General features: G+C 64.3%; 43 protein-coding genes. 20 read left to right on the top strand and 23 right to left on the bottom strand.

Annotated elements, in window-relative coordinates:
- Nucleotides 1–683 precede the first annotated feature (683 nt).
- The 3 genes from VPH47_RS04480 to VPH47_RS04470 form a co-directional block, all read right to left on the bottom strand.
- Nucleotides 684–2,402: a thiamine pyrophosphate-dependent enzyme gene (locus VPH47_RS04480; RefSeq protein ID WP_164162043.1), complete on the bottom strand. Its 1,719-nt coding sequence runs from the start codon at nucleotides 2,400–2,402 to the stop codon at nucleotides 684–686.
- A 132-nt stretch (nucleotides 2,403–2,534) separates the two neighbouring features.
- Entirely contained in the window at nucleotides 2,535–3,392 is an 858-nt protein-coding gene (locus VPH47_RS04475) for an SH3 domain-containing protein (protein ID WP_368850216.1), read from the bottom strand.
- 35 nt (nucleotides 3,393–3,427) lie between these two features.
- On the bottom strand, nucleotides 3,428–3,910 hold the full coding sequence (locus VPH47_RS04470; RefSeq protein ID WP_075676432.1) for a DUF3574 domain-containing protein: 483 nt from the start codon (nucleotides 3,908–3,910) through the stop codon (nucleotides 3,428–3,430).
- Between the two features lie 214 nt (nucleotides 3,911–4,124).
- On the opposite strand from VPH47_RS04470, the gene VPH47_RS04465 reads away from it, so the two are divergent.
- The 4 genes from VPH47_RS04465 (at nucleotide 4,125) to otsA (ending at nucleotide 10,646) form a co-directional block, all read left to right on the top strand.
- Nucleotides 4,125–6,560 carry a TonB-dependent receptor plug domain-containing protein gene (locus VPH47_RS04465; protein ID WP_368850215.1) on the top strand — a complete coding sequence of 812 codons (2,436 nt, stop codon included), beginning with the start codon at nucleotides 4,125–4,127 and terminating at the stop codon, nucleotides 6,558–6,560.
- A 147-nt stretch (nucleotides 6,561–6,707) separates the two neighbouring features.
- Nucleotides 6,708–7,466 carry a trehalose-phosphatase gene (otsB, locus tag VPH47_RS04460; RefSeq protein ID WP_368850214.1) on the top strand — a complete coding sequence of 253 codons (759 nt, stop codon included), beginning with the start codon at nucleotides 6,708–6,710 and terminating at the stop codon, nucleotides 7,464–7,466.
- Between the two features lie 37 nt (nucleotides 7,467–7,503).
- Nucleotides 7,504–9,285, top strand: coding sequence for a glycoside hydrolase family 15 protein (locus tag VPH47_RS04455; RefSeq protein WP_368850213.1), 1,782 nt, complete (start codon nucleotides 7,504–7,506; stop codon nucleotides 9,283–9,285).
- On the top strand, nucleotides 9,282–10,646 hold the full coding sequence (otsA, locus tag VPH47_RS04450) for an alpha,alpha-trehalose-phosphate synthase (UDP-forming) (RefSeq protein ID WP_324187307.1): 1,365 nt from the start codon (nucleotides 9,282–9,284) through the stop codon (nucleotides 10,644–10,646). The genes VPH47_RS04455 and otsA overlap by 4 nt, the downstream gene beginning before the upstream one ends.
- Before the next feature lie 125 nt (nucleotides 10,647–10,771).
- On the opposite strand, the gene VPH47_RS04445 is transcribed toward otsA, so the two are convergent.
- From VPH47_RS04445 to rluD, 4 genes are read right to left on the bottom strand one after another with little or no spacing between them, the layout of a single operon-like run.
- Nucleotides 10,772–11,209, bottom strand: coding sequence for a thiol-disulfide oxidoreductase DCC family protein (locus tag VPH47_RS04445; RefSeq protein ID WP_368850212.1), 438 nt, complete (start codon nucleotides 11,207–11,209; stop codon nucleotides 10,772–10,774).
- Nucleotides 11,184–11,690, bottom strand: a complete 507-nt coding sequence (locus VPH47_RS04440) for a DUF4166 domain-containing protein (protein WP_368850211.1) — start codon at nucleotides 11,688–11,690, stop codon at nucleotides 11,184–11,186. Before VPH47_RS04440 ends, VPH47_RS04445 begins: the two co-directional genes overlap by 26 nt.
- A gap of 20 nt (nucleotides 11,691–11,710) precedes the next feature.
- Entirely contained in the window at nucleotides 11,711–12,481 is a 771-nt protein-coding gene (gene pgeF, locus VPH47_RS04435) for a peptidoglycan editing factor PgeF (protein WP_368850210.1), read from the bottom strand.
- On the bottom strand, nucleotides 12,481–13,470 hold the full coding sequence (rluD, locus tag VPH47_RS04430; protein WP_110713339.1) for a 23S rRNA pseudouridine(1911/1915/1917) synthase RluD: 990 nt from the start codon (nucleotides 13,468–13,470) through the stop codon (nucleotides 12,481–12,483). Before rluD ends, pgeF begins: the two co-directional genes overlap by 1 nt.
- A gap of 113 nt (nucleotides 13,471–13,583) precedes the next feature.
- Between rluD and VPH47_RS04425 the strand changes: the two genes are divergently transcribed.
- Together VPH47_RS04425 and VPH47_RS04420 are read left to right on the top strand one after the other, a co-directional pair.
- Nucleotides 13,584–14,471: an outer membrane protein assembly factor BamD gene (locus VPH47_RS04425; RefSeq protein WP_110713341.1), complete on the top strand. Its 888-nt coding sequence runs from the start codon at nucleotides 13,584–13,586 to the stop codon at nucleotides 14,469–14,471.
- Nucleotides 14,472–14,680: 209 nt separating this feature from the next.
- Nucleotides 14,681–15,883, top strand: coding sequence for a lipase family protein (locus VPH47_RS04420; protein WP_368850209.1), 1,203 nt, complete (start codon nucleotides 14,681–14,683; stop codon nucleotides 15,881–15,883).
- A gap of 114 nt (nucleotides 15,884–15,997) precedes the next feature.
- Here the strand turns inward: VPH47_RS04420 and VPH47_RS04415 are convergent, their stop codons facing one another.
- Nucleotides 15,998–17,632 (bottom strand): NAD+ synthase, encoded by a 1,635-nt coding sequence (locus tag VPH47_RS04415; RefSeq protein ID WP_110713344.1) that lies wholly within the window; start codon nucleotides 17,630–17,632, stop codon nucleotides 15,998–16,000.
- 345 nt (nucleotides 17,633–17,977) lie between these two features.
- Between VPH47_RS04415 and VPH47_RS04410 the strand changes: the two genes are divergently transcribed.
- The 6 genes from VPH47_RS04410 (at nucleotide 17,978) to VPH47_RS04385 (ending at nucleotide 23,310) form a co-directional block, all read left to right on the top strand.
- Nucleotides 17,978–18,163, top strand: a complete 186-nt coding sequence (locus tag VPH47_RS04410; protein ID WP_141097650.1) for a hypothetical protein — start codon at nucleotides 17,978–17,980, stop codon at nucleotides 18,161–18,163.
- A gap of 58 nt (nucleotides 18,164–18,221) precedes the next feature.
- On the top strand, nucleotides 18,222–18,896 hold the full coding sequence (locus VPH47_RS04405; RefSeq protein WP_368850208.1) for a hypothetical protein: 675 nt from the start codon (nucleotides 18,222–18,224) through the stop codon (nucleotides 18,894–18,896).
- Nucleotides 18,890–19,903: a hypothetical protein gene (locus VPH47_RS04400; RefSeq protein WP_368850207.1), complete on the top strand. Its 1,014-nt coding sequence runs from the start codon at nucleotides 18,890–18,892 to the stop codon at nucleotides 19,901–19,903. The genes VPH47_RS04405 and VPH47_RS04400 overlap by 7 nt, the downstream gene beginning before the upstream one ends.
- On the top strand, nucleotides 19,897–20,913 hold the full coding sequence (locus tag VPH47_RS04395; RefSeq protein ID WP_368850206.1) for a TraB/GumN family protein: 1,017 nt from the start codon (nucleotides 19,897–19,899) through the stop codon (nucleotides 20,911–20,913). Before VPH47_RS04400 ends, VPH47_RS04395 begins: the two co-directional genes overlap by 7 nt.
- 318 nt (nucleotides 20,914–21,231) lie before the next feature.
- Nucleotides 21,232–21,501 (top strand): hypothetical protein, encoded by a 270-nt coding sequence (locus VPH47_RS04390; RefSeq protein ID WP_049447475.1) that lies wholly within the window; start codon nucleotides 21,232–21,234, stop codon nucleotides 21,499–21,501.
- Nucleotides 21,502–21,552: 51 nt separating this feature from the next.
- Complete coding sequence (locus tag VPH47_RS04385) at nucleotides 21,553–23,310, top strand: ABC transporter transmembrane domain-containing protein (RefSeq protein ID WP_180846435.1); 1,758 nt, start codon at nucleotides 21,553–21,555, stop codon at nucleotides 23,308–23,310.
- Nucleotides 23,311–23,427: 117 nt separating this feature from the next.
- Here the strand turns inward: VPH47_RS04385 and sucD are convergent, their stop codons facing one another.
- Together sucD and sucC are read right to left on the bottom strand one after the other, a co-directional pair.
- Nucleotides 23,428–24,303 carry a succinate--CoA ligase subunit alpha gene (gene sucD, locus VPH47_RS04380; protein WP_005410793.1) on the bottom strand — a complete coding sequence of 292 codons (876 nt, stop codon included), beginning with the start codon at nucleotides 24,301–24,303 and terminating at the stop codon, nucleotides 23,428–23,430.
- 20 nt (nucleotides 24,304–24,323) lie between these two features.
- Nucleotides 24,324–25,493, bottom strand: coding sequence for an ADP-forming succinate--CoA ligase subunit beta (gene sucC / locus VPH47_RS04375; RefSeq protein ID WP_004154430.1), 1,170 nt, complete (start codon nucleotides 25,491–25,493; stop codon nucleotides 24,324–24,326).
- Between the two features lie 405 nt (nucleotides 25,494–25,898).
- On the opposite strand from sucC, the gene VPH47_RS04370 reads away from it, so the two are divergent.
- The 5 genes from VPH47_RS04370 to VPH47_RS04350 all read left to right on the top strand — a co-directional run bounded on the left by VPH47_RS04370 (nucleotide 25,899) and on the right by VPH47_RS04350 (nucleotide 31,552).
- Complete coding sequence (locus tag VPH47_RS04370; RefSeq protein WP_164162034.1) at nucleotides 25,899–27,512, top strand: PAS domain-containing sensor histidine kinase; 1,614 nt, start codon at nucleotides 25,899–25,901, stop codon at nucleotides 27,510–27,512.
- A 60-nt stretch (nucleotides 27,513–27,572) separates the two neighbouring features.
- Nucleotides 27,573–28,946 (top strand): sigma-54 dependent transcriptional regulator, encoded by a 1,374-nt coding sequence (locus VPH47_RS04365; protein ID WP_110713353.1) that lies wholly within the window; start codon nucleotides 27,573–27,575, stop codon nucleotides 28,944–28,946.
- 224 nt (nucleotides 28,947–29,170) lie between these two features.
- Complete coding sequence (locus tag VPH47_RS04360) at nucleotides 29,171–29,680, top strand: hypothetical protein (protein ID WP_368850205.1); 510 nt, start codon at nucleotides 29,171–29,173, stop codon at nucleotides 29,678–29,680.
- Between the two features lie 292 nt (nucleotides 29,681–29,972).
- The gene (locus VPH47_RS04355) at nucleotides 29,973–31,097 is read left to right on the top strand and encodes a hypothetical protein (protein WP_368850204.1); all 1,125 of its coding nucleotides are present in this window, start codon (nucleotides 29,973–29,975) and stop codon (nucleotides 31,095–31,097) included.
- 20 nt (nucleotides 31,098–31,117) lie between these two features.
- Nucleotides 31,118–31,552 (top strand): hypothetical protein, encoded by a 435-nt coding sequence (locus VPH47_RS04350; RefSeq protein WP_368850203.1) that lies wholly within the window; start codon nucleotides 31,118–31,120, stop codon nucleotides 31,550–31,552.
- Nucleotides 31,553–31,703: 151 nt separating this feature from the next.
- On the opposite strand, the gene pilB is transcribed toward VPH47_RS04350, so the two are convergent.
- From pilB to VPH47_RS04320, 6 genes are all read right to left on the bottom strand, one after another.
- Entirely contained in the window at nucleotides 31,704–33,434 is a 1,731-nt protein-coding gene (pilB, locus tag VPH47_RS04345; RefSeq protein ID WP_153855680.1) for a type IV-A pilus assembly ATPase PilB, read from the bottom strand.
- A 118-nt stretch (nucleotides 33,435–33,552) separates the two neighbouring features.
- Complete coding sequence (galE, locus tag VPH47_RS04340) at nucleotides 33,553–34,530, bottom strand: UDP-glucose 4-epimerase GalE (RefSeq protein ID WP_368851567.1); 978 nt, start codon at nucleotides 34,528–34,530, stop codon at nucleotides 33,553–33,555.
- A gap of 96 nt (nucleotides 34,531–34,626) precedes the next feature.
- Nucleotides 34,627–36,171, bottom strand: coding sequence for an NAD(P)/FAD-dependent oxidoreductase (locus VPH47_RS04335; protein ID WP_368850202.1), 1,545 nt, complete (start codon nucleotides 36,169–36,171; stop codon nucleotides 34,627–34,629).
- The gene (locus VPH47_RS04330; protein ID WP_368850201.1) at nucleotides 36,168–36,614 is read right to left on the bottom strand and encodes a GtrA family protein; all 447 of its coding nucleotides are present in this window, start codon (nucleotides 36,612–36,614) and stop codon (nucleotides 36,168–36,170) included. Before VPH47_RS04330 ends, VPH47_RS04335 begins: the two co-directional genes overlap by 4 nt.
- Entirely contained in the window at nucleotides 36,607–38,532 is a 1,926-nt protein-coding gene (locus VPH47_RS04325; protein ID WP_368850200.1) for a hypothetical protein, read from the bottom strand. The genes VPH47_RS04330 and VPH47_RS04325 overlap by 8 nt, the downstream gene beginning before the upstream one ends.
- A 124-nt stretch (nucleotides 38,533–38,656) precedes the next feature.
- Nucleotides 38,657–39,067 carry a pilin gene (locus VPH47_RS04320; RefSeq protein WP_241882000.1) on the bottom strand — a complete coding sequence of 137 codons (411 nt, stop codon included), beginning with the start codon at nucleotides 39,065–39,067 and terminating at the stop codon, nucleotides 38,657–38,659.
- 337 nt (nucleotides 39,068–39,404) lie between these two features.
- On the opposite strand from VPH47_RS04320, the gene VPH47_RS04315 reads away from it, so the two are divergent.
- From VPH47_RS04315 to coaE, 3 genes are read left to right on the top strand one after another with little or no spacing between them, the layout of a single operon-like run.
- Nucleotides 39,405–40,664 carry a type II secretion system F family protein gene (locus VPH47_RS04315; RefSeq protein ID WP_180846441.1) on the top strand — a complete coding sequence of 420 codons (1,260 nt, stop codon included), beginning with the start codon at nucleotides 39,405–39,407 and terminating at the stop codon, nucleotides 40,662–40,664.
- A gap of 8 nt (nucleotides 40,665–40,672) precedes the next feature.
- The gene (locus tag VPH47_RS04310; protein WP_010481503.1) at nucleotides 40,673–41,536 is read left to right on the top strand and encodes an A24 family peptidase; all 864 of its coding nucleotides are present in this window, start codon (nucleotides 40,673–40,675) and stop codon (nucleotides 41,534–41,536) included.
- Between the two features lie 11 nt (nucleotides 41,537–41,547).
- The gene (gene coaE / locus VPH47_RS04305; protein ID WP_368850199.1) at nucleotides 41,548–42,159 is read left to right on the top strand and encodes a dephospho-CoA kinase; all 612 of its coding nucleotides are present in this window, start codon (nucleotides 41,548–41,550) and stop codon (nucleotides 42,157–42,159) included.
- Nucleotides 42,160–42,288: 129 nt separating this feature from the next.
- Here the strand turns inward: coaE and VPH47_RS04300 are convergent, their stop codons facing one another.
- The 7 genes from VPH47_RS04300 to VPH47_RS04270 form a co-directional block, all read right to left on the bottom strand.
- Nucleotides 42,289–42,675, bottom strand: coding sequence for a hypothetical protein (locus VPH47_RS04300; RefSeq protein ID WP_368850198.1), 387 nt, complete (start codon nucleotides 42,673–42,675; stop codon nucleotides 42,289–42,291).
- Between the two features lie 424 nt (nucleotides 42,676–43,099).
- Nucleotides 43,100–45,085, bottom strand: coding sequence for a DUF2235 domain-containing protein (locus VPH47_RS04295; RefSeq protein WP_368850197.1), 1,986 nt, complete (start codon nucleotides 45,083–45,085; stop codon nucleotides 43,100–43,102).
- Between the two features lie 179 nt (nucleotides 45,086–45,264).
- Nucleotides 45,265–45,861 (bottom strand): DUF3304 domain-containing protein, encoded by a 597-nt coding sequence (locus VPH47_RS04290; RefSeq protein ID WP_368850196.1) that lies wholly within the window; start codon nucleotides 45,859–45,861, stop codon nucleotides 45,265–45,267.
- 27 nt (nucleotides 45,862–45,888) lie between these two features.
- A complete protein-coding gene (locus tag VPH47_RS04285; protein WP_368850195.1) occupies nucleotides 45,889–46,854 on the bottom strand; it encodes a DUF2235 domain-containing protein in 966 nt (321 codons plus the stop codon).
- Nucleotides 46,855–47,033: 179 nt separating this feature from the next.
- Nucleotides 47,034–47,630 carry a DUF3304 domain-containing protein gene (locus tag VPH47_RS04280; RefSeq protein WP_368850194.1) on the bottom strand — a complete coding sequence of 199 codons (597 nt, stop codon included), beginning with the start codon at nucleotides 47,628–47,630 and terminating at the stop codon, nucleotides 47,034–47,036.
- Nucleotides 47,631–47,829: 199 nt separating this feature from the next.
- Nucleotides 47,830–48,645: a DUF4123 domain-containing protein gene (locus tag VPH47_RS04275; RefSeq protein ID WP_368850193.1), complete on the bottom strand. Its 816-nt coding sequence runs from the start codon at nucleotides 48,643–48,645 to the stop codon at nucleotides 47,830–47,832.
- On the bottom strand, nucleotides 48,638–51,247 hold the full coding sequence (locus VPH47_RS04270; protein WP_368850192.1) for a type VI secretion system Vgr family protein: 2,610 nt from the start codon (nucleotides 51,245–51,247) through the stop codon (nucleotides 48,638–48,640). Before VPH47_RS04270 ends, VPH47_RS04275 begins: the two co-directional genes overlap by 8 nt.
- Nucleotides 51,248–51,300 lie beyond the last annotated feature (53 nt).

Raw genomic sequence — 51,300 nt, 5'->3', positions numbered from 1 at the left:
CCCTCTACAACGACAAGGCGAACCGCCTCATCCCTCATGCCCTGAGTGATCTGTTTTGCCATGGGTCTACCTCGATGCTTGAGATTGATCCTATCGAGTGTCCAAGTTGATTAGACCACCGCAACCCATCCCTGGGGGCTCGATGGCGCCATCCATGGCGCCAACGGTCCTGCGCAGCCCATCCCGACCGGCCCCTGACAGTTTCCTGCGCGTGCCAGCCACGGAAGAGAATCAAAAAATCGAAAGATCAAAAGCAAAAGCGGGTCGCTTCGCGCTGAGCCGAGCATGGCTCGGCCCTACAGAAGATCATTTCGATCGTTCTTCCGTTATCCACATATGGCGTGGATCCACCGTGTCGACCAAGGTCGACACCCACCAGTGCAATATGCCGTTCCGACAGATCGCAGGAAACTGTCGAAGGCGGGGTGGGTCCGGTTGCGGGGGTGTCCGCGGCATGGATGCCGCGGCCAAGCCCCCAGGGGTGAGGGCGCTTTGCTTGCGAAGCACTGCTTCGCAAGCGCCCGAACGCACAGCCGCCAGCGGCTGGGCCGGTCTGGGGGTTTACGGCGTCCCCCGCAACCGGATCCACCTCGCCTACCCACGCCAAACCTGCTTTTGACCTTGCTTCGGCGGTTGCCGTGGTTTCGGCGGGTGCAGGGCGCAGCCCTGCATCGACCAACCCCCTACTTCTTCAGGAAGTTGTCCACCAGCAGATGCTTCACATCATCGAAGCGGCCGTTCAACACCGCCTTGGCCGCATACAGCGCGGTACCAGCCACCTGCTTGGCCTCGATCTGCGGCGGCATCACCAGTTCAGCGCGGCTGGTATGCACATCCAGCAGCGCCGGGCCGCGCTGCGCCAGGAAGTCCTGCACCGCCTCCTCCAGGTCCTCGCTGCGGGTGACCGTGCGGCCATGGAAGCCGATCACCTCGGCCAGGCGGCCGAAGTCCGGGTTCTTCAGGTCGGTGTAGTTGTCCAGCAGGCCTTCCACCTTCTGCTCCAGCTCGACGAAGTTCAGCGAGCCGTTGTTGAACACCACCACCTTGATCGGCAGGTTTTCCTGCACTGCGGTCAGCAGGTCGCCCAGCAGCATCGCCAGGCCGCCATCGCCGGACAGCGAGATCACCTGCCGGCCCGGGAACGCCTTCTGCAGGCCCAGTGCCTGTGGCATCGCATTGGCCATCGTGCCGTGCAGCAGGCTGGTCAGCGTGCGGCGGCGTCCGTTGACGCGGATGTGGCGCAACACCCACACCATCGGCGAGCCACCGTCGGCAGTGAACAGCGCATCATCGGTGGCATGTTTCGACAGCAGCGCGGTCAGGTGCTGCGGGTGGATCAACTCACCTTCGCCCGGCTGTTCTTCCTGCTCGCGCTTCTTCAGCGCCTTGTCACGGCGCTCGACGCATTCGTCCAGGAAGCTGCTGTCCTCGCGCGGCGGCAACATCGGCAGCAAGGCGTCCAGCGTCGGTGCGATATCGCCGACCACGCCGAGGCTCACCGGATGGCGGCGGCCGAGATGACTGCCATCGCGGTCGACCTGGATGATAGTCGCCTTGTCGGGGTAGAACTGGCCCCAGGCGAAGTCGGCGCCGAGCAGCAGCAGCGTGTCGCATTCCATCAGCGTGTGGAAGCCGGATTCGATGCCGAAGATGCCGGTCATGCCCATGTTGTACGGGTTGTCCGGCTCGACGAAGTCCTTGGCACGCGAGGTGTGCGCGATCGGGGCCTGCAGGCGCCGGGCCAGTTCCAGCAGCTGCGTGTGTGCGCCCTGGCAACCAGCACCAGCGTAGACACCAATGCGCTTGCCCTGCCCCAACAGTTCAGCGATGCGCTGCAGCTCGGCCTCCGACGGGCGCAGCACCGGTTGGGTGTAATGCACGGAGAACGGCACATCGTGCTTCACCTCGGCCTGGCTGATATCGGCGGGCAGGATCACCACCGCCACGCCACGGCGGCTGATCGCCGCCTGGCAGGCCAGCGTGACCACACGTCGCGCCTGTTCGGCACTGTGCACCTGCTCGCAGAACACCGAACAACTGGCGTACACCGCCTTGAAGTCCACTTCCTGCGGGAATTCCATGCCCAGCTCACTGGTCACCACCTGGCTGGCGATCAGCACCATCGGCGCGCGGTTGCGGTTGCTCTCGAACACGCCATTGATGAAATGCAGGCTGCCTGGCCCGCACGAACCGGCACAGGCGGTCAGCTCGCCACTTACCAGCGAATCGGCACCGGCGGCGAATGCGGCCACTTCCTCATGCCGTACGTGCACCCAGGCGATGTCACTGCCATGCATCGCATCGGTCACATGGTTGAGCGTATCGCCCACGATGCCGTAGCAACGGCGGACACCGGCCTGCTGTAGGGCGTCCACCACGATTTCGGCCACGCGCTTGCTCATCGGATACATCCTCGAACGGGGGAACATCCGAGGCTAGACCTGATGAAGTGATGCTTCCGCAAAAAAAGGGGACGGAGGGAATTAAGTCGTATGTGCCGCAAACGACTTAATTCCCTCCGTCCCCTTTTTTCTTCAATCGCTGACGTTGATCCAGCCCACCACCGCGCCGCTTTTTGGATTGAGAAACCGCAGCTTCACCCAGCCGTCCTGTTCATCCAGCATCTCCACGTGGTCGCCCTGCACCAGGTAGCGTTTGGTGCTGGATGCGCCGGGCCGATCGAACAGGAACAACCGCGCTGGCACCACGGTGGCCTGCTGGCCACGTAGCGGCCCGTCGGGCGGTGCGCCCAGGCCATCGGCGATGGCGGTCTCCAGCACGCGACCGGTGGGATCATTGGTGCGCCAGACCGCCAGCGGACCCTGCTCGTCGGTCTGTTCCCATTGCAACGCGGCGTTCACCGTGTCGCCCAGCATCAGCACACTCTCGCTGCGGTAGAGGTAGAGCGTCGCGCCCGAGAACCGGTACTGGTCGGCGTACCACATCGGGCCACTGCGGCAGCTGCTGGTCAGGGTTCGAGTGGCAGCATCCACGCTCAACCCCATCAGGTCACCGCAGCTGTCCTTGCCATGGGTGTCCGCCTGCAGCGCGCGGAACCCGGCACTGGCGGGATCGAAGCGGTACACCGCCACCGCTTCGTTGACCATGCCCACCGAGGCACGCGCAACCAGTTCCGGGTAGCCATCGAAATCGACGTCTTCCAGCGACCAGCGCGAATTGCCATCGGCGTCCGCCGCACCCGCCAGCGTCTGGCGCTTGCCCGACGGTGACAGCTGCACCGCGATGCTGCCGTCCTGCTGCGGATCGGCATGCGCCTGCACATGCGCGGCCACTTGGAACCGCAGCGTTTCGCTGTCGTCCTCACGTGCCTGCGCCGACGGTGCCAGCACACCTGCCAATACCAGGCCCAGCAGGCATTCCCTGTAGTTCATCATCGCTCCTGCGGCACCGCGGTGGCACCTTCAGCTCAGAACGATACCTCGACCGGCTGCCGCGACCACAGCACCGATTGATGCTTGGTCTGCTGCTTCCACGCCAGGCGGATCGCTTCGATATCAGCACGGCGCTGCGGGGTGTCCTCGTGCAGCACCACCAGCACCTTGGTGCGCAGGCGGTTGGGCGAGGCATCACCGCGGAACAGCCACTGGCCGTAGGCATCGAATACGGTCAGGCCATCCGGGAAGCGCGGGGTCACTTCCTTGTCCAGGAAGGTGCGCCACTGCGTCTCGCTGATGGTGTCGGCCTGCGGGCGGTTGCCGGCCCCCTGCTCTTCGCCCACGCCGAAGTACAGCTCGCTGCGCACCCAGCCGTGGCCGGCGGACGGGCGTGCGGCATCACCCTTCAGTTCGGCGGTGGTGGCCGTGGCATAGGCGCTGGGCGCCTGCGAGGACAGGCTGGCGCAGCCACTGGTGGCCAGCAGCACGGCGAAGACGAGGCCAAGGTGTTTCATCGGTACAGCTCCGGGGAAGGGGGACAAGGCGAGCCGGCAGCGTACAGCGCCACTGGCCCGGCGTGCTGATGCCAACAGGGCATCAGCTCATGCCGGACCGGCAGGGGCTTGCATCGGCACCGGTCATCACGCGAAGATAATATATCGCTTCATCCGGATGGATGTAAGTGAAACCATCTCCCCCTTCCCCGTCGTCGTAGTTGCTGGAGCCCCCATGTCCGTCCGCCTGCCCGCGTCGCCGCTCGGCCTCGCCATCGCCCTCGCGCTTTCCTCCGCCGCCGTCCCGGCCCTGGCCCAGGACGCCACCAACCTCGACACCGTGATCGTCACCGGCACCCGTGCGGCTGACCGCACGGTGCTCGAATCCACCTCGCCAGTGGATGTGCTGACCGCCGAGGACATCCGCAAGGCCGGCGTGGTCAACGGGGAACTGGGCAGCGCGCTGCAGGCGCTGCTGCCATCGTTCAATTTCCCGCGCCAGTCCAACTCCGGCGGCGCCGACCACGTGCGCGCCGCTCAGCTGCGTGGCCTGTCGCCGGACCAGGTGCTGGTACTGGTCAATGGCAAGCGTCGCCACCACACCGCGCTGGTCAACACCGACAGCAAGATCGGCAAGGGCACCACGCCGGTCGACTTCAATTCGATCCCGGTCAGCGCGATCAAGCGCATCGAAGTGCTGCGTGATGGCGCCGGCGCGCTGTATGGCTCGGATGCGGTGGCCGGCGTGATCAACGTGATCCTCGACAACGGCGGCGACGGCGGTGAGATCGAGGCCAGCTACGGTGCCAACCACACCGACCTCAAGCCGATCGGCCGCACCCTCACCGACGGCCAGACCGGCAACATCAGCGCCAAGGTCGGCACCTCGCTGGGCGAGGACGGCGGCTTCCTGCGCGTCGGCCTGGAATACAAGCACCGCAACGGCACCAACCGCGCCGGCTTCGACCAGATTCCGCCGTGGGACCAGACCCCGGGCAACCTGGCGCTGCAGGGCAAGCGCAACTACGTGCTGGGCGATGGCAAGAGCAAGGACATCAACCTGTGGCTGAATACCGAGATTCCGGTGGGCCAGACGTCGACGTTCTACGCGTTCGGCACCTTCAACCAGCGTGATACCGAAGGCGCGAACTACTTCCGCTATCCCGATGGCGATGCCAACTGGAAGCAGGTGTATCCGAACGGTTACCGGCCGATCTCCGAAGGCGAGAACCGCGACGTGCAGGCGGTGGCCGGCGTGCGCGGCCAGTGGGGCGAGTGGAGCTACGACGGCAGCCTGGATTACGGCCAGAACGACTTCACCTACCGCCTGCGTGATTCGCTCAACGCGTCGCTGGGCCCGACCAGCCCGACCCGCTTCAAGACCGCCGACTACGAATACGCACAGACCGTGGGCAACCTCGACCTGAGTCGTGTGTTCACCCAGAGCGACAGCATCAGCCACACCCTGGGCCTGGGCGTGGAAGCACGCCACGAGCGCTACCAGACCCGTCCCGGCGACCCGGCCAGTTACGCCGCCGGCCCCTACACCGATCGCCCGACCGGCTCGCAGGCCGGTGGCGGCCTGACCCCGCAGGATGCGGCGCGCCTGTCGCGCGATGTGGCCAGCGCCTACGCCAGCCTGTCCAGCCAGTTCGGCGAGAAGTTCTCCACCGATCTGGCCGCGCGCTACGAGCACAACGACGACTTCGGCGGTGAACTGACCGGCAAACTCGGCCTGCGCTATGAGTTCACCCCGGCGTTCGCGTTGCGCGGCGCCATCTCCAACAACTTCCGTGCGCCGTCGCTGGCACAGATCGGCTACGAATCCACTTCAACCGGCTACAACGCTGGCGGCCAGCTGGTGCAGGGCCGCCTGTTGTCGGTCAACAATCCGATCTCACGTGGCCTGGGTGCGCAGAACCTGAAGCCGGAAAAGTCGATCAATACCTCGCTGGGCTTCACCAGCCGCATTGGCGAGCACTTCGACCTGTCGCTGGACTTCTTCCAGATCGACATCGATGACCGCATCGCGCTGTCGGAGAGCATCACTGGCGATGCACTGACCGACTACGTGGCCGCCAACTACGGCGTCAGCGGCCTGCAGAGCGCCAGCTTCTTCGTCAATGCCGCCGATACCCGCACCCGCGGCGCCGAGCTGGTCAGCAACTGGCGCCAGTCGCTGGGCGATGGCCAGCTGCTGCTGACCGGCACCTATGCCTACACCAAGACCACGCTGAAGAACGTGCTGGCCACGCCGGCACAGCTGCGTGCGCTGAACCCGGACTACGTACTGTTCGGTATCGAAGAAACCAACACCCTTACCGATGCCACGCCGCGCACGCGCGGCAGCTTCTCGGCCGCATGGAGCAACGACCACTGGTCGCTGAGCACCCGCGTGAACCGCTATGGCAGCGCCACACGCGTGTTCAACTTTGGTGATGGCTACATCCCGCGCCAGACCTACCAGGCCGAGTGGCAGCTGGATGCGGAAGTCGAGTACCGCATCACGCCGCAGTGGAGCGTGGCCATCGGCGGGCAGAACCTGACCGACAACTATCCGGATCGATCCAACAGCGATATCCACTACTTCGGCAATCTGCCGTACGACGTACTGTCGCCGATCGGCAGCAACGGCGCGTATTACTACGGCCGTGTCCGCTACACGTTCTGATTCACCCGTACGGTAGTGCCGGCCGCTGGCCGGCAACGTCACGGTCCATGGATGCACCCTGAGGTTGCCGGCCAGCGGCCGGCACTACCCTGATTCGTAGCCTGCCCTCGACCCCACGTACACGCCCACGCTGGCAAGCTGGGCGTCATGGCTGAACCGCTCCCCCTGCGTCCGCCACCGCCATTGCTGGATGACGCCTGTGCGTTATTCCTCGATGTCGACGGCACTCTGATCGAATTCGCTGCACGCCCGGATGCCGTGCAGCTGCTGCCGGATGTGCGTGAAGCCATCGGCCGCATCAGCGACCGCCTGGAAGGTGCCGTGGCACTGGTCAGTGGTCGCCCGCTTGAACAGCTGGATCAACTGTTCGCTCCCCTGCAATTGCCTGCCGCCGGCCTGCACGGCCATGAACTGCGTGGCCAGGATGGTTGTGTACTGCGCGACGAACACGACGACGACACCGCCGAGTGGCTGCACGCGCTGCACCAGCAGGCGATGCGCTTCGCCCACGGCCATCCCGGCGTGCTGGTGGAAGACAAGGGCGTCGGCCTGGCCCTGCATTGGCGAGGCGCGCCGCACGCGGCGAGTGATGTCCGCGCCTTCGCCGACCGCCATGTGCGCGGCCGTGCCAGCTACCGCCTGCAGCCCGGCGACCATGTGGTCGAATTCGTGCCGGTTGGCACCGACAAGGGCCGCGCCGTGCGGCGGATGATGCAGTACCTGCCGTTCCGCGGCCGCCTGCCGGTGTTCCTCGGCGACGACCTCACCGATGAGTTCGGCTTCGACGCCGCCAACAGCCAGCATGGCTGGAGCGTGCTGGTGGGCGAACGGGAACCCAGCAAAGCGGTATTCGCGCTGCCCGACATACGCAGCGTGCACGCCTGGCTGCGTGAGAATGCCTATTGACCCGGCCCCCACGGCCGCAACCGAGATGTACCGCGTGATGACCCAACCCGATCTTGATCTGGGCGTGGTCGGCAACGGCAGCTTCGGCGCCCTGGTCGACAAACGTGCCCGCGTTGTCTGGAGCTGCCTGCCCACCTTCGACGGCGACCCCACCTTCTGTGCCCTGCTCGGCCCCAACCAGCAGACCGGTGGCGACTTCGCCATCGAGCTGGAGGACTTCGCGAGCAGCGAGCAGGAATACCTGACCAACACCGCGATCCTGCGCACCGTGCTGCGCGACGCGCACGGTGGTGAACTGGAAATCCTCGATTTCGCGCCGCGCTGGCGCCAGAACGACCGTTTCTACCGCCCGGTCAGCCTGATCCGCCAGGTACGACCCCTGGCCGGCAGCCCACGCATCACCGTGCACGCACGGCCGCTGGCAGACTGGGGCGCGCGCGTGCCCGAGTCCACCTGGGGCAGCAACCATGTGCGCTGGATCCTGCCCGAACACGTGCTGCGGCTGACCACCGACGTGCCGGTGCGCTTCATCCGCGATGGCCTGCCGTTCGTGCTCAACCATCCCATCCACCTGATCCTGGGCGTGGATGAATCGCTCAACCGCTCGATCAGTGGCTACGTGCAGGAAGCCTTCCAGCGCACCCGCGACTACTGGCGCGAATGGGTGCGTTACCTGTCCATTCCGCTGGAATGGCAGGACGCGGTGATCCGCAGTGCGATCACGTTGAAACTGTGCCAGTACGAGGACAGCGGCGCGATCATCGCGGCGATGACCACCTCCATACCGGAAGCCCCCGGCAGCGTGCGCAACTGGGACTACCGCTATTGCTGGCTGCGCGATGCGGCGTTCGTGGTGCGTGCGCTGAACCGCCTCGGCGCAACGCGCACGATGGAACAGTTCCTCGGCTACATCTTCAACCTGGCCACCACCGACGGCACGCTGCAGCCGTTGTACGGCATCGGCTTCGAGGCCAAGCTGGACGAAGACGAAGTACCGAGCCTGTCCGGCTACCGCGGCATGGGCCCGGTGCGGCGCGGCAACCTGGCCTGGGTGCAGCGCCAGCACGATGTCTACGGCAGCGTGGTGCTGGCGTCCACGCAGTTGTTCTTCGACCGCCGCCTGCAGGACCCGGGCGATGCGCACACCTTCGCCCGCCTGGAACCCTTGGGTGAACAGGCGTTCGCCCTGCACGACGTGCCTGATGCCGGCCTGTGGGAGTTCCGCGGCCGCACCGAAGTGCACACCTACACCAGCGCGATGTGCTGGGCCGCCTGCGACCGCCTGTGCAAGATCGCCGTACGCCTGAAGCGCGATGATCGTGCCCACTACTGGCGCGAGCGTGCCGACACCATCCATGCGCGCATCATGGCCGAGTCCTGGAGCGAGGCGCTGGGCCACTTCACCGACACCTTCGGTGGTCATCGGCTGGACGCCTCGTTGCTGCTGCTGGCAGACATCGGCTTCATCGATGCGCTGGATGCCCGCTTCGTGGCCACCGTCGACGCCATCGGCCGCGACCTCAAGCATGGCAATTCGCTGTACCGCTATGTCGCACCGGATGACTTCGGTGAGCCGGAAACCAGCTTCACCATCTGCACCTTCTGGTACATCGATGCGCTGGCAGCGATCGGGCGCATGGACGAAGCGCGCGGGATGTTTGAGCTGCTGCTGAAACAGCGCAACCACCTGGGCCTGCTGTCGGAGGATCTGGCCTTCGACAGCGGCGAGGCCTGGGGCAATTTCCCGCAGACCTATTCGCATGTCGGCCTGATCACCGCCGCGATGCGCCTGTCGCGGTCCTGGCAGGAGGCATCGTGAGTCGTCTGGTGGTGGTTTCAAACCGTGTGGCCGTACCGGGCGAGAACCGTGCAGGCGGCCTGGCGGTGGGCCTGCTGGCCGCGTTGAAGGAACGCGGCGGCATGTGGTTCGGCTGGAGCGGCAAGAGCGTGCGCGAGGGTAGCGGCACGCTGCACACGCAGAAGGATGGCGATATCGAATTCGTCACCCTGGACCTGAGCAAGCGCGAGGTCGATGGCTACTACAACGGTTTCGCCAACCGCACGCTCTGGCCGTTGCTGCACTTCCGCCTGGACCTGGTCGATTACGATCGCGGCACCCGCGAGACCTATCACAAGGTCAATGCGCTGTTCGCCGACAAGCTCGCGCCACTGCTGCGCGAGGACGACATCGTCTGGATCCACGACTACCACCTGATCCCGCTCGGTGCGCTGCTGCGCGAGCGTGGCATCGGCTGCCGGATCGGCTTCTTCCTGCATATCCCGATGCCCTCGGCCGACCTGCTGCAGGCGATGCCGGACCATCTGCGGTTGTTCTCCGCGCTGTATGCCTACGATCTGGTCGGCTTCCAGACCCAGCGCGACGCCGATCGCTTCCAGACCTACCTGCGCCTGTTCGGCGGCGGCCGCGTACTCGACAACGGCGAGCTGGAAGCACCCGGCGGGCGCCGCTTCCGTGCGGCGGCGTTCCCGATCGGCATCGACACCGAGCTGATCGCACGCCAGGCCGGCACCGCTGCCACCAAGGCCGCCGTAAAGAATCTGCGCGCCAGCCTGCGCGACCGCCAGCTGGCCATCGGCGTCGACCGCCTGGATTATTCCAAGGGCCTGCCCGAGCGCTTCCTCGGCTTCGAGCGCTACCTGGAGCGGCATCCGGACCAGCACGGCTCGTTGACCTACCTGCAGATCGCCCCGGTCTCGCGCGGCGATGTCACCGAGTACCGGCAGCTGCGCAGCCAGCTGGAACAGATCGCCGGGCACATCAATGGCGGCCACGCCGCTCCCGACTGGACACCGCTGCGCTACGTCAACCAGAACTTCACCCATGCCACGCTGACCGGCTTCTACCGTGCGGCGGCAGTGGGCCTGGTCACGCCGCTGCGCGATGGCATGAACCTGGTGGCCAAGGAGTACGTGGCCTCGCAGGACCCGGAAGACCCCGGCGTGCTCGTGCTGTCGCTGCTGGCCGGCGCCGCCGACGAGCTGAAGCAGGCGCTGCTGGTGAACCCGCATGATCTGGACGGCGTGGCCGACGCCATCGCCACCGCGGCAACGATGTCACTGCGCAGGCGCAAGGAACGCTGGCACGCGATGATGGAGCACCTGCGCACCTACGACATCAACCACTGGCGACGCAGCTACCTGGACGCGCTGGAGGGCTGACGAGGCCGCGCCTGTAGCGTCGAGCCTGCTCGACTGGCTCTTGTAGAGTCGAGCCATGCTCGACTGCTATCGGCAGGGAAAAAAAACCCAGTCGAGCATGGCTCGACTCTACAGAAGGCCGGCGGTCAATCCAGGAACCGCGCGGCCTGCTCCGGTGCGGGCAGGTAACAGGCGTCATGCCGCCCGAACCAGCGGTAGCGGTTGCGGGCCAGCGCACGGTACGCGGCATCACGCCAGCTGCGCGGCAGCACGCGCAATGCACCACTCAGACGCCAGGCGCCGCCCAGCCCCGCCAGCACCCGCAGGATCGCATCGGTATCGGTCCAGGCACCCTGCTCGTCCAGCAACAGGAACGACATTGGGTCCTGCGGGTCCAGCCCGTGCGCGCGCAACATCGCGCTGCCCTGCGCGCCCTGCATCGCCGCAAAGCGGTAGCGCCCCTTGCGGTCGAAACGCAGCAGGAAGCGCACCCAGCGGTTGCACAGCGCGCACACGCCATCAAACACGATCACCGCGCTGCCGGCCTCGGCGGCGGAATCACTGCGGTTCGAGCCAGCCTTCATAGCGGATCAGGGCTCCGGCCCAGGGCAAGGTCACATCGACCAGGAAAGTGTAGCGCTGGCCGTGCCACGCTTCGCGACATCGCACGCCGCCGAACCAGCGCTTGGGCAGCGGCAGCAGCCCGAACGCCCAGACCCGCCGCACCGACCAGTCGATGCCACCGTCGCGGGCCTGCAGGTCGAACTCGAAGCGCACCGCCCCCAGCTGCTCGCGCAGGTATCCCTCGTGTACCCACAGCCGCGACACCATCGGCCAGCGACCGAATCGTCGCGCCCAGCGTTCGCCCTGCCCGTGCGCGCTGAACACCACTTCGGTGGGCAGCGCGTCACCGTCCTTCGGCAACCGCGCCAACGCGGCCAGCAGCGGCACCAGCCAGTGCCGCCCTCTCACGATGCGCGCCTGCCCCACGTAGCGGCAAGGCAACGGCGCGGCATGCAGCACCTGCACCGGCGCGGCCAGGGTGGCGAAGGCCGGCCCCAGCACGCGCGCGAACAGCGGCGGGGTCAGGGCGCGATCCAGGCCAGGGTCGCCATGCGCCCGGTGCGACGGTCGCGCCGGTGCGAATACAGGTCCGGATCGGCCATGGTCGACACCGTGCCGCCATACACCTGCGCCGGGTCCATGCCCGCCGCCTGCAGGCGCTGGCGTGCCAGGACGAACAGGTCCACCTTCCAGTGCCCCGGGCGCGTCGCCGCGAACGCCACCTCGGCCGCCGGATCATGGCCGACGAAAGCGTGGAAGACCTCCTCGCCGATCTCGTAGTCGGTCGGCCCGGCCGCCGGGCCCAGCCACGCGCGCAGCTGCGCGGGCGGGGTCTGCATGGCGGCCACCGTGGCCTCCAGCATGCCGTCGGCCAGCCCACGCCAACCGGCATGGGCCGCGCCCACTTCACTGCCATCGGCCGCGGCAAACACCACGGGCAGGCAGTCGGCGGTCAGGATCGCCAGCACCACGCCCGGCACCGAGGTCACCGCAGCGTCAGCCACCGGTTCGCTGGCGCCTGCCACCGGCGGCGCGGTGAAGCGCAGCACGGTGCTGCTGTGCACCTGGCGCAGCCAGTGCGGTGCCGAGGGCAGTGCCAGCCCCTGCTGCAGCAGCTGGCGGTTGTGCTCCACGTTGGCCGGGGTATCACCATCGGCCGCGTGCCGGTTGCCCAGGTTGAACTGCGCGAACGGCGCCGGCGAGATGCCCGCACCGTGCCGACGCGTGGTCAGCGCATGGACGCCCGGAGGCGCCGGCCAGTCCGCCTGCAGCACTGGCAGCGCGGCGGCCATCACCAGCGGTCCCGCTCGCGCGCGGCGAAGGCTTCGCTGTCCTCACGCAGCACCTTCATCAGGTGCAGCATGTCGTCCGGCACCGGCGCGGTGTTGCGCACCGGCTCACCGGTGATCGGATGCGTGAACTCCAGGGTCTCGGCGTGCAGGGCCTGGCGCTTGAAGCCGCGCAGCGCGGCCACCAGCTCGTCGCTGGCGCCCTTGGGCAGCTTCAGCGCACCGCCGTACAGCGGGTCACCGATGATCGGATGGCGAACGTGCGCCATGTGCACGCGGATCTGGTGGGTACGGCCGGTTTCCAGGCGGCACTCCAGCGCGGTGTGCGCACGGAAGCGCTCGCGCAGGCGGTAATGGGTGATCGCTTCCTTGCCGTCCTCGCGCACGGCCATCTTCAGGCGGTCGCGCGGGTGGCGGTCGATCGGGGCATCGGCGGTACCGCCGGCCACCAGCGCACCCATCACGATGGCCAGGTACTGGCGGTGCACGTCGCGCGCGGCCAGCTGCTCGACCAGCGCGGTCTGCGCTTCCAGGGTCTTGGCCACCACCATCACGCCGCTGGTGTCCTTGTCCAGGCGGTGCACGATGCCGGCGCGCGGCAGCACCGCCACCGAGGGGTCGCGGAACAGCAGGGCATTCACCAGGGTGCCGCTGTGGTTGCCCGCGCCCGGGTGCACCACCAGGCCCACCGGCTTGTTGATCACCAGCAGGTGCTCGTCCTCGAACAGCACGTCCAGCGGGATGTCCTCCGGCTGGGCGTCGGTCTGGGTCTCGAGCACCACATTGAGGGTCACGAGCTCGCCGCCGCGCAGCGGATCGCGCGGGCGCGCCTGGGCGCCGTCCAGCAGCACCTCACCGGCCTTGATCCACTCGGTCAGGCGCGAACGCGAGTATTCGGGGAACAATTCGGCCACCACGGCGTCGAAACGACGGCCGGCAGCGGTGTCGGGGACGATGGCCTGGCGGGCCGATTCAGAGGGTTGTTCAGACATGGCAGGGGGCATTCTTTGAAATTTTGGGGTCCCGGCGGCCGGTTTCAGTCGCTGGACAGGACACTAGGCTATCATCGACCCTTCGTATTCCAGCCGCGTCCCGCCTCGACCTCATGATCCGACGCTCCGCCATGCTCTCCGCGCCCGTCCGCCTCACCGCCCTGCTGCTGGTGCTGGTCATCGCCGCCACCGGCTGCCACCGTGGTGCCAAGAAGGGGGATCGCCCCGATGAAGGGACGCCGGTCGAACAGTTGTACGAGAAGAGCCACAAGCTGATGCAGGGTGGCAACTGGAGCGGCGCTGAAACCAGCTTCCGCCGCCTGGTGGCCCAGTATCCGTACGGTCCGTACACCGAACAGGCGATGATCGAAACCGCCTACGCGCAGTACAAGGCCGGCAAGCACGATGACGCGGTGTCCAGCATCGACCGCTTCATCCGTACCTACCCGACCCATCGCAACATCGCGTACCTGTACTACCTGCGCGGCCTGGCCAACTCCAACCGCAGTACGGTTTTCCTGCGCCGCGTATGGTCACTGGATGCCAGCCGCCGCGACCTGTCCACGCCGCACCAGGCGTATTCGGACTTCAACATCGTGGTCGACCGCTACCCGAACAGCCGCTACGCCGCCGATGCGCGCCAGCGCATGCTGGAGCTGCGTGACGTGTTCGCCCAGCACGAGCTGGACAACGCCCTGTACTACATGCGCCGCGGCGCCTGGGTCTCGGCTGCCGGCCGCGCCAACTACCTGCTGGAAACCTACCCGCAGAGCGCATTCCAGTACGACGCCGTAGCTGTGCTGGCTGATTCCTACACCCACCTGGGCAACAAGACCCTGGCCGACGACGCCCGCCGCGTCCTGCAGCTGAACCAGCCGGACCACCCGTGGCTGGAAGGCAAGTGGCCGAAGTACCCGTGGATGATCCGCAAGCTGAACCCGTTCGCCGGCGAGAAGTCCGCCAGCACCGGCCAGCGCAACGCGCGACTGGAAAAGAAATAAGAAAAAGGCCCCGCAAGGGGCCTTTCTTCTTTCTGCAGAGTCGAGCCATGCTCGACTGCTTCCTGCAGGACGCTCAGCGCGCGGCGGCGTCCCGGAGCCCACCTAGGAATCCTACGAATCCCCAAGGGTTGCGACGCTGGTCCCAATCGGCGCGGACGAGCCCCTCCACACTGCGGCGCAACGGCCATCCCGGCCGTCAAGGAGCGCCCATGTCCCCACTGCCCCGTCGTTTCCGGCCCCTCTCGAGCGTCATCGCCACGGCCCTGCTGGTCCTGTCGTCCAGTCCCCTGAGCGCCGCGCCGGCCGCGCCGGGTGATCTGCTGTCCGCCGCGCCCTATCGCGCGTCATGGGTGCCCTCCAAGGCCACGCAAGCGTACAAGCTGCACTACCGCACCCCCGACCACCGCGGCCAGCTGGCCGAAGGCACCGGCCTGCTGTATCTCCCCGCGGGCGCGGCGCCCATCGGGGGCTGGCCGGTGGTGTCGTGGGCACATGGCACCCAGGGCATCGCCGATCGCTGCGCGCCCTCGGTCTCGGGCCCCTACCAGCCCGAACGCGACGGGCGTTTCCTCGACCAGTTCCTGGCCCAGGGCTATGCCGTGGTCGCTGCCGACTACCAGGGGCTCGGCAGCCCCGGCAACCACGCCTACCTGCACGTCCGCACGGCGGCCCGCAACGCCATCGATCTGGTCAAGGCCAGCCGCCAATATCTGGGCGCATCAGCGCTGTCGCCGCGCTGGGTCTCGGTTGGTCATTCGCAGGGTGGTGCCGCTGCGCTCACGGCCGGGCACCTGGCGCCCACCTATGGTGGTCCTTCCCAGCACTACCGTGGCAGCTTCACCACCGGCACGCCTACCGCAGTCGAGCTGACCGCGCTGGTGATGAAGCCCGACAACCGCACCGCCAATCCTGGCGCGCTCAACGCCTATCACGCGTACCTGCTTGATGGCCTGCTGCAGGTCGCGCCGCAGATCGACCGCGTCCTCAGCGACACCGGCCGCGCCCGCGTGGCAGTGGCACGCGAGCAGTGCCTGGGCGAACTGGCCGCCACGCTGGACGGCGCGGATACCGGCAGCATGTTCACTGCACCGCTGACCAGCGTGCCGGGCATCTGGGCAGTGCTGTACGACTATCTCGGCGTACCGCGCCGCGGTTTCAGCCAGCCGCTGATGCTGGGCCATGGCAGTGAGGACCGCGACGTGCCCTACCTGACCACCCTGCTGTATGCCGCAGGCCTGGCCCTGCGTGGCGAGCCGGTCGCGTTCCGGCGCTACCCGGTCGACCATCGCGGCACGCTGGACGCGGCCGCTGCGGAGGGTCTGGCGTTCGTGCGGGCACGGCTGGGGGACGGCCACTTCGACGATGTTTCCGAAACCGCCGGCTTCGAACAGCTGCTTGACGAAGTCCGGTAGATCCACGCCAAGCGTGGATGGTCTTCGACCATTGTGCGGACCAAGGTCCGCACCCACCGGAGAGGGGCCAACGGGTTGCCGGCCAGCGGCCGGCACTACCCGCCAACCGCTGCTTCAGCCCTTGTAGCCGTTGCTGATCGGGTAACGACGTTCGCGGCCGAAGGCGCGGCGCGAGACTTTCGGCCCCGGCGCGGCCTGGTGCCGCTTCCACTCGCTGATGCGCACCAGGCGCAGCACGCGGTCGACCACGGCCGCGTCGTAGCCGGCGGCCACGATCTCCGTGCGCGACTGCTCCTGGTCAATGTAGCGGTACAGGATGCCGTCCAGCACGTCATAGGCCGGCAGCGAATCCTGGTCCAGCTGGTTCTCGCGCAGCTCGGCCGACGGCGGGCGGCTGATCACGGCCGGCGGGATCACCGGCGCGCCGCCCACGGTGTTGCGCCACTTGGAAAGACCGAACACCTCCGTCTTGTACAGGTCCTTCAGTGGCGCGTAGCCACCGCACATGTCGCCGTAGATGGTGGCGTAGCCGACCGCGTACTCGCTCTTGTTGCCGGTGGTCAGCAGCAGGCCACCGAACTTGTTGGCCAGCGCCATCAGGATCACGCCACGGCTGCGCGACTGCAGGTTCTCTTCGGTCACGTCCGGGGTCGTGCCCTCGAACATCGGCGCCAGCGATTCCATCAGGCCCTTGAACGCCGGTTCGATCGAGACTGCCTCCAGCTTCACACCCAGCGCCTGGCACTGCTCGGCGGCCAGGTCGTTGGAAAGGCCTGCGGTGTAGCGCGAGGGCAGGCGCACCGCGGTGACGTTCTCGGCGCCCATCGCGTCCACGGCCATGGCCAGCACGATCGCCGAGTCGATGCCGCCGGACAGGCCCAGCCACACCTTCTTGAAGCCGTTCTTGCGGCAGTAGTCCTGGATGCCACGGGTCACCGCGCGCCAGGCCAGCGCGTCCATGCTCTCGTCGCCGTCGTCCATCCACACGTGCGGCATGAAGCGGCGGGTCTCACCGTCGTACTCCACCACCAGCCACTGGTCGACGAAGGCGGCGGCGGCCGGGTGCACCGTGCCGTCACCATCAGCCACTACCGAGGCGCCGTCGAACACCAGCGCGTCCTGGCCACCGACCACGTTGAGGTAGGCAATCGCCGCGCCGCTTTCGCGGGTGCGCGCCGCCAGCACGGCATCGCGCTGGGCGTGCTTGCCACGCTCGTACGGCGAAGCATTGGGCACCACCACCAGCTGCGCACCGGCGCGCATGGTGTCGGCCAGCGGTTCGGCGAACCACAGGTCCTCGCAGATCAGCAGGCCCACCGGAATGCCGTTGACCTCGAACACGCAGCTGCCGCCATCCGGATCGACATCGAAGTAGCGGCGCTCATCGAACACCGCGTAGTTGGGCAGCTCGCGCTTGCGGTAGGTCTGTTCGACCAGGCCGTCACGCAGCACGCTGGCGGCGTTGTAGACCACCGCGCCAGCCGCCTGCGGCCAGCCGACCACGGCGGTGATGCCACGGCAGGCAGCAGCGATACGGCCCATCGCCTGCTCGCATTCGTACAGGAAGCCGGGACGCAGCAGCAGGTCCTCCGGCGGATAACCGCTCACCGCCAGCTCGGGGAACATCACCAGCTCGGCGCCATACTCGTCGCGCGCCTGGCCGATCATCTCGATGATGCGCTCGGTGTTGCCGGCGACATCGCCGACCGGGAAATCGAACTGCGCCATCGCGATGCGGATCGAAGCCATGGGAATCCAGCCTGTGGTTGCAATTGCACCATTCTAGGCCTTTGGACACGGACCGGTCAGGCCCGATGCATGCGATCGGTCCGCCCCGCGTCGCGCAGACCAGGACCACGTTTCCCTGCCGGCCAAGCACTGCCATCGCCTCCTCGAATGTCCGTCCTGGGGCTATTGATTTTCGCCTTCATCAGTAGCACTCTCCCATTCACGAAAAATTCATGGTGATCACCTTCGACGGCTCAGATCACCGCGCAAGCTGGTTCAAAAAGGAATTTGGACGTTGTGTCCAGATTGGCCGGCCAATTCGGTCCGGCTATTGATCGCTGTATCCAATTGGAATGGAGAATCAGGATGAGTTCTATGGCATTGGATGTCGCAGGCTTTGAAGCTGGGATGCTGCAGAGGGCCGAAGACGCAACGTCGATTGGCACCGCATTTGAAGTGGTGAGGAATGGTGCGGTAGCACTGTTCTGCTCGGACTGTTGCGGCAGCAACGGCAATGACTGCGTGCCGGAAATCGACCCGGGCATCAACTGACGCAGATCGAGGGCGAAGGCGGTTGCCTTCGCCCTCTTCATTATCGAGAGCACATTCCATGGATGGATTCAACGCACCGGAGGAGTTCGAGCGGAGCCTCCATGCCTATGCAGGCAGTGACCACGCTGGCACCAACGCGCTTGCGCTGGTCCTGCCATCCACGCGTGCAGTCTTGACCAGAAGCAGACAGCTCGCAGATGCAGGGCGCCTACGCGTTGTGTGTAACGAGAACAGCCCTGGGTTGAGCGCAAGCGGCATGGTTCGGCTGGCGCAGTCCGGCCAGCGACCAGCACTCGTCATTTTCTCGGACCAGCTTGTCTCAGCACACGAAGCAACCCTGCTGATTCGGACCTCGCGCGAGGACATCTACGTCTCGCCGCTCGAAATGATCCTCAATCAGCGCTACAGCTATGCACTGTCGTTCTGGGGCATACAGGGCTATTCCACGATCGAGGCCCATTCGGCCGACAGCAGCGCGATCCTGCACGGGATCATCGACCATCTTCACCAGTGCAGCAGCCTGGGGGATCAATGGTTGCTGCGCGAACAACAGTCACTGCGCAGGCCGGCGATCAGGACATACAACGCGCGCAGAAAGATCAGGATGTTCCGATCCGCACTGCTGGCACAGTACCAACCCGACAGTATCGATGCCGAACTCGACGCCTTGATGGAAGCGATCGATACGCTTGAAGGCGATGTCGTTGATCGACAGGGAAGGCTTGCATGCTGATTCCGCAATTGTTGACTCAACTTGCCCGTCCCTTGCGCCGCCTTGATCGGCGGATTGCCTGGATCGAGTCGATCATCAAGACCCCTCTGACCGACGACGACGAGCACTACCTGCGTGTTGCCTGCGCCGAATCGGGAAACACGAGATTTGGCGAATACTACTACTGGTACCTGCAGAAGCTGTTCGTTGCCAACGTTCTGCGGCGTGGGAACCGGACCGAGTTCCTGTCCCTGCTCAGTCGCGCCGACCGAACGGACTACAGCGCATTCGATGAACTGGCACGCACGCCACGCGGGCTTCTGATCGCAGTGCCGCACCATGCCCACTACATTCTGTCGATCATCATGCTGGCGGAGCGTTTACGGCACGAGCGGAAAACCTTCCTGTTCTATGGAAACCCGGAAACCCATCCAGGCAACGAAATCTTCGACAGGCTCAACGGCTGGTTCTGGAACGAGGACAACGGTGTTGGTTTCGTCCATGACACCCGCAAAGGCCTGGCAACAGCCATCCGTGAACTGAGGGCAGGCGCAGCCGTCTTCATCCTGCCGGACGTTTTCAAGGACGAGAACGCCACGTACCCCATCAGCTTCTGCAAGCGCTCGATGAGCATCATGCTCGGCACCGCCGCATTGTCCCGCAGAACCGATGCGCTGATCGTCCCGATGATCTCCACCCCCGTCGCGTCGGGCCTGGGCTTCAGGAGCGTTTTCGCACCGCCGTGCGCTGAGCCGGCACCTGCAGCACAGGGCCAGTCCGAACGCAGGCTGCTTGCAGACGACTACCGCGTCATGCGCGGGCTCTTCGCCTTCTATGAACACCACATGCAGCACCAGCTGATCTACTGGCAGAACGTACGGCAACACATCGCCCAGAACGGCCCTCATCTTGAGGTGCCGAGGTCCGATGTGGCGCGCGTGGCCGGGATGCTGGCCCGCGACCCCGACATGCTCGCCCCTACCGCAGTAATTGACCTGAGAAGAGACGCAACGGCACCCACATGCTGAAACAGAAATCACGTCTTGTGCTCCTCATTGCATCGGCGCTTTCCCCGGCGGGCATCAACTGCGCCGCCGCAGCAGATGCCACCGAGCCCCCATTGCGCACCCTTGATACCGTCGTGGTGTCCGGGGTTGCACCGGGTCCCGGACTCTGGAGAGTCTCGCGTGGCGAGCACACACTCTGGATCCTGGGCACGCTCAAGCCGGTGCCATCCTCGATCACATGGGATTCGGCAGCGGTGCGAGAGGTGATTGCCGAGGCTCAGGCCGTGCTGTGGGAGCCATCCTTCACCGTAGACGTCGACACCGGCTGGCTCGGCAAGCTGTCGCTTGGCTACAGCTACATGAAGGCACAGAACAATCCTGGCAATGCGCAACTCAAAGACATCCTGGCACCGGATGTATACGCGCGCTGGCAGAATCTGCGCGACACGTACCTCGCTGGCCGCAGCAACCTCGAAGGCAAGCGCCCGCTTGCCGCGGCGGACGAGCTGATGTCGGCGGTGATGGCCCAGCGTGGCCTGAGCAGCAAGGGGGTGGTCGCTCCCGTCATCGTCGCCGAAGTGAAGGCGCGCGGCATCGGACTGCACACACCTCGATATACGCTCAAGCTCTCGCGCCAGAACGCCGCGCAGATGCTCAAGGCAGTCAGGTCAACGTCGATCGACGACAGCGCCTGCCTGGTGGCAACCATGGATCTTGTCGAATCCGGCATGGATCGCCTGGTAACCAACGCAAATGCATGGTCTACGGGCGAGACCGCCCGGATCGACGTATCCCTGACCTCGAAACGGGATGAACTATGCACGGACTCGCTCAGCAACGCGCCCGCAGCCCGTGCTTTTGGCATGCCCGACATCCGCACGGTCGTAAGGGAGAAATGGCTTGCGGCCGCAGACAAGGCACTGCAGACCAACACGACGACGCTCGCGGTGCTTCCCATCGCCGACCTGTCCGGCAACGACGGATACATCGATGCGCTGCGCCAGCGCGGATATGAGGTTGAGTCACCTTGAACGCCCTCCCGCAGTGACCGACCGATGTCGCCTCGAGTGGAACGACTATCGGCGCTTTTCCTGGCATCGGCAGCGCAACTGGCCTTGCTGATCCTGCTGTGCCAGGTCGCCGGCAGGTCACCTGTAAACGTCGGGGATGATGAAACGAGGGTATCGCTCGTGTTCATCGAGCGCCCTCTCGCGCGGGCGCCCGTTCCCGCTGCCATGCCCCGGGCATTGGGAGGGCCCGGCTGGACTGCTGGCCCGGCGCTGCCAGTTGCATCTGCGGCGCCCCGCAGGCCCACGCTGGACGTGGTCGATGAAGCACCTGGACCTGCGATGGCTGTTGCCCCCGCACCGCTCGACCTTGCCATTCGTCCAGATGATATCTCGTTCAAGCGCCCCTCCCTGACAAGACCGACCCAGGCCGCCTTTCCGGCGCGCGAGCCCACATTGCAGGTGAGCGTCGAAGACAACTCATGGATGGGAAGGTATGCACGCATGGGGCGGAGGATGGCGTGCGCAGAACTGCGGCAGGCGCTTGCATCAAACCCCGGCAGTGCCGAGGCCATCATCAGGACGATGGAGCAGCGCAAGTGCATGAACTAGCCATCGCCATGGTGCTTGCTCCAGCAACTGGAACTGACAGGAGCGCCGGGTGTGAATAAAGCCCTCGAGAAGGCCATGCCGGTGGCACGTACCCTCCGGCTGCTGGCGAGTCTTTCGCGCAACCACCTGCCACTCCTGGCGGGTGCACTGACCAGCATCGTGGTTGCAACCACGTTCGCCCTTGCCGTTCCCATCGCCGCAAGGGGCAACCGCGGCCTGGACCTGAACAGCCTGGAGAAGATCGACAACATCTTCCTGACACTTGCCTTGATCTCAGTGGCGATTGGCGTGGCCACGGCAATGCGGGTCTACTTCATCAATCGCCTCGCTGACGAAGTAACCAATGACCTGCGGGGGCAGCTGTTCTCACGATTGCTCGTCCAGCCGCTGGAATTCCATCAGCAGCAGCCATCAACGGAACTGCTTTCACGATTGACCTCGGATATCGAGCACCTGCGGATAGCCATCGGGGTCAGCTTCTCTGTGGCAATACGCAGCGGAATCATGCTGGCCGGTGCGGTCACCATGTTGTTCATTACCGACCCTGGCCTGGCGCTGCTGACGATCGCCGCCATCCCGTTTGCATCGGTTCCCATCGCCGTGGGCTCCAAGCACCTGCGGGCCAGCGCGCGCGACTACAATGATCTGCTTGCGCAATCGCGCGTCGTTGCGGCGGAAGCGCTGGGCCATATCAGGGCGGTCAAGGATTTCGCCCGCGAACCCTTCGAGACAGAGCGCCATGCGGCGACGCTCGATGCCAGCGTCAGCGGAGCTCGTCGGCGCACGACCTGGCAGTCTGTGCTGACGGCATTGTCATTGATCGTCATGCTGCTGGGCATCACCGCTGTGTTATGGACAGGCACCCACAAGGTCATGGACCGGACGCTCTCGGCGGGCCAGCTGGGACAGTTCGCCATGTATGCCGTGATGTGCGGCATGGCCGCCGCCGCGCTTCTGGACACATGGGGCGCGCTGCAGCGCTCCGCCGGAGCGACTGATCGCATCACCGCATTTGGTGACCTGCCACACCATGAGGCGCAGGAAACCAGGCTGGTGCAGGCTCTGCAGGGATGCATCCGATTCGAGAATGTCGATTTCTGGTATGCCGCTGCGCCCGACAGGCCCGTCCTGCGACGCTTGAACCTGGACATTGCGAAGGGGGAAAAGGTCGCCATCGTGGGCGCATCCGGCGCGGGCAAGAGTACGCTGCTGTCGCTGCTTCTGCGCCTGCATCCCGTGCGGGCGGGCGCCATCTTCATCGACGGCCACGATATCTCCACGTTCCAGCCTGCAAGCATCCGCAACGCTATCGGCACGATCTCGCAGGCGCCGGCGATTTTCGGCCGATCCGTGCTTGAGAACATCCGATACGGCAAGCTCGACGCTACCGACGAGGATGTCAGGAACGCAGCAGTGTCTTCAGGCGCAGATGCCTTCATCAATGAATTGCCCGCTGGCTACGATGAGCCCTTGGGCGAACGCGGAGCCCGATTGTCAGGCGGCCAGCAGCAACGGGTAGCCATTGCGCGCGCACTGTTGAAGCGGGCCGATATCCTGCTGCTCGACGAGCCTACATCGGCGCTCGATTCACACGCCGAACAGGCGGTACATGACCATGTTTTCGGAACGGGCACGGGGCCGACCACGCTCATCGTCGCACACCGGTTGCAGACCATTCTTGCCGCCGATCGAATCGTACTCATCGATGAAGGTGCGGTCGCCGCCACCGGGTCGCACGAAGAACTGCTGATCCGCAGCGCTCGATACCGCGACCTGATCAGGCCGCAGATGCAGGCCATGGTCGAATAATGGCCACCGTAGCGTGCCACCCGCAGAACAGGAAAGGCCGCCCGGAGGCGGCCTTTCTGTTTCAAGCAGCCGGCCAGCGGCCGGCTCTACAGAATCGTCTGCCGGAGGCAGTCGATCTTATTTCACCAGCTTGGCGATGGCAGCGCCCAGATCGCCCGGCGAGCGGACGGTGACAACACCGGCAGCTTCCATCGCGGCGAACTTGCCTTCAGCAGTGCCCTTGCCGCCCGAGGCGATCGCACCGGCGTGGCCCATGCGCTTGCCGGCCGGAGCCGACGCACCGGCGATGAAACCGACGACCGGCTTCTTCACGTGGTTCTTGATGTACTCGGCGCCGGCTTCTTCAGCGTCGCCGCCGATTTCGCCAACCATGATGATGCCTTCGGTCTGCGGGTCTTCGTTGAACAGCTTCAGGCAGTCGACGAAGTTCAGGCCGTTGATCGGGTCACCACCGATGCCGATGCAGGTGGACTGGCCCAGGCCGACTTCAGTGGTCTGCTTGACCGCTTCATAGGTCAGGGTGCCCGAACGCGACACGATGCCGATCTTGCCCGGCTGGTGGATGTGGCCCGGCATGATGCCGATCTTGCACTCACCCGGGGTGATGACGCCCGGGCAGTTCGGCCCGATCAGCACGGTGTCCGGATGCGAACGGGTCAGCACGTTCTTGACGCGCAGCATGTCCAGCACCGGGATGCCTTCGGTGATGCAGACGATGACCTTGATGCCGGCAGCAGCGGCTTCCAGGATCGCGTCGGCCGCGTACGGCGGCGGCACGTAGATGACCGAAGCGTTGGCGCCGGTGCTCTGCACGGCGTCGGCAACGGTGTTGAAGACCGGCAGGTCGATATGGGTGGTGCCACCCTTGCCCGGGGTCACGCCGCCAACAACCTGGGTGCCGTACTCGATCATCTGAGTGGCGTGGAAGGTGCCCTGCTGGCCGGTGAAGCCCTGCACGATCACCTTGGTGTTCTTGTTAATCAAAACAGACATGGGAATTCCTTGGTGTCGGATCAGGCAGCGTTCTTGACAGCTTCAACGATCTTCTTGGCGCCATCGTTGATGTTGTCAGCCGGGATGATGGCCATGCCACTGTCGCGCAGCAGCTGCTTGCCTTCTTCCACGTTGGTGCCTTCCAGGCGCACCACGACCGGAACCTTGACGCCCACTTCCTTCACGGCGGCGATGATGCCTTCGGCAATCATGTCGCAGCGGACGATGCCGCCGAAGATGTTGACGAAGATGCCTTCAACCTTGTCCGAGGACAGGATCAGCTTGAACGCTTCGATGACGCGCTGCTTGTTGGCACCGCCGCCCACGTCCAGGAAGTTCGCCGGCTCGCCGCCGTTGAGCTTGATGACGTCCATGGTGGCCATGGCCAGGCCGGCGCCGTTCACCATGCAGCCGATGTTGCCGTCCATGGTGACGTAGTTGATGTCCAGCTCCGAAGCGATCACTTCGGTCGGATCTTCCTGGGTCTTGTCGCGCATGGCGACCAGGGCCTTCTGGCGGAACGCGGCGTTGTCGTCGCTGTCGAACTTGCCGTCCAGCGCGTACAGGTTGCCGTCGTCCAGGATGGCCAGCGGGTTGATTTCAACCAGCGCCAGGTCCTTTTCGTTGAACAGGCGGTACAGGTTCACCATGATGCTGGCGAACTGGCCGGCCTGCTTGGCGGTCAGGCCCAGCTTGAAGCCGAAATCACGGCCGTGGTAACCCTGCACGCCTTCGACGAAGTCGACGTTCAGCGAGTGGATCAGCTCCGGGGTTTCAGCCGCGACCTGCTCGATCTCCACGCCGCCTTCCGAAGAAGCGATGTAGGTGATGGTCTTGGTGCCACGGTCGACCAGCACCGACAGGTACAGTTCCTTGACGATTTCACCGGCAGTGGTCACCAGCACCAGATTGACCGGCAGTTCAACGCCAGCGGTCTGGTAGGTGGCCATCTTGGTGCCGAGCATCTTGGCCGCAGCGGCCTTCACGTCGTCGGTGGTCTTGCAGAACTTGACGCCGCCAGCCTTGCCGCGGCCGCCAGCGTGGATCTGCGCCTTGACCATCCAAGGGCCCTGGCCCAGGGAGTTGGCAGCGGCAACAGCTTCGTCCGGGGTCGCAGCGACCTTGCCGGCCGGGACCGGGATGCCGTACTCGGCAAGCAGTTGTTTTGACTGGTATTCGTGGAAATTCATGCGTCACCGTGGGAATAGGAACGACCGCACGCAATTCCTCAGGGCCCCGGCGGGGCGCCGGCATGGACCGCGGCGGGCCCACTATTGTGGCCGAGCCGGCGCCGGGGCGCAAAGAAGTCTGTACAAAACGCCAGACCCGGTCAGATTTCCACCGTCATTCAGGCAGTTGCGCCGGGGCCGCCGTTGCCCACCGGTATCCACGGCGGGCCAAATGCGCGATCCAGGGCGCTCCGGCGGCACCTGTGCGGGGGCCCTATACTGGTCAACCAGGGTGTGTAGAGTCGGGGGTGCTCGACGGCTTCCACCGCGGGCCACTTCGAAGCGACATGCCCGCCCGGCTTCAGGGGACGCCAGGCAGGCCTGTCGCAGATTCCAGACCCAGGCAGCCAGAAGGGGAGTTCCGGCGTGTCACCCAGTGCTTCATTGATCGACCGCATCGAATCGATCCCGCGGCGTGAGCTGTACTTCTTCGCGCTGTACCGGGTGCTGATCGCCTCGGTCATCGCCGCCCTGCTCTACAGCCCCTTGTCGGCCATGGTCGGCGAAGCCCATCACCCACGGCTGGCCGATGTGGTTGCGGTCATCTATCTGGCGTTGTCGCTGCTGGCCCTGGTGATCGGCCGCAACGAACGCTGGCTGCGCCCGATCGTGGTCACCGGGGTGATGGTGGACATCGTCGCCGCCACCCTGCTGTCACACGCGCTGCCCGGTGCCAGTGCCGGCATCTCGATGTCGCTGCTGTTCAACATCGCCGCCGCCGCCACCCTGCTGCCGCTCAGCCTGGGCCTGGGCCTGGCGTTGGCCGCCAGCCTCGCCACGGGTGTCGAGTACACCTGGAAGCTGCTGGAAGGCGGCGACCCCACCCGTACCCTGGCCGAGCTGGCCATGTTTGCCACCAGCTACCTGGCACTGGCCTTCATCAGCTACCAGGTGGGCAGCCGCGCCCGCCGCAACCAGCAGCTGGCCAACCAGCGCGGCGACGAAGTGGCCAACCTGTTCCAGATCAACGAACTGATCATCCGGCGCATGCGTACCGGCGTGCTGGTGGTGGACGCCGACAACCGCATCACCCTGGCCAACGAAGCCGCGTCGATGCTGCTCGGCGACAACGACGGCATCGGTGAGACGGGACGCCTGGACCTGGCCAGCGCCGCGCCGGAACTGGCGCGCCGCCTGCAGCGCTGGCGCAACGGCTGGGCCCAGGACGAACTGCCACTGCAGCTCAACCCCGACCAACCGGAAGTGCAGCCGCGCTTCGCCCGCCTGCTGGCCGGCAGCGAGCTATCGCTGGTGTTCCTGGACGATTCCAGCGTGGTCTCACGCCGCGCCGAATCGCTCACCCTGTCGGCGATGGGCCGCTTCTCGGCCAGCCTCGCCCACGAGATCCGCAACCCGCTGGCGGCGATCAACTACGCCGTGCAGCTGCTCGAGGAAGGCACCGGCTTCAACGAGAGCGACCGCCGCCTGCTGCAGATCATCCGCCAGCAGTGCCAGCGCACCAACGGCATCGTCGAGAGCGTGCTGGGCCTGGCCCGTCGCGAACGCGCCACGCCCGAGAACGTGGACCTGGTCGCCTTCGTGCGCCGCTTCGTGCTGGAGTACAAACAGGGCCAGACGCTGGAGACCGACAGCATCGAACCGATCATCAGCGAGATCTCGGTGATGGCCCAGGTCGACACGAAACACCTCTACCAGGTGCTGACCGTCCTGGTGCACAACGCCCTGAAATACGGCCGCATCGGCCAGCAGCCGGCCCGCGTGCGCCTGCGCGTGGCGCAGCACGAACGCAGCGCAGTGATTGACGTGATGGATCGCGGCCCCGGTATTCCCGAGACCGTGGCGGCGCAGTTGTTCCGCCCGTTCTTCACCACCTCGGAGCACGGTACCGGCCTGGGCCTGTACATCGCCCGCGAGCTGTGCCGGGCCAACCAGGCCCGCCTCGACTACATCCCGGTGCCCGCCGGTGGCTCCTGCTTCCGCCTGGTGCTGCCCGGCCCGCACACGCTGCTGCCCACCTGATTCCGATTCTGTGCGTCAAACATTTGTCGCTTCCAGCCCCCTCGTTTATCTTTCACGCCCATGAACGAAACCCGCAGCGCCCTCGTCGTCGACGATGAACGCGACATCCGCGAACTGCTGGTACTGACCCTCGGCCGCATGGGGCTGCGCATCAGTACCGCCGCCAACCTGGCCGAAGCGCGCGAGCTGCTGGCCAGCAATCCGTACGACCTGTGCATCACCGACATGCGGCTGCCGGATGGCAACGGTATCGAGCTGGTCAGCGAGATCGCCCAGCACTACCCGCGCACGCCGGTGGCGATGATCACCGCGTTCGGCAGCATGGACCTGGCGGTGGAGGCGCTGAAAGCCGGCGCCTTCGACTTCGTCAGCAAGCCGGTGGACATCTCGGTGCTGCGCGGCCTGGTCAAGCACGCACTGGAACTCAACAACGCCGAACGCCCCGCGCCCGGCCCTGCTGCCGAACAAGGCGCACGCCTGCTGGGTGCTTCGCCGGCCATGGACGTGCTGCGCACCACCATCGGCAAGGTTGCGCGCAGCCAGGCACCGGTCTACATCCTCGGCGAATCGGGCGTGGGCAAGGAACTGGTGGCACGCACCATCCACGCCCAGGGCGCACGTGCGGCCGGCCCGTTCGTGCCGGTCAACTGCGGTGCCATTCCCGGCGAGCTGATGGAGAGCGAATTCTTCGGCCACCGCAAGGGCAGCTTCAGCGGTGCGCATGCCGACAAGCCCGGCCTGTTCCAGGCTGCGCACGGCGGCACCCTGTTCCTGGATGAAGTGGCCGAGCTGCCGCTGCAGATGCAGGTGAAGCTGCTGCGCGCGATCCAGGAGAAGTCGGTGCGCGCCGTCGGCGCAGCCAACGAAGAACCGGTGGACGTGCGCATCCTCTCGGCCACCCACAAGGATCTGGCCGAGCTGGTCGAGGACGGGCGCTTCCGCCACGACCTGTACTACCGCATCAACGTGATTGAACTGAAGGTGCCACCGCTGCGCGAGCGCCGCCAGGACCTGCCGGAACTGGCCGCCGCGGTACTGGCACGCCTGGCCCGCAGCCACGGCCGCGCCACCCCGCTGCTGGCACCCTCGGCACTGGAGGCGCTGGCGCAGTACGCCTTCCCCGGCAACGTGCGCGAACTGGAGAACATCCTGGAGCGTGCGCTGGCCCTGGCCGAGGAAGACTGCATCGGCGCCGACGACCTGCGCCTGCCGCAGCACGCCCCGCGCGCGCCCGGCAGCGCAGCGCACGCCGAAGCGGTGGTGGACCTGCAGCCTGGCAGCGCCGCCCTGCCCTCGTATATCGAGCAGCTGGAACGCAGTGCCATCCAGCGCGCATTGGAAGAGAACCGCTGGAACAAGACCCGTACCGCCGCGCAGCTGGGAATTACCTTCCGCGCGCTGCGCTACAAGCTGAAGAAGCTGGGGATGGAATGAGGGTGTGGGAATGGGGGCCGCGCCCGAGTTCTGCCCCCGTCTGCTGATCCGAAACGTCACTTCCAACACTCGCATGGGGCTGCCACAGCCGGGGTCAGAGTTTAGGCTCTGACCCTAACTGCGGACGCAGTCGCGCCAAACTCTGTCGCTCGCATCGCTGCTTTCCTACTCTTTGCCAGTGGGCGCTTTGCCCATCCAGAACACCGCAGGCAATGGAGAAGCACATGCTACGCCTGTGGATGCGCGACGGCGAACATTATGGGCTGCGCTGCACCCACCTCGCCGATGGCGGTGTGCTACGCGCGGCCATGACCGTGCGGACGCCCGCACAGGCCGCATCGTTCTGCGCCCCTTGGCACGAATGGTGGCTGTCGGATTGGGATAGCCAGGCGATGACGCTGGTACCGCCCACCGATGCACTGCCGAGCGATAGCGTGACCTCGGTGCGCTGGTCAGGTGAGCAATTCAAGAAACTCATCCGCCTGTGCCGGGCAGACCAACTGTTGCAACCGCTCAAGGACCGCGTGCAGTCTGCGCCTTCGCTTGAATCACGCGAGGCGCGGCATCGCGTGGCGACCGAGATGCTGGCGCTTGTGGAACACGAATATCCAGAGGAGCGTGACCAGACCGCATGGATCGGCTGGGCCCTGCAACTTGGCGGCTGCCCGACCGGCCTCGGTGAGCATCCGGCACATGCCAGGCACTGGAGGGCCAGACGCTATGGAGTGCGTTGATGAGGGATGCCACCAAGCGTGCAGCAGAAACGTGGGCGAGATCATGCTGATGATGCGAAGCAGAGGGATGCCATGTCTTGTGTGGCCGCTGTGGTCGGTCAGAACCCAGGCTCTGAACCCATCTCCGGGTAACTCAGAGGCCGAGGGTTGCTGAGCGGATACGGCCTTCACCTCTGCATACAGAGGAATCGGGACAAACGTCGCAGATCACAAATCATCGACCGATATCACCACGGCAGGCCCCATCGCCGGGATATAGTCGCGACATCCTTTCAGGATCAGGAACAAAAAGATGCAATGGATTGCGTCAGGCGTGCTTTTCCGCCTGTTGGTTTTGAGTGTCATCCTCGCTTGCGCTGCATTGCCATCCGTGGCAAATGCGCAGGACTTGAAGAAAAATCTCCAGTTCCGGGCTTCCTGCCAAGGCGGCGCCTGTGCCCGCTTCGCTGGCGGCAAGAATGCGGCATGGGGCTACAACAGCGAATCGCTTCCTACTGAGCAGGCTGCACGCGATCGGGCAGTCAAGGACTATCTGCTCCTTGCAGGATGGGACAGGCAGCAATCAGCGGGCTCGGCGTGGTGGACACACTGTGGCACTGCCGACATCACCAACCAAGATGTGACGTACTACTCATACCCGCAGACGTGGTATGGAAGCGTAACGTTCACGCATACCTGTTATAGCTATCGGCCCGACGGTCTCTCACCTCCGGGAGCCACGCACAAGGATGTGCAGGTCGCGGCAATCGTTGCATCCTGCAAGCCCGGCTTTACCGTCAAGGATTACAGCACCGGCGAATGCTGGCGTCGTCCCAACGATTGCGCCAGCTACCCGGAAAACAAGGATTTCGGTTGCGGCAAGAGCATCGCCGAGCTTGAGGCAACCACACCGCCATCTTCCGCCCCCACACATCCCTTCCACGTGCAGCAGACCTGTATCGCCCGGGAGTCCTGCGAGCTGCGCTGCCAGATGGACAACTGCAAGTGGATGGATACCGTCATTCCCGGCTTCGTGCGTCCGTACCTGGATCAGGATGGCTTCTGGCCCAACATAGAGGCCATGTGCAACGTCACCATGGCGGCATTGCGACTGAAGTCGGGCGGCACCTGGATCGGCAAGCAGCAGTGCTTCGCCCTGATGGGCTGGTATCACGTCAGGACCGATCTACGTAACAGTTTGGTAGTACATGGCTGCGGCACCAAGCAGGACTGGGACCTGGTCGGCAGCAAGATCGAACCATGCCTGAGGGAAACCCAACCCGGGCTCCCCCAGCCCTACTACGAGTTCGGTAGCGTCGTGATCACCGCCGTCCGCGAGGAAGTGAGGTCTCTCTGCCTCGCCGAGCGAGAAACGTCAGGGCTTCCCACACCCATCAACAACGATCTCAAGGGGAAAGTATGCGAAGTTGGACCCTGACGGCACTCGCCGGATTTTGCTTGGCACTGGGCAGCTTCAACGCGGCAGCACAGGACGATGCGCGCCCGACCTGGTCGCTGAAAGCCTCTCTACAGGGCAAGGAACTCACTGGTGAGTGGGAGCTATCGAAAATACCAATCGAGGGAGATGGCGAGAACGTAAAGGCGGCGGCTCGGGCAGCGATTTCCGGCGTGAAAGCGGGCTCCACCGTCCAGTTCCAGATCAAACTGATTGCCCCCAATGGAGTCACCACCGACATCACCGGGTCGAACAAGCTGATTTACCAGCCGATGGGTTGTCTTGACTTCACGCCAGATGGCAAGGCAAAGGTAGCGACGGCATCCACGCCCCCGTGGTCGTGCGACAAGGGGGACCCCGTGCTGCTGTCCATCATCTATTCCGATGACGTCACCAACCAGGCAGCCATCAACATGTATCTGCTCAGGATCGAGTGACGAATCAGAAAACGCCGTAGAACCACGCCACGCGTGGCTGCTGTGGCCAGGGGTCAGAGCTCAGGCTCTGCCCCCATTTTCTGAGCGCATGCCAAGCAAGCCCGGCACCTTCTGAGGGGGGCGCTCAGCCGAGCATAGGCTCGGCTCTACATCAATCCTTGGTTACGCGATTGATCTCGGCCAGGCTGGTGATGCCCGCCGCCGCCTTCTTCAGCGCGGATTGGCGCAGATCATTCACCCCGATCTGCTGCGCTGCCTCGGCAATCTGCAGCGCATTACCGCCAGCCAGCACGATGGTGGCGATCTCATCGGTCATCGGCATCACCTGGTAAAGGCCGGTACGGCCCTTGTAGCCCTCAGTGCACTCATCGCAGCCCACCGCCTCGTACAACTGCACGCCTGCATCCAACTGCGCCTGGGTGAAGCCCTCGGCCAGCAACGCGTGCGCGGGAAGATCGGAAGGCTTCTTGCAGTTGCCGCACAGCCGGCGCGCCAGGCGCTGGGCGATCACCAGCGTCACCGAGCTGGTGATGTTGTAGGGCGCAATACCCATGTTCATCAGTCGCGCGATGGTCTGCGGCGCGTCGTTGGTATGCAGTGTGGACAGCACCATGTGGCCGGTCTGCGCCGCCTTGATCGCAATCTCGGCCGTCTCCAGGTCGCGGATTTCGCCGACCATGATGATGTCCGGATCCTGTCGCAGGAACGAGCGCAGCGCCGCCGCGAAGGTCATGCCACGCTTGTTGTTCTGCTGCACCTGGTTGACGCCGGGCAGGCGGATTTCCACCGGGTCTTCGGCGGTGGAGATGTTGCGCGTCTCATCGTTGAGGATGCCCAGCGCGGTATACAGCGACACCGTCTTGCCCGAACCGGTCGGGCCGGTCACCAGCACCATGCCGTAGGGCTTGTGGATGGCTTCCAGGAACAGCTTCTGCTGGTCCGGCTCGTAACCCAGCTTGTCGATGCCCAGCTTGGCCGCGCTGCCATCGAGGATACGCAGCACCACCTTCTCGCCGAACAGGGTCGGCAGCGTGCTGACGCGGAAGTCGATCTGCTTGGACTTGGACAGGTTCAGCTTGATGCGACCGTCCTGCGGCACGCGCTTCTCGGCGATATCCAGCTGCGCCATCACCTTCAGGCGCGCGGCAATGCGCTGGTTCAGTTTCACCGGCGCGCGCGCCACCATCTTCAGCAGGCCGTCGATGCGCAGGCGCACCCGGTAATCGTCTTCGTAGGGTTCGAAGTGGATATCCGAAGCGCCCTTGCGGATCGCATCCACCAGCACCTTGTTGACGAACTTCACCACCGGGGTGTCGTCACCCTTGGCGTCGATGCCGGAGTCGCCACCGGCCCCCAGGTCCTCGTCGCCAGCCGCGACTTCCAGGTTTCCCATGCCCTCGTCGTCGCCACCCAGGGCGTCACCGAGGGTGTCATGGCTGGCGTGCCACTGCTCCAACGTCCGGCGGATCTGGTCCTCATCGACGATGATCGGCTCCACCACCAGGTTGGTGTGGAACTTGATCTCATCCAGCGAGTGGGTCGGGTTGCTGGTGCCGACGAACAGCTTGCCGCCGCGCTTGAACAGCGGCAGCACATTGTGTTTCCGCAGCAGCTCCTCACTGACCAGGCTCATGGCGTTCTGGCTGGCGTCGAACGTGGACACGTCGAACAGCGGCATGCCGAACTCGACCGCGTTGGCGGCTGCCAGCTGGGCCGCCCCAACCACCTTGTTCTGCGCGAACCAGGTCGGCAGCGGCTGCCGGGCGGCGGCAGCCTTGGCCATGGCATCGCGGGCGGAAGCCTCGTCCAGCGCACCATCCTGGACCAGGCGACGGGCCAGGCCGGTGATGCCGACGAGATTGGCGGTGGTTACGGCGTTCATAGGGATCCTTTACTGGCCCAAGGCGGCCGCCCGCAGCGGTCGCTGTGTAGTGCATAGGGGTGACATACTAACCGCGCGTAGCGCGTGAACGTATGTCCAACCGCCCAAAAGCGCGTCTTCAGAACGGCTGTTCCCGATGCCAGCGCCAGGCACTGTCGATGATGCCGGCCAGATCCTGCCAGCCGCGCACCCATCCCAACTCCCGTTGCGCTTTGGCGCTGGAAGCCACCAACCGGGGTGGATCTCCCGGCCGGCGCCCAACAACCTCGAAAGGTACTGCCTGCCCGACCACCTGCGCGGCGGCCTCAACAATATCCATGACTGAGTAGCCTCGTTCACTACCCAAATTGAAGTCATGGGTTCCCGGGCTCCGCTCCATCAGGTTCATTGCCAATGCATGAGCACGTGCGAGGTCCTGCACATGCACATAGTCCCGCACGCAGGTTCCGTCAGGTGTGGGGTAGTCCGCCCCAAACACCTTCAGCGGTGGCGCCTGTCCAGCCGCGGTTCTAAGCACGTTCGGAATCAGATGAGTCTCGCACGCGTGCGCCTCACCTATACCGTGTTCAGGGAGAGCACCGGCAGCATTGAAGTAGCGAAGCACTACCGATGACAAGCCATACGCTTCCCAAGCGTCAGCAAGCATCCGCTCGACCATCAACTTGCTGGCACCATACGGATTGATTGGCTGCATCGGCTGCTGTTCGTCGACAAGGGAAGCCGACGACTGCCCGAACACAGCCGCCGTGGATGAAAAAACCATCTTGCCTATATCCCAGCGCCGCAGCTGCGCCAGCAGATTCAGTGTGCCGGCCACATTGTTCCGATAGGTGGAGAATGGATCGGCGACTGAAGACGCAACCAACGAATTCGCAGCGAAATGCATCACCGCGTCAAAGCGCCGCCCGCTGAACGCACGCACCAGCGAAGACTCGTCCAGCAGATCTGCCTGGATGAACTCCCCCCATTTCACTGCCTGCCGGTGACCGGTGGACAGGTTGTCCAACACGGTTACGGCATGGCCCTGCTCGGCCAGCCACTGTGACATGTGGCTACCAATGTAACCCGCCCCTCCACAGACAAGGACGCTCCACATCTGCATGACTCCACGTCAGATCGAACATCACGCCGTACTATCGTCCTCCCCAATCCCCGGCAGGCACCGGGAAGGAGACATGAGGGCCACCTGAGCTCAGGCCTTGGCCTCTTCGTGGTATTCATCGTCCACATTGATTGACCACAGCCGACTCTTGTCCACGTTACCGGACAGGATCTGGTCAGCAGCCTCTTTGGCCGTCAGCATCGAGTGATCCTGATTGTTGTACCGGTGCATGCCATTGCGCCCCACCAGGAACAGGTTCTGTACCTGATCCAACGCAGACCGCAATCGATCGAACTGGGCGTAGGCCTCACCAAAGTAGCCCGGATAGGCTTTGGGTACGCGGATCACAACTGCATCCTGAGCACGCTCAGCGGTAACCAGACCGATCTGGAGCATCTCGCGTTGGGCCAGTGCCTGCAGGTCGGCATCATCCATGTTCCACAATGGATCAGTCTCTCGGCAGAAGAACTCGAGTCCCATCCACACCTTCGATGCATCACGAACCATGTACGGGCTCCAGTTGTTGAAGACCTGTACACGCCCAACGTTCACGCCCGGCTCCTGAATGTAGATCCAGTTGTCGCCCAGTACCCGCGGAAGGTCGGAAGCATCGTAAAGCAGGCCGACGGTGATGAAATCACGGTACTGCAGTCCATCGGCGATCGCAGCCACATCCTCGGGCCAGCTTGCCCGCGAGGCAGACACCAGCTCACGCACGGGCATGGTTGAGACCACGTGTGAGCAATCCAATTTGAAGGCTTCGCCAGTCCCGGACTGTACGGTGACGCTCTGCACCTGACCTTCACCAACTTCCAAGCCAACAGCGCGATGCTTCATCAACAACGTGCCACCACGCGCGACGAACTGCCTGGCAGCCGTTTCCCACATCTCCCCGGGGCCATGCTTCGGATACAGGAAGTTTTCGATCAACGAAGTCTGTTCAGCCTTCCCGTTCAAGCCCAGTGCGCTTCGCGCAGCATGCAACACCGCCTTGGTGATCGACAGGCTCTTGATGCGTTGCGCACCCCATTCGGCACTGATCTGGTTGCAGGGCACACCCCAGACCTTCTCGGTGTACTCCTTGAAGAACTGTCGATAAAGACGTTGCCCGAAGCGGTTGACGAGGAAATCCTCCAGGCTCACTTCCGGTTCGATCTTGCTAACCTGCGAGCGCAGGTAGCTGAAACCGAACAATACGGACTTGCCCACACCCAGGTTGCGGAAACTGTCCGCATTCAACTTCAGCGGGTAAGAGAAAAAGCGCCGATTGAAATAGATGCGTGACAGGCGGTTGCGTACCAGCATCGCGGTCGGCTGTGAGCTCTCTGCCACAGGCGCACCCGTCGGCAAGCCCTCACGCGCCTGGCCCTGGTAGCGAAGGTTCAACGGTACGTCGCCTGTGTGTTCGATGGGCATCAGGTTGGCCCACCACTGCATCACCCAGTCCGATTTCGAAAAGAACCGGTGCCCACCAATATCGATGCGGTTGCCATTGTGGTTGACCGTGCGCGAGATGCCGCCCACGCAGTCATCCGCCTCCAGCACCGTCACCGTTACACCCGGCTGCCCAACCAGCTCCAACGCGGCGGTCAAGCCCGCCGGACCCGCACCGATGATTACAACATGCTTGCTCATGCCACCTCCCCGATGGCCCGTTCGCGCCCCCGCGACCGGAAAAGAATCAACTTGCGCAATGCGAAGTTCGACGTGAACGAGAACCCGACCGCAACCAGCCTGGCAATGCTCCCCGGCATACCCAGCCACTCAATGCAGACCCACATGACACCTTGGACAACCAGCAGACCGAAGCAACCGATCAGCACGAATATGGCTAGTTCCGCCGAAGCAGAGCTGACCACGCGCCGAGCGAACACCCAGCGAACGCTGATGACGTAGGCGACCACACTCCCTACCAGGAAACCGCCAGCAGCAGCGGCATACCAACCGCCCCACCACCACGAAAGAAGCGCGAAGGTCCCGAGATCCGCGAGCAAGGCAATGGCAGATGCTACGAGGTAGCCAATCCCCTCACTCAACAGGCCCGTCGTCGCCTGTCTGCGCTGGAAGAACTTACTCATGCGGCCCCTCTTCCTCAACGCCTCGAACCGATACCGAACTCAATGAGTGTCGATCGATCTGCGCCTTTCCAGACGGATCCTCCCAGTCAGAGCATTTGTACAAATAGTAGCTGCCAAGGAGTCTACCAGTACCAGGATGTCGAGCCTCCCACACACCTCGCACGTTGCGTGGCTGTCGGAATGGCAGCACGAAATAATCAGGTGGAGCAACATCCTTGTATGGGGTGCACATGTAGCGAAGGCCTGCATCTCCAATCCAACAGGCGTCCGAAACACCATTGATGGTATTTACTGTGTCGCAGATCTCACCCTGCACATTCACGGGCGATATCTGAAGCTGTCGCTGTATTCCGGCAAATGACGTTCCGCGATTGAACATCTGACCCGCCATCTGATAGATGCTGAAATAATTGGCACGTCCCAATACTAGCCAAGGGCCCAACGGGGAAGGCTCAGCCGAGTACCAGTAGACCGTAGCTTCAGCTGGCACATGCGTTCCAAAAACTTCCGTTCCGGCAGAGGCCTCCACAAGTCTGGACCACGGACTCCGGGAGTCCCACACAGACATGGATCCCACCAGCGCCACCACGGATAGCAAGCCCAGGATGGCCCCCCAGCGCTTTCCCGAATTCACGTACAACCAGGTGACTAGAGCGGCCAGAGAGCCCACAACCAAGGGGAACCCCAGCATCACCACATCCTGACGGACACGCTCAAGGTCGCTACCCAGCAATTTGAACACCAACCATGAACTGAACTGATAACGGAACATCGAAACCGCGAGAATGGCGATCAAGCCAGACAGAATCAGGCGTTTTGTTAGCTTACTGATCTTGGCCACCACGTGAGGCCAAGCAATACTCAGAGGAATCAGCCCCAGAACTGCCCAAGGCAGGGTGGTGCGGGAAACACTCGCGCCCGTCACAACAATCGAAACCAGCAGGAAAATGGCGACCCAGTCTTTGGGCTGACGTTGCCACTGATGCCAAAGAACCCATGGTGCACCGGCCATCGCGAACCAATGTACCAGCCATAGCACGCGCCAGAACTGCATACCAGCTGGCAGCATCAATTGCAGCGCGTCGGAGAACACAGCCGAAAGTGCAAGGCCCACAGCCATGGCGGCCATCACCGCCTTGCACATCGTGGACAATGCGCTGTCAGAGGGGACGCAACGATACAAGCGGTACAGCAGATAGAAATCGGCGACGACGATACACCAGTCGCGTACTTCCCAGTGGGACAGGAAGATGTGATCACTCAACTGGAGGATCAAAACCATCCAATCCGGATCAATGCGTGAGAACAACCCGGCAAATGGCCCAACTTTCATCGCCCCCAGGAGAGCGGCGGGAACGACCGCCAACAATGCCCACAGCCAGCGACGGTCATGCATGACCAGCCAGCACCACGCCACCATCATCGCGGCCAGCGCCTGCAGCGGATGCAGCACTCCCGCGGCTCCCAGGCAAACCATTGCCCAGACAGTGTGGCGGCGAACCAGCAGACCTAGGGCAACGAGCGAAAGCGCCTCTGCGATGGGGCGAGCGGTCAGGAAGGGTTCTGCATAGGCAAAGATGCTGTACGAACCATACCCGGTCGGCATGACAATCAATGAAAGCAGCGCAGCCCAACGCAATGGCTGGGGAAACAACACTCGAACCAAGTACCAACTGGCCGCATAGAAGCCCAGTCGCATGGCAAATGTCATGACAAGAAATACATCGCCTGCCGAAAAATGCCCAAGAAGTGCCGCCAAGAATCGCGGAAACACGGTGAAGTCGGCTTGGCTTCCCGCGACGAAGAACAGGTCCCGATCAAATATGTCCGGGGAAATGACCCTCAAGGCCTGCGCGAGATACAAGGTCGCGTCGTGGCGAATACCGGTGTATGGCTTCAGATAGATGATCAGCGCCAATGCAAAGCACCATGGCGCGACCCTGCGCAGAGCATTCATTCCCAACCAATCCCCCATAAAAGGTAAGCCCCGCATAAAGCGGGGCTCCCTCAACACTCACTGCCCGCTCGATAGAGCGGTGAAGTTACTGGCAGCTGCCCGGACGGAACTTCGCCGGGATGTCGCCACCGCAAACCCACGCAACGGTACCGTTGGTGGAATTCAGGGTTGCGGTCAGTTCGATCTTCTTGTTATCGATGGCGCCATCGATGTTCTGAGCAGTTGCGGCAATCTTGCCACCAGCCCAAGCAACGCTCTTGACGTACTTCGACGACTGCGCCTCATAGCCGCTCCAGCTGTCAGCCGGCAGGGCATTGTTCGAAGCTGCGTATTCAGCCACGGCGGTACGCAGCGACGAAGCGGCCAGAATCACTTCCGACACCTTCGACTTCTTGGTGTAGTCGGAGTAGGCCGGCAGCGCGATGGCAGCCAGGATGGCAATGATCGCAACGACGATCATCAGTTCGATCAGGGTGAAGCCCTTCTGGTTCTTCATTTTAGTACGTCCCCAAGATAGTGGTGGTTGAATTCCGGAGCGCCCGGCCGAGCAGGCCTTCGACCCCGCAGGCGGATCAACGCAGGTTGCGTGCCAACCGTCTGGCACGTCCTCCCCGATTTCCCCGTGCCAATGATGGCAGCAAATTCGCGGATGGGAACCCCCCTGCTGCGAATCTGCGATGGACGCGGCAATGTGACGCAGTGCGTCACCTTTGGCCGGCATCCGCCACGAATTCACACCGCCGCCCGCATTTCCGCTGCCCAGATGGCCCTGAACCCGCTACCATCGCCCGTCAGGATGCCCGCCTGGGGATGGCGGGCCTTGGGGAGCCAACATGTCTGTCAGTCGCAGTGCGATCAAGAAGGAACCGGTGGCGCGCGCCACCATGGATTTGCAGCCGTTTGTCTGGGAGGGGACCGACAAGCGGGGCGTGAAGATGAAAGGCGAGCAGTTGGCCAAGAACGCCAATCTGCTGCGTGCCGAGCTGCGCCGACAGGGGATCAATCCGGGCCAGGTCAAGCCAAAGCCGAAGCCACTGTTCGGCGCTGCCGGCAAGGCCGTGGGGGCCAAGGACATTGCGTTCTTCAGCCGCCAAATGGCGACCATGATGAAGTCCGGCGTACCGATTGTCTCGGCCCTGGAAATCATTGGCAGCGGGCACAAGAACCCGCGCATGAAGAAGATGGTGGACGGAATCCGTACCGACATCGAGGGTGGCTCTTCTCTTCATGAGGCCATCAGCAAGTACCCCGTCCAGTTCGACGAGCTCTACCGCAATCTGGTGCGAGCCGGCGAAAGTGCCGGTGTGCTGGAAACAGTGCTGGACACGATCGCCTCCTACAAAGAGAACATCGAAGCACTGAAGGGCAAGATCAAGAAGGCCTTGTTCTACCCTGCCATGATTCTGGTGGTGGCCTTCCTGGTCAGTACCATCCTTCTCGTATGGGTCGTTCCGCAGTTCGAAGAAGTCTTCACCAGCTTCGGCGCGGACCTGCCGGCCTTCACCAAGATGGTGGTCGGGCTGTCACGCTTCATGGTCAGCTGGTGGCTGCCCATCGTGATCGTGATCATCGCAGCCGTGGTCGGCACATTCATGGCCTACAAGCGATCTCCGAAGATGCAGCACGGCTTGGATCGGGCCATCCTGAAGGTGCCGGTGATCGGTCAGATCATGCACAACAGTGCCATTGCCCGATTCGCGCGTACCACAGCCGTGACCTTCAAGGCCGGTGTTCCCCTGGTGGAGGCGTTGGGCATTGTGGCCGGCGCGACCGGCAACAAGGTCTACGAGGAATCCGTGCTGCGCATGCGTGATGACGTCTCGGTCGGCTACCCGGTCAACATGGCCATGAAGCAGACCAACCTGTTCCCGCACATGGTCATCCAGATGACCAGCATCGGCGAGGAGGCCGGCGCACTGGATGCCATGCTGTTCAAGGTGGCTGAATACTACGAGCAGGAAGTGAACAACGCCGTGGATGCCTTGAGCAGCCTGCTGGAACCGATGATCATGGTGTTCATTGGTACCATTGTCGGTGGCTTGGTCATCGCGATGTACCTGCCCATCTTCAAACTCGGCGCCGTCGTCGGCTAAAGGTATCAATGGCATTTCTCGACCAGCACCCCGGCCTCGGCTACCCCGCCGCGGCCGCCCTGGGACTGCTGCTGGGCAGTTTCCTGAACGTCGTCATCCTGCGCCTGCCCAAGCGGCTGGAGTGGCAGTGGAAGCGCGATGCGCGCGAAGTCCTGGAGGAACCGGACTTCTATGAACCGCCCCCACCGGGGATCGTGGTCGAGCCGTCGCACTGCCCGCACTGCAAGCACAAGCTGAGCTGGTACGAGAACATCCCGCTGTTCAGCTGGATCATCCAGGGCGGCAAGTGCCGCCACTGCAAGGCGCCGATCTCGCTGCAGTACCCGCTGGTGGAGGCCCTGACCTCGGTGCTGGTGCTGGCCTGCGTCTGGCAGTTCGGCTTCGGCTGGCAGGGCTTCGGCGCCATCGTGCTGACCTGCTTCCTGATCGCCCTGTCCGGCATCGACCTGCGCACCCAGCTGCTGCCCGACCAATTGACCCTGCCGCTGATGTGGCTGGGGCTGATAGGCAGCATCGACAACCTGTACATGCCGGCCAAGCCCGCCCTGGTGGGCGCGGCGGTGGGTTACCTGTCGCTGTGGACGGTCTGGTGGCTGTTCAAGCAGCTGACCGGCAAGGAAGGCATGGGCCACGGCGACTTCAAGCTGCTGGCGGCACTCGGCGCCTGGTGCGGGCTGAAGGGCATCCTGCCGATCATCCTGCTGTCCTCGGTACTGGGCGCCATCATCGGCTCGATCTGGCTGTACAGCCGGGGCCGTGACCGCGCCACGCCCATCCCGTTTGGGCCGTACCTGGCCGTTGCCGGCTGGCTGTACTTCATGTGGGGTGCGCCACTGGTGGAGCAGTATCTGGTGATGAGCGGGCTGCGCTGAGGGGAGTCCCCATGAGCCGCTATGTGGTTGGCCTGACCGGTGGCATCGCCTCGGGCAAGAGTGAGGTGACGCGGCGCTTCGAGGCGCTGGGCATCGTGGTGGCCGATGCCGACCTGGCTGCCCGCGCCGTAGTGGCCGCCGGCAGCCCGGCGCTGGCCCGCATTGCCGAGCGCTTCGGCGCCGACATGCTGCTGGCCGATGGCAGCCTGGACCGGGCCCGCCTGCGCGCCCACGTGTTCGCCGACCCGGCGGAGCGGACGGCATTGGAAGCCATCACCCACCCGGCCATCCGCCTGCTGATGCAACAGCAGTGCGAGCAGGCCACCAGCGCCTATGCGATTGCCGCCATTCCGCTGCTGACCGAGGTCGGTGGGCGAAAGGCTTACCCGTGGCTGGACCGGGTGCTGCTGGTGGATGCGCCCGAGGCCGCGCAGCATGCCCGGCTGATGCAACGCGACGGCATCGACGCCGCGCTGGCCGACCGGATGATTGCTGCGCAGGCCAGCCGGGCGCAGCGGCTGGCCCTGGCGGATGACGTGGTGGTCAATGATGGGCAGCCGGAAGACCTGCAGGCGCAGGTGGAACAGCTGCATACGCGGTATCTGGGGTTGGCTGCGGGCTGAGGCCGGATTGCCGGCCAGCGGCCGGCACTACCAAAGCGTATCCACGCGTGGCCGGGATCTGGGGATCTGCTGTAGAGCCGAGCCCATGCTCGGCTGCGATCACAGATGGCATTCCGCATATGTGCGGACCTACCCCACCTGTTGACGCGCGTGGCGAACCAGCTCGCGGGCGCCCAGCAGCAGGCCATCGACCACATCCGGGCTGAGCTGCTGATGGGCGCCGCCCTGCTCGCGTGCAGCGGCGGCAGCGTGCAGTACCTGGACCAGCACATCCAGTCCCGCCAACGTACGGCCGAGACCAGCCCGGGCTGAGGCCTGCGCCGGGCTGAGGCCCTCTGCCTCCAGCCGCTGGCCATCGGCACCGTCGCGGCCATCCATGCTGGCCAGCAGGGTGGGCAGGAGATCTTCGGGGTCATCGAGCAGGGTTTCGAGCCGCTCGGCCGCTTCGGCGGGCAGCCGGTTGACGGCGTCGCCGATGAGAGCGGAAAGATGGGGAAACACGGGGCGTGCGGACATGAGGTTCCTCGCAGACGGCGAGCCACCCGCAAAGGCGAGGTGGCGGACGGTGCGGGTTGGCGTACCGGATCACAACAATCAACAAAAGACTCCGGCGGACACTTGCGAGTCCCCACACACCGCCCGCCAAAGCAAGGCATGCGGTGCATTCTCCACGACGGGCCAAGACCCTAGGAGCTTGTTGATTATTGTGTTGATTTCAGGACGCCAATCCCGGCCAGGGCACCCGCCCCGGCTCAGCCATCAGGCCACCCGAAGAAAGTCAGTTCTGTAGGGGAAATCCCAAGCGGCGCGCGGGCGTGCCAATTTGTGCGGCACAGCACGCCCATGCCGCGGCACGCGTCACGCAGGTGTCGCTATGGGCCGCGATGCTGGGCCGTCACGGCGGTCAACTACGCGCCGGTTACGACAATCCGCGCGATGGCTATGCGGCAGCATCCTTTACGCCCTGCCCCCTGCGCGCCGACGCCTCCGCAATCGCCACACCGGGTGGATTGAGATAACAGGTACGCCAGCGCAGATAGCCCCACTGCCAGTGGTACTCGCGCCCGGTCAGCTGCAACGCTTCATCGAAGTCGTCAGGGCGCTGCCGCCAGTCGGTCAGCTCTTCCAGCTCCTGCACCGACATTCCCAGCGGCACCCGCGGCTGGAACATCTGTCCGGAGCGTTGCATGCGCTCGCGCTCCTGCCGGTGGGACCGCTCAATCGCATCCAGCTCACGCATCCGCTGCTGGTACGCGTCACGCTCGCGTCGCTGCACGTGAATCCACTCGTCATCGTCCAGCCCGAACGGCTTGAACCATGCCCGCGAGTCGTGCACGTAGCCGTCCAGAAACGTGCCCACGGCCTGCGGCGGCGCCTGCCGCGAGTCCCAGATCGATTGGATCTGGCCATCCAGCCACTGCTGTTCCTTTTTGCCCCGCAACCTCGCCTGCACGAAATCCTGCACGGGAATACCCTGGAACCGAGGGGGCGTGGCCATGCCGTGGTGGGCCGCGAAAGGCTCTTCGGCGCGCAGGCGGGCCGTGGCGTTGTTGTGGCGCATCGCCCGCGCCTCCTGCACCAGCTCGGCATTGCCGCCGCCTAGGTCCGCGCGGTCCTGCGCAGACGCGTACAGGTAGCCCGGCAGGCGATCGAAGTCATCCAGATGCTGCCGACGCCACAGCAGGTACTGGCGATAATGGGCGTACATCAGCACCGCGGTGCGGTTGGCCTTGGAGGCGGGGGTGCTGGCTGGCAGGAACGGCGCCATCGCCTGCAGATAGGCGTTGTAGTGCTGGCGCAGTTTCGGGGAAATCTCGAACTGGCTCTGCAATTCCACTCGTGCCTTCTCGATGGGCAACAGCGGCACGCCTGCCGCCAGCGCATGCCGATACATGTCGCACAGCGGAATCTGTGAAAGCTTGTCGGCGTCCTTCGGCGAACGCCCCTGCTCACCGGGCGTGTAGCCGCCGCCCACATCCGAATGCACCCCGGGGTAGATGATCTGCTCGCAGTTCGCGCCATCCACCAGATCCACCGGGAACGAGCCGCGTACTTCATGCGCGGCCACCATATGCACGCAGCGGCGCACATCGGCGGGAATACGCAGGTCTTCGGCTTCCGCCCAGCCGCCGTGACCATCGAATACCGACTCAAAGAAGCTCTGCGCAGCACCGACCGACGCCACCGTATCGAACAGCCCCATGAAATCGATCTGCACCGGAATGCCACACAGCCGCAGCGGTCCGGGACCGGGGTCACAGGCGTCGCCGAGCCAGTTACAGAATACGCGCGCCTCGGTGGCGCCTCGCGAGAAGCCAAACACCGAAATGCGGATGCGGTCCACCCGGGGATTCTGCTTCTGGAATGGAGCCACCTTCTTTTCCAGAAAGGCGCGCCGTTCCTGCAACACCGCACGGCGCGCCGTGTGATCGGCGCGCGCGAGATGGGTGCCACGCACCCGCTGCAACGCGCCGACCATATTCCAGAAGCCGCCGCTGAGCGAGTTGCGCAGGTCGAGCTCTTTCTCGCCCTGGTTGACAGCCAGATAGTTGGAAAGCGGCATTCGTGCTGCCTGCGCCAGACGCTCCACGTCCTGAAGGCTCAGGCGGAGATCGGCACTCATCTTGCGCGCGACAGGGACCGTGGAATCGAAGCCCATTGCTTTGGTGACGGTGGTACCCGCGAAATGATCGAAAAGGTGATCCTGAACCTGCATCAGCATCCAATTCACCCGCCCCTCGCCTCCCCAACCCGCTGCCGCGCCGGCGCGCGCGTGCCAGCCAGTGCCGGTGTCGCCAATCTCATTCAGCGCCTCGGTTCCTACGCCTTGGATGTAGCTTGAGAACTTTTGTCTGCGTCGCCCCTCACTCCGCAATCGGTCTGCATCATAGACATCAAAAAGCCGTGATACGTTGCTCTCACTCATATCCCCACGCCTTTTGGACACCAGCCTGTGGTTACGTGTCCCGTCAAAGAAGCAGCCTATTGAAAGATCCACACCACAGTCGGATCCGGATTCCGACAATGACGCTGCATATCGCCCCGCTTCATTGGAACTGAGCTGCGTTGGTTGCTCTGACGTCGGAGTAGATACTCTTACCCTCACTATTCCGCCTCCTTGCCCGATGTTGCTTCCAGAAATTTCTTAATCTTTGCTGGATCACCGTTTCCATCACCGAAGTCAATGTCGTAAGCGAAGTCCGGATATCCTGGGGAGTAGGGAGTGGCCACGACCCGCACTTGATCACCCGGAAAGTAGAAGAAATAGATGAACCCATCAAGAAACGGCTCATAGGGCGCAACAAGAACGTCCTTCTCAACATAGCTTTTGGGATCCTTGATAAACATGCTGCTGGTGCGGTAGGCCACTGCCACTTTGAGCCCCGGATGCCAAAGACGAGGGAGCATCACGCAGCAAGTGCGTCCGTTACTGCTGGCGTACGGTTGCATGCCGCCCCCCCATACGTCATTAATGAAGACTTTTCCAAGGCCTTCGTCGGAATAGTTGACGATGCCAATCTTCAAATGCATCTCCGGCGGAGCGTCGGTAATGTCGCGACCAGTATCAGGCTCAATGATGCGTGGCTTCGGGGGAGCTGCCGGTGGTGGACCGACCCTGAAATCCATGATCTTTAGTACTAGACCTGCCAAAGCAAACAGCGCCAGCCCGATCAGAACGATGCTTACGAACACCTTCTTCACCACGACCATTCGGTGGACACTATTCATTCAAACGCACCCTCGCCTGCGACGCATGTTGGGGTAGATGATCTGCTCACAGTTCGCGCCATCCACCAGGTCCACCGGGAACGAGCCACGCACCTCATGCGCAGCCACCATATCCACACAGCGACGCACATCGGCGGGAATGCGCAGGTCTTCGGCTTCCGCCCAGCCGCCGTGACCATCGAACAGCGACTCAAAGAAGCTCTGCGCAGCACCGACCGACGCCACCGTATCGAACAGCCCCATGAAATCGATCTGCACCGGAATGCCACACAGCCGCAGCGGTCCGGGACCGGGGTCACAGGCGTCGCCGAGCCAGTTACAGAATACGCGCGCCTCGGTGGCGCCGCGCGAGAAGCCAAACACCGAAATGCGGATGCGGTCCACCCGGGGATTCTGCTTCTGGAATGGAGCCACCTTCTTTCCCAGAAAGGCGCGCCGTTCCTGCAACACCGCACGGCGCGCCACGTGATCGGCCCGCGCGAGATGGGTGCCACGCACCCGCTGCAACGCGCCGACCATATTCCAGAAGCCGCCGCTGAGCGAGTTGCGAAGATCGATTTCCTCCTGCCCTTGGTTGACCGCCAGGTAGTTGGACATCGACATCCGCGCCGCCTGCGCCAGGCGCTCTACGTCCTGCAGGCGCAAGCGGAGATCGGCACTCATCTTGCGCGCGACGGGGACAGTGGAATCGAAGCCCATGGCCTTGGTGACGGTGGTACCTGCGAAATGATCGAGGAGATGATCCTGAACCTGCATCAGCATCCAATTCACCCGACCCTCGCCGCCCCAGCCGGCTGCCGCGCCAGCGCGCGCGTGCCAACCGGTGCCAGTGTCGCCAATCTCCTTCAGCGCCTCGGTTCCTACGCCTTGGATGTAGCTTGAGAACCTATTTCTGCGTCGCCCCTCACTTCGCAATCGGCCTGCATCATAGATATCGAAAAGCCGCGATACGTTGCTCTCACTCATATCCCCACGCTTTTTGGACGCCAGCCTGTGGTTACGCGTCCCGTCAAAGAAGCAGCCTATTGAAAGATCCACACCACAGTCGGATCCGGATTCCGACAATGAGGCCGCATATCGCGCCGCTTCACTGGAACTGAGCCGCGTTGGTTGCTCTGACGTCGGAGTAGATACCCTTACCCTCACTATTCCGCCTCCTGGCCCGCTGTTGCTTCCAGAAATCTCTTAATCTTTGCTGGATCACCGTGCCCATCACCGAAGTCAATGTCGTAAGCGAAGCCTGGATATCCTGGGGAGTAGGGAGTGGCCACGACCCGCACCTGATCACCCGGAAAGTAGAAGAAATAGATGAACCCATCAAGAAACGGCTCATAGGGCGCAACAAGAACATCCTTCTCAACATAGCTTTGGGGATCTTTGAGAAACATGCTGCTGGTGCGGTAAGCCACGGTGACCTTCAGGCCTAGATGCCAGAGACGAGGGAGCGTCACACAGCATGTACGACCGTTGCTACTGGCTCGGGCCCGCATCGCGCCACCCCAAGCATCATTAATGAGAACAGTACCCAGCCCCTCATCCGAGTAATTGGCGATACCAATTTTCAAATGCATTTCCGGCGGGGCATCGGTAATGTCGTGACCAGTATCAGGCTCAATGATGCGTGGCTTCGGGGGAGCTGCCGGTGGTGGACCGACCCTGAAATCCATGATCTTTAGTACTAGACCTGCCAAAGCAAACAGCGCCAGCCCGATCAGAACGATGCTTACGAACACCTTCTTCACCACGACCATTCGGCGGACACTATTCATTCAAACGCACCCTCGCCTGCGACGCATGTTGGGGTAGATGATCTGCTCACAGTTCGCGCCGTCCACCAGGTCCACCGGGAACGAACCACGCACCTCATGTGCGGCCACCATGTGCACGCAGCGGCGCACATCGGCGGGAATGCGCAGGTCTTCGGCTGCCGCCCGGCTCCGTTCATGGCATCTCATCATCGCCATGGCGGGCGCTCCAGCAGGCAACGGCCTTGATCGTCATCCGATGCGCCAGCGCAGGATGATCGATGCCTCGGCGTGCCAGACGTCCCAGCACGTGTTCCGCGCAGCGATGCACCTGCGAGGGCAGCATGCCCTCCGGGCGCAGCACGGGTCGTTGCAGAATGAAGCGCGCAATCGCATCGGTCTGGCTTCCGCTCCGTAGTGCGGCCTCCTGAGCCGCAGTGAACGTCAGTGGTCTTGCGTCCGCATCGAACTGCGTCCTGCCCTTGCCGGTCACGCACCTCCAATCTCCGATGCGGGTAGGCAGGTGCCAGTCGTGCAGACCAGCCAGCACGCGTATCCGCTGTGCTTCGTCCAACGCATCCAGCAGGCGGGCGGCAGTGCGCCCATCGGCCCAGCGCAACAACCACGGCTGGCCGGTGCTGGAACAGCCCTCCCAGATCCGCCGTAGATGCTCGGCCAATGCGTTCGGGTTGGCGGTGCTGCGCAGCACCGACAGCATCGGCGCGCCGCGGCTCAGGTCCAGCAGCGCCTGCCAAAACCGTTCGCGTGCTCCGGCTTCGTCCGGCAGGGCAACCAGGCACGGCGACAGTCGATCCAATCCATTGCCGGCATAGCAATGCGTGAACAGCGGCGCCACTTCAGCGGTCAGCGCGCGCAGCTGCGTCCAGGCGTCCGGCGCGAATGCCATGTCCAGCAGCGCACAGGCGGGCCGCGCGTCCGCGCGCAGATCGCCGGGGCTCTGCCACGGCAACCGGGAATGCCGCCACGGATCGATCCACGGGGCGTCAGCCATTCTTCGCAGACCAGGGCAGGCCGGCCTGCATGGCTTTCTGCAGGCACTCCACGCAGACCGTCTGCGCGAACTGCGGCAGCGGAAACAGCTCCTGCACTGGGCCAGTGAAGTGCCGTTCGCCGGTCTTGAAGGTCAGCGTGCCCGGGCAGGTCACGTGCAGGTTGCCGTCCTTCAAGGTAATTGCCGCGCCGCCTCCCGTCGCAATGTGCAAGGTGCCTCCCGCAGCCAGCTGCACCTCCTCCTGGCGACTGGCCGCCACCAGCCCAGCGCGCGCCTGCAGGTGCACAGCGTCTGCCTGCGCCTGCACGTCGAGCGGCTGTTCGCCAGCCACCACACTCAACCCGGCACTATCAGGATTGCGTGTCGCGCCAGCCAGCACGCCGATGGCCTGGCGGCACTGCCAACGCACGTGGTCGCCTGCGATCACGCCCGAACTGGCGCCGCTGGCCAGCAGCGTGCTGTGCCCTGCCGCCAGCTGGATCGACTGCCCGGCCACCTGGCAGATGCCTGCCGGTGCCGACAGTCCCAGCACCGCAGACCCGGTTGCGGGGATGTCTTCGTCAGTACCCTGCAGCCGCTGCGATGCCGCCACGCTGTCGGCCAGGGTCTGCAGCACGCTCGCGCCATCGCCCTCGATGGCAGGGCCACGCAGCCGCACTGTGCGCTGCTGCCGTGCAGCTTCGTCAAAGGTCTGCGCCAGCACGACGGTCTGCCGCAGCAGGGACACCGGCGCAGCGCGCAGGCCGGCCGGGGCGGACGCGGCGCGCTGCATGCTGTCCAGCCATAGGCCTGCCGTTGCACGCACGGCGCCCCACGCATCGCTGCGCAGTTCGAACCCACTTCCGCGCAGGCTGCCGCGGAAGTTGTGCTGCCGGTGACACAGATGCCCCATGCTGAGTGCGCTGTGGCACTGCGTTGTGGCGAGTCGCACCTGCAGCTGGTCGTCGCTGTCATCAAACGCCAGACTGTTGCCGCCATCGCCGTCCCAACTCTGCGAGCTGATGCCCCACACAGCGCCTGCATTGCGCTGGGCCGGTTCGCCCGCGCCTACGGCATGCCAGCGCGGGGCTTTGCCACCGGCAAGGTTGTTCTGGGCGCTGCTGCCAGCATCGCTGGACTGCGCGAGCGCTTCAGCGCGCGCTTCGCCACGGCCGTTGTAGAGCGCGCCAATCACGATGGGGCGGCAGAGGTCGCCGTTGACGAAATCCACCACCACCTCCTGGCCGACGCGGGGCAAGAACTGACTGCCCACGCCAGGGCCGGCGAAGGTCTGGGCAACCCGCAGCCAGCCGCTGTCAGCCCTGCTGTCGGTGGCAAAGCCGAACCGCACACGGATGCGCCCGGTGCTGTCCATGTACAACGGTGCACCGTCATCGCCGCCGAGCACGGTAGCCAGTTGTGGCCCGGGGGCCGTCGATCGCCCTGCCCTGCCCTCCGGCGAACGTCGCCATCGACGGTCGAACGGCATGGCCTCGAAACGGTTGGCATAGCCCAGCTTCAGCGCGCGGTCTGCGGGCACGGTATCGGGCAAAGCGTGCAGCGGCAGGTGCTGCTGCAGTTCGGCAACGGCAGGCAGTTGATTGACCGCCGCGTGTTGCACCGCCGTAAGCAGCAACGCAGGCACCGCCCGCTGCCCGGGTTCTGGCAGCACCTCGAACGCGTAGCCGGGCTGGAAGTCCGGCTCGGTCCCCTCACCGGTCCAGCGCCGCTGCTCACACAGCGCCGCTTCGGTGTCGCGCATCACCTCGGCCAAGGCGTCGTGCGAGGTCTCCCACGCCGCGTGGCGGGCCGGCGAATAGTCCTCCAAGGGGCCACGGGCCACTGTGCGAACAGGCAGGCTGGCCGAAACCACCCGCAACGGATCGTCCAGGTCCGTCACGCGGGTCATGTGGGTCGGCACTACCCGCCAGGCTTCATGCAACAGTGCGATGCCCCCGCCATCCAGCACGCGCTGGCTCTGGTGAAGGCGCCGCGGTGGCGACAGCAGCGAGCATCGCGTGCTGTCGCCGAAGATCATCAGCGTGTGCCCGCCCGGTGCCTCGGGCAGCGGGCGGATGCACCAGCCCAGGCCTTCATCGGCCATCAACTGCTGCAGGAATGCCATGTCCGATTGGCGATACTGCACGCGGTAGCCCCGGCACCGACGCTCCAGCGCATGGGGACTTCCGAGGTGCCAGGACCAATGCGCCAGGGGCGCATGCACCGAGAGTACCGTGCGGATGATGCTGGCCACATCCTCATCCTGGAAGACGCGGCTGTGGCGACTGTCATGCAGCCAAGCGGTCCAGTCGGCCAGGTGAACGCGGTACCGCACCAGACGGCCTGCGTAACCCAGGCGCTCGACGCTGCGGATCAGCCCGGCGCGGACAACCTCGGCGCCGTCCGGCTGGCGTGTGGTGATGCTTGCCGGTCGGGTCAGCCAGTCATCCAGGCTGTGCTCGCATGCCTCGCCCAGCAGATCAACCTGGCAGCGCAGGCCTTCGGACAACGACTCGCTGCCGTGCCAGCGCTCCACGATCAACCGCAAGGCGGTAGGACCGCAGAATCGATGGACGCGCGACGACGCCTCGTAGGCGGCAACAAACGATGATGGGTGATCCATGGCAGTTCCTCGACGAACACGGCACGCGAGGGCGCGCTTGTCTGTAGTCCAAG

The sequence above is a fragment of the Stenotrophomonas sp. WED208 genome, assembly GCF_040984485.1.
Taxonomy (GTDB): Bacteria; Pseudomonadota; Gammaproteobacteria; order Xanthomonadales; family Xanthomonadaceae; genus Stenotrophomonas; species Stenotrophomonas riyadhensis.
Note: the sequence above shows the minus strand (reverse complement) of the source record. Positions and strands in the feature narration are given on the sequence as shown.

Bases quoted from the DNA above. Each gene is read 5' to 3' on its own strand.
- VPH47_RS04480 (WP_164162043.1), bottom strand. From the start codon at position 2,402: ATGAGCAAGCGCGTGGCCGAAATCGTGGTGGACGCCCTACAGCAGGCC.
- VPH47_RS04475 (WP_368850216.1), bottom strand. From the start codon at position 3,392: ATGAACTACAGGGAATGCCTGCTGGGCCTGGTATTGGCAGGTGTGCTG.
- VPH47_RS04470 (WP_075676432.1), bottom strand. From the start codon at position 3,910: ATGAAACACCTTGGCCTCGTCTTCGCCGTGCTGCTGGCCACCAGTGGC.
- VPH47_RS04465 (WP_368850215.1), top strand. From the start codon at position 4,125: ATGTCCGTCCGCCTGCCCGCGTCGCCGCTCGGCCTCGCCATCGCCCTC.
- otsB (WP_368850214.1), top strand. From the start codon at position 6,708: ATGGCTGAACCGCTCCCCCTGCGTCCGCCACCGCCATTGCTGGATGAC.
- VPH47_RS04455 (WP_368850213.1), top strand. From the start codon at position 7,504: ATGACCCAACCCGATCTTGATCTGGGCGTGGTCGGCAACGGCAGCTTC.
- VPH47_RS04445 (WP_368850212.1), bottom strand. From the start codon at position 11,209: ATGAAGGCTGGCTCGAACCGCAGTGATTCCGCCGCCGAGGCCGGCAGC.
- pgeF (WP_368850210.1), bottom strand. From the start codon at position 12,481: ATGGCCGCCGCGCTGCCAGTGCTGCAGGCGGACTGGCCGGCGCCTCCG.
- rluD (WP_110713339.1), bottom strand. From the start codon at position 13,470: ATGTCTGAACAACCCTCTGAATCGGCCCGCCAGGCCATCGTCCCCGAC.
- VPH47_RS04425 (WP_110713341.1), top strand. From the start codon at position 13,584: ATGATCCGACGCTCCGCCATGCTCTCCGCGCCCGTCCGCCTCACCGCC.
- VPH47_RS04420 (WP_368850209.1), top strand. From the start codon at position 14,681: ATGTCCCCACTGCCCCGTCGTTTCCGGCCCCTCTCGAGCGTCATCGCC.
- VPH47_RS04415 (WP_110713344.1), bottom strand. From the start codon at position 17,632: ATGGCTTCGATCCGCATCGCGATGGCGCAGTTCGATTTCCCGGTCGGC.
- VPH47_RS04410 (WP_141097650.1), top strand. From the start codon at position 17,978: ATGAGTTCTATGGCATTGGATGTCGCAGGCTTTGAAGCTGGGATGCTG.
- VPH47_RS04405 (WP_368850208.1), top strand. From the start codon at position 18,222: ATGGATGGATTCAACGCACCGGAGGAGTTCGAGCGGAGCCTCCATGCC.
- VPH47_RS04400 (WP_368850207.1), top strand. From the start codon at position 18,890: ATGCTGATTCCGCAATTGTTGACTCAACTTGCCCGTCCCTTGCGCCGC.
- VPH47_RS04395 (WP_368850206.1), top strand. From the start codon at position 19,897: ATGCTGAAACAGAAATCACGTCTTGTGCTCCTCATTGCATCGGCGCTT.
- VPH47_RS04390 (WP_049447475.1), top strand. From the start codon at position 21,232: ATGGCTGTTGCCCCCGCACCGCTCGACCTTGCCATTCGTCCAGATGAT.
- sucD (WP_005410793.1), bottom strand. From the start codon at position 24,303: ATGTCTGTTTTGATTAACAAGAACACCAAGGTGATCGTGCAGGGCTTC.
- sucC (WP_004154430.1), bottom strand. From the start codon at position 25,493: ATGAATTTCCACGAATACCAGTCAAAACAACTGCTTGCCGAGTACGGC.
- VPH47_RS04365 (WP_110713353.1), top strand. From the start codon at position 27,573: ATGAACGAAACCCGCAGCGCCCTCGTCGTCGACGATGAACGCGACATC.
- VPH47_RS04360 (WP_368850205.1), top strand. From the start codon at position 29,171: ATGCTACGCCTGTGGATGCGCGACGGCGAACATTATGGGCTGCGCTGC.
- VPH47_RS04355 (WP_368850204.1), top strand. From the start codon at position 29,973: ATGCAATGGATTGCGTCAGGCGTGCTTTTCCGCCTGTTGGTTTTGAGT.
- pilB (WP_153855680.1), bottom strand. From the start codon at position 33,434: ATGAACGCCGTAACCACCGCCAATCTCGTCGGCATCACCGGCCTGGCC.
- galE (WP_368851567.1), bottom strand. From the start codon at position 34,530: ATGTGGAGCGTCCTTGTCTGTGGAGGGGCGGGTTACATTGGTAGCCAC.
- VPH47_RS04335 (WP_368850202.1), bottom strand. From the start codon at position 36,171: ATGAGCAAGCATGTTGTAATCATCGGTGCGGGTCCGGCGGGCTTGACC.
- VPH47_RS04330 (WP_368850201.1), bottom strand. From the start codon at position 36,614: ATGAGTAAGTTCTTCCAGCGCAGACAGGCGACGACGGGCCTGTTGAGT.
- VPH47_RS04320 (WP_241882000.1), bottom strand. From the start codon at position 39,067: ATGAAGAACCAGAAGGGCTTCACCCTGATCGAACTGATGATCGTCGTT.
- VPH47_RS04315 (WP_180846441.1), top strand. From the start codon at position 39,405: ATGTCTGTCAGTCGCAGTGCGATCAAGAAGGAACCGGTGGCGCGCGCC.
- VPH47_RS04310 (WP_010481503.1), top strand. From the start codon at position 40,673: ATGGCATTTCTCGACCAGCACCCCGGCCTCGGCTACCCCGCCGCGGCC.
- coaE (WP_368850199.1), top strand. From the start codon at position 41,548: ATGAGCCGCTATGTGGTTGGCCTGACCGGTGGCATCGCCTCGGGCAAG.
- VPH47_RS04300 (WP_368850198.1), bottom strand. From the start codon at position 42,675: ATGTCCGCACGCCCCGTGTTTCCCCATCTTTCCGCTCTCATCGGCGAC.
- VPH47_RS04295 (WP_368850197.1), bottom strand. From the start codon at position 45,085: ATGAGTGAGAGCAACGTATCACGGCTTTTTGATGTCTATGATGCAGAC.
- VPH47_RS04285 (WP_368850195.1), bottom strand. From the start codon at position 46,854: ATGAGTGAGAGCAACGTATCGCGGCTTTTCGATATCTATGATGCAGGC.
- VPH47_RS04275 (WP_368850193.1), bottom strand. From the start codon at position 48,645: ATGGCTGACGCCCCGTGGATCGATCCGTGGCGGCATTCCCGGTTGCCG.
- VPH47_RS04270 (WP_368850192.1), bottom strand. From the start codon at position 51,247: ATGGATCACCCATCATCGTTTGTTGCCGCCTACGAGGCGTCGTCGCGC.